Raw genomic sequence first — 53,642 nt, 5'->3', positions numbered from 1 at the left:
CGGCGGCAACCAGGCGACGCTCGGCGTCGCGGCGGACAAGCTGACGCGCGAGCTGGGCGTGGAATTCTACTACGCCAAAACGACCGCCGCAGCCAAAGATGTGATGGATGAGTCGATCGCGTCCAAGCCGTACGGCCACAGCTGCGAGCGCGAGGTGTCCGAGGCGCTGTATCTGGCGCCGGAGCTGGTGCGCGAGGCGCAGTTGGAGCCTGGCGCTATACAGCCGCCGGGCAGGTGGTCGAGGCTGCGGCCGGGCAATCCTCTGCAAGGCTTCTATTATTATGAAGAGATGACGGCAAACGGCTGCATCGGCGATGCGACTCGTGCGAGCCGCGAGCTCGGCGAACGGCTCGTGCGCACCGCGCTGCAGCGACTGGCGCAGGCGGTGCGGGATGTGCTGGATTCATGAAGCGCGCGCTCTCCGGCATCATGCTGGCGGCAATCGCGGCCCATCTAAGCACGGCGTTGTACCCGGCGGCGCCTTTGCAATGGCTGACCTCGCTGCTCAGCATCATGCTGGTGGCCTTGTTGCTCCGCGGCGTCAAGCCGCTCGTACGCGTGCTGGGCAGCGTTATGCTCGCCATCGGCTTAGCGCTGCTGGCCGCGCATGACGCCGAATGGACGAGCTATCCGCTCAGTTTCGGCCGCATGCTCAATGTACTCAGCCTGTTCGCGCTGATTCCGCTGATCGCGATTCCGATCGAGCTGGGTCGCTATGCGCTGCGCGTGCAGGCCATGATTGAGCGCCGTGTCAAGTACTCCGGGTTGCTCTATTCGATTACGTCGCTGCTGACCTTCGTTTCGAGCTCCTTTATGAACCTGGCGGCAATGCCGATGATGTACCACACGATGCGGCCCTCGGTGGATCTCTATCCGATCGCGCAGAAGGAGCGCTTCCTCAGCCGTTCGATCACGCACGGCTTCAGCCTGCCGACGCTGTGGACGCCGGTCACGCCAATCGTCGGCATCGTCGTCGAGATGACCGGCGTCAAATGGCTGCATCTGCTCCCTGTGCTGATCCCCTTCAGCCTGCTCTGTCTTGCCGTAGACTGTCTAATGGCGCATTGGATCGCCAAGCGTCGGCGCAAGCAACGCGATACTGCTATCGCGGCGGACGGAGGAGCTGGCCGCCGCGAACCGTCGGCCACGCAGGCGCCTGTCTCGCTGGCTGCGGCTCATCGGCATTCCGCCGAGCTGGCCGCCGGGGCCGCGGTCGACCCCGGCACACTGGCAGTGGAGGAGCCGACGCCGGCCAAGGCAGGCAGCCATCCGCTGCAAATTGTACTGGCAGTGCTTATTTTCAACGGCATGATTTCGCTGCTGGAGAGCTCGGCGCATATCGGATTTTTACTGATTGTAACGCTTGCCGTGCTGCCATACGCGTATGTCTGGTCGCTGCTGCTCGGGCAGGGCCGCGCCTTCCTGGCGGCGGCTCGCGCCAAGCTGCCGGCTCATATGCTGCAGATGAAGGATCAATTTTTTATGTTTCTCAGCGCCGGATTCATGATCTCGGCCATCGAGGCGACAGATGGCGGGACGGCGATCACGGCGGCGCTCGGCGCGGTCAAGGCGACGGTCGGGGGCGATCTGTTTTTGCTGCTCGTGCCGCTGATCCCGGTGGCGCTCGCCTTCCTCGGCATGCAGCCGGCGGTGGCGCTGGCGCTGACGGCCGGCGCGCTCGATCCGCATGCGCTCGGGGTATCGCCGGAGCTGGCGGCGATCGCGATGCTGACCGGGGCGGCGGCGGGCTTCCTCGTCGGGCCGTACAATGCCACGGCCAATATGATGGCGGGGCTGATTCGCCGCAGCGCGTACAAGGTTTCCAACTGGAACCTGCCGTTTACGGCAGCCTATCTGACGATGGCGATGGTGCTGCTGCTGGTGCTCAAAAATGCAGGTTGACAAAGCCGCCCAGGGCGGGTCATAATAAAGCATATTCATTTTGGTATACAATATACCAAAGTGAGCGGAAGAGTATACCACTACATTCCCGAAGGGAGAGTTCACCATGACGACGACGGCAACCGAACCGAAGCTGATGAACAAAGAGGAGTTCCGCAAAGCGCTGGAGCAGGCGATTGAAGGCAACGCGGTCGCCAAGGCGCCTTTTACGACGATGTGGGCGGAGGGCGCGCTCAAGAAGGATCATTTCGCGCGCTGGGTGGAGCAGCATTACGCCTATGTCGGTCCGTTCGCAGAATATCTCGCTTATGTGTATGCCAATTGTCCGCACGAGGATGCGCGCGACTTCCTGCTGCAGAACATGTGGGAGGAGGAGCTGGGCGGCGACCGTCACACCGATCTGCTGATCCGCTTCGGCGAAGCGTGCGGCACGACGCGCGAGCGCGTCGTCTCGATGCAGCATCTGCTGCCGGAGACGATCGGCCTGCAGTCCTGGTGCTATCGCATGGCCTTCAAGGAGAATTTCCTGTATGCGACGGCGGCGCTCGTCGTCGGTCTCGAATCGCAGGTGCCGTCAATCTACCGCCGGCAGACGCCGACGCTGCGGGAGAAATACGGCTTCACCGACGAGGAAGTCGAATTCTTCGATCTGCATATCGTCTCGGATGAGATTCATGGCGAGCGCGGCTATCAGATCGTCCTGGAATACGCCCGCACAGTCGAGGAGCAGCAGCGCTGCATCAAGATCGTCGAGGAAGCGACGGCGATGCGCCGCATGTACATCGCGGCAATCTCCCGCGAGTTCGTGGAGTGACGATGCATACCGAAACCGCAATCTACGCCGGCCTGAATCTGATCGACGGCGAGTGGGTCGAGGCCGCGGGCGGCCAGACCTTCACGACCCGCAATCCCGCCGTCTCCGGGGAGGTCGTCGCGCGCTTCCCGGCGATGGAAGAGGCGGATGCGATCCGGGCCATCGAAGCGGCGCAGCGCGCGGCCCCCGGCTGGCGACGCACCGCGCCGAGCCGGCGGGCGGCCATCCTTTACAAGGCGGCCGACCTGCTGGAGGCGAATGCGGAGCCGTACGCGGAGGAGCTCACGCGCGAGGAAGGCAAGCCGCTCGGCGCGAGCCGCATGGAGGTGCTGCGCTCGGCGCAGACGCTGCGCTATTATGCTTCCGAGGGACTCAATGTCGCGGGAGCCACGCTGCCGAGCGACGATCCGGCCGCCTTCGTGTACACGAAGCGCGAGCCGCTCGGCGTCGTCAGCGTCATCACGCCCTGGAACTTCCCGATCTCGATCCCGGCACGCAAGATTGCTCCGGCGCTGGCGACCGGCAACACCGTCGTCTTCAAGCCGGCCTCGGATACGCCGCTGATCGCGATGCGGCTCGCCGAGGCGCTGCACAGCGCGGGCTTGCCGGCCGGCGTTCTGAACTTCGTCACCGGCTCCTCCTCCAGGATCGGCGGTGTGCTGGTCTCGCATCCGGCCGTCCGGGCGATCACCTTCACCGGCTCGACCGGCGCAGGCGAGCAGATCAAGCGCGGCGCCCGGCTGGCGACGCGTCTGCAGCTCGAGCTGGGCGGCAAAAATCCGCTGATCGTGCTGGCCGATGCCGATCTCGATCAGGCGGCCGAGCTGGCCGTCAAGGGCGGCTTCGAGCTGACCGGCCAAGCTTGCACCGGCACAAGCCGCGTGCTGGTCATGGACGAGGCGCACGATGCCTTCGTGGAGCGGCTCGTCGCCAGGACGCGCGCGCTGTCCATCGGCAGCGGGCTCGTCCCGACGACCGAGATCGGCCCGCTCGCCAACCGCGGCCAGCTCGAGCAGGTGCTTGAATATATCGCGGTCGGTCAGGACGAAGGCGCACGGCTCGTATACGGCGGCGAGCGTCTGGAGCAAGGCGCGCTGGCGCAGGGCTACTACGTCCGTCCGGCCATCTTCACCGAGGTCGAGCCGTCGATGCGCATTGCCCGGGAGGAGATTTTTGGCCCCGTCATCGCGGTCCTGCGCATCGGCAGTCTGCAGGAGGCGCTGCAATGCGCCAACGACGTGGAATACGGCCTGTCCGCGGCGATCTGCACCCGCGAGGCGGACGCCATGCACTACTTCATCGATCATGTACATGCCGGGGTGGTCAAGGTGAATCGGCCGACGACCGGCAATGCCGTCAACGCGCCGTTCGGGGGATGGAAGCAATCCGGGACGGCCACCTATCGCGAGTCCGGGCGTGCGGCGCTCGACTTCTATCTGCAGGAAAAAACGATCTATCACGGCGTGCGGCTGCTGGAGGAATGAACGGCTCCGTCGCCAAGTAGGAGGTACCCATGAAATCAGTCATGAAGCTGGAGCTGGAGGAAGCCAAGGTCATGATCGAGGCGGCGAAGCTTGCTTCGGCAGAGGCGGGCGCGCTGGAGTCAATCTGTGTCGTCGACGACGGCGGATATGTGATTGCTATGGAGCGGATGGACGGCGGGCGCATCACCGGTCCGGAGATCGCCATCGCCAAGGCGTTCACCGCCAGCGGCCACAAGCGCTCGACGCATCTGTTCAACCAGCCGGGCGGCCCTGCCAGCACGACGGGCGAGGCATTCGGCATCCATGCGATGCTGCCGGGCAAGTTCGCGATATTTGTCGGCGGTTTCCCGATCGTCGTGAACGGCGAGGTAGTCGGCGGGATCGGCATCAGCGGCGGCAACGGCGCCCAGGACACGGCGGTCGGCACGGCCGCCCTGCGCGCGCTGCAGACGCATCTGGGCGAAGGCTACGACGTCATGACCGACGCAGACATCAAGAAATAGAGGGTCCGACAACGCATTTCGGGCACCGAGGCGTTCGGTTTTCACCATAAGTTTAGAGGTTGGGCGACTCTGGAAGGTGATGTTGTAAAAGGCACGGCATTTGGATTACACTAAGGTAAACGACAATCGGAGGGTATACCAGATGCCGGATACGCCAGTAGTATGGAAGGACGAGGAGCTCACCCCGATACGGGACAAGGTGTATCAATACATCAAGCAGGCCATTGTGCAAGGCATTTACAAATCCGGCGACCGCATCATCGAGCGGGAGCTGGCCGATCAATTGAACGTCAGCCGCACGCCGATCCGGGAGGCGCTGTTCCGACTGGAATCGCAGGGCTTCGTGAAGACGCTGCCGCGTCGCGGCGTCGTCGTCTCCAAGCTGTCGCCGGAGGAGGTCATCGAGATCTTCACCATCCTCTCCGCGCTGGAGAGTCTGGCGACCAAGCTGGCGGCGCACAAGGCGAACGATACGCACCGCGAGGAGCTGGATGCGATTGTCGCCGAGATCGACAGCGCATTGTCCGAGCCGACATTGAAGGAGGAGCACTGGAAATTCCACTTCAAGGTCAACGACGTCATCAACCGCGCTTCTGGCAGTCCGCGGCTGACCTCGATGCTGGACGGACTGTCCGAGTACATCCGGGCGTTTGTTTATCTGGGCTACGAGCTGCCGGGACGGATGCGCAAGGCGATGGAGGAACACCGCGATCAGGCGCGCGCCGTCCGGGACGGCGAGGCGGAGCTGGCGGAGAATCTCACCAAGATTCATGTCGAGAACGCCAAAAAAGCGTTTCTCGAAGCGCTCGACAAGGAATAGGCAGCCCGCTTTCGGCGCGCGCTGTCCGGCCATGAAGGTCCGAGTGCGCTCAAGAAGGGAGGCTCCTTATGCCGAATATCATATTGCATCAGAACGGCCAGGTGTACGAGCAGGAGGTCGTCTCCGGAAGCAATCTGGTGGTCTTGGCCGGCATCAAAAAATTTCCGCATCTCAAGTACGGCTGCGGCATGGGGAAATGCACAAAATGCACCGTGAAAGTGCTCGCCGGCGGCGAGCGGCTGCCGGAGCCGAATTGGAAGGAAACCAAAATGCTGGGCGAAAAACTGGAGCAGGGCTGCCGCCTTGCTTGCCAGCTATATATTACCGATCATTTGGAAATCCGGCAGGAATAACCTCGCAATGCCCTGTGATAAAATGGAAATGCCCTGCAGTAACCTATAACCTGCAGTAACCTGCGTCTTAATGGAATGGAGGCTTGCTGATATGAGCGAATATGTCCTGACGACGACAACCGAGCGCTACCGCACGGTAACCGACCATCCGAACCTGGAGAAGGTGGCGGAATATGCGTATTATTTTTTCGGCAAAAAAAAATCGACGTTTTCCATTTGCCGCATCAAGTCGCTTGATGCCCGCATCCTTATCCAAGGCGTAGCCGAGGTATTCCCGGACAATAGCATTCCGCTCAAGGTATTTCCCAAATTCGATTCCATCGCGGATATTGAAAAGGAAATCTACGAGCTGGATCAGGATGAGGACAACAAAATTGTCAAGTCGATGTGATGGAATAAATATGAGGCTGCACGGTGGAATTGGGATCGGCAGTTGAAATAAGCGCAAAAAGTCAGGCAGGCTCTCATTTCGAGAGCCTGCCTGATTCGAATGGTTTCGGATCGAGTCGCATCACAACGGAAGAAATGGTCTATCGTTCACCGCCGGATCATTTGCACCAGCTTGGCGCTGCGCCGCTCTTTCGGCCTTGCCTTCTTAGCGGCTTGCCGCGTCGATGCGGCGCTGCGCAATTTTGTTCAGGCGACCCAGATCCTCCTCGCCCCAGGCAATCGTCACGTCGCCGCCGACAAAAGTCTGGCAGGCGAGTCGATACCCTTCGTCGAGCTTGTCCTGACCGAGCCTGGCCACCTCTTTTTTCATAATCTTGCTCAGGTGCTGCCCCCCTTCGACTATGCGCACCTTGCATGTTCCGCATAGCCCGCCGCCGCACTTGAAGGGCACGTCCCCTTCGTGGCGAATCGAGGTGCGCAGCAGGTTGGCATCGTCCGGCACTTCGATGACTTTTCCGGAAGTTTGATACGTAACGGTTGGCACTGAGCATTCCTCCTCTGAACCTTTCGTTCAGTATAACACAGGATATTGGTTTATGGTATACCAAGTACATTTTTTTTGTTATGATACATGACATAACAGTTAGCGATGGAGGCGATTCGAGCATGGATACAAAGATTGGGCAGGAGGCGCTCCGAGTGGGCGTCATCGGCTACGGTACGGTCGGGGCGGATGTGGTGCGCGCACTGAGGCGCGAAGAGGCAGGACGCGCTGCTCTGACGGCAGTGCTGGTGCGTGACATCTCCAAGTACAAGAGCACCGAAGAGGCGGAGCTGCCGCTTACGGACAGCATGGCCGAATTTCTCGCTTGCCAGCCGGATGTCGTGGTCGAATGCGCCGGACATGCCGCGCTGCGGACATGCGGAGCGGAGGTGCTCGCCTCGGGTGCGGATCTGGTCGTGGTCAGCGTCGGGGCGCTCGCGGAGGACGAACTGCTGGAGCATTTCACCAGGGCGGCGCTTGCAGCCGGCAGCCGGCTCGTCGTGCCGTCAGCGGCGATCGGAGGGCTGGACCGCATTGCGGCCGGCAGCGTCGGACAGATGGAGCGTGTCACGCTCACGACGCGCAAGCCCCCCCGCGCCTGGTACGGGACACGGGTGGAGCAAGAGGTCGATTTGGCGACGCTGGCCGAGTCCTACTGCGCCTTTGAAGGTCCGGCGCGCGAGGCAGCGCGGCTTTTTCCGGAAAGTGTAAATGTCTCGGCAGCGCTCAGCTTGGCCGGCATCGGCATGGATCGCACGCAGGTCCGAGTATTCGCCGATCCGACGATTGAACACAATACGCACGAGATCGAGGCGCACGGACATTTCGGCAGCATCCGACTGCATATTGCGAACACGCCCTCTAAGGAGAACCCCAAGACCGGCTATATTGTCGCGATGAGCGTGATCAAGACGCTGCGCGGAATGACGGCCCCGCTGCTCATCGGGTTGTAATTGACATTGTGCTCCGCTTCGCCGCGTACTATGATGGAGAGACAAGGGAGGCGATAGCTGGATGAGGGATAAGGTAGTGGCGGTGACCGGGGCGAATGCCGGGATGGGATTGGCGACCGTGGTCGAATTGGCCCGGCAGGGCGCGCGCGTTGTCATGCTGTGCCGCAGCGAGTCGAGGGGCCGGGAGGCATTGCGCGAGGCCAAGCGGCTGAGCGGATCGGAGACGATTGCGCTGATGACGTGCGACCTCGGCTCGCTGGATTCGGTTCGGGCTTGCGCAGCCGCCTTCAGGGCAGAGTATGCGAAGCTGGATGTGCTGATCAACAATGCCGGGATTGTCTCGCTGCGGCGCGAGGAGACGACGGACGGATTCGAGAAAATGATCGGCGTGAATCATCTGGGTCATTTTCTGCTCACCAATCTGCTGCTGGAGCCGCTGCAACGAGCCGAGCAGGGACGTATCGTGATCGTCGCCTCGGGCGCATACAAGGCGGGCCGCATTCATTTCGAGGATCCGCATCTGACGCGCGGCTTCAATGTGGCCAAAGGGTATGCGCAGTCGAAGCTAGCCAATATTTTGTTTGGGCTTGCGCTGGCCGAACGGCTGGAGGGCAGCCGCGTCACGGTCAATAGCCTGCATCCGGGAGCGGTCTCCACGAGCATCGGGGTGAACCGCGACACCGGCTTCGGACGCGGCGTACACCGGCTGCTGAAGCCGTTTTTCCTGACGCCGGAGCAGGGGGCGGCGACCGCGATTCATCTGGCGACCGCAGCCGAAGTCGCGGCGGTGAGCGGTGCCTATTTCGAGAAAAAGCAAGCGATCCCGTTAAAAGGGAAAGCCGCCGATCGCAACGCCGCCGAGCGACTGTGGGCATGGAGCGAGGCGGAGGTCGGCGGATGATAAGATTATTCATCGCCAAACAAGGAGACGAGTCGGCCGCTGTCGAATTGATACAGCATGAAGGAATGGCCAAGAATTCCGATCCATGAGGTGTATATATGAGGGCAATAAGCCGCTTGACCCTGCTGTTCGTGCTCGTCGGCGCCTGGACACTGGGCGTACTGGCGAATCCGGTCAATGCGGCTGCAGGCGCAGCCGGCAATGTGGCGCTGAAGTCATGGGAGATGTACTGGATCGATCCGGACGATCCGGCAAGCCGTGAATGGCCCTCCCCTAGCGCAGCTTGGACAAAAGTCGACCTGGACGAGCCGATCACCAAGACCCGCCACGGCAGCCAGGGGATGTGGATTCGCTTCTCGCTGCCCGATCTGACGCGCTGGGAGCGACCGGGGCTGCTGGTCGAGCGGCTCTACGGACATCGGCTGTCCGTGTACAATGAAGGGCGGCTGCTCTATCATTATGAGCGCGACTACGCCTATGACCGCAATAAGCTGCTGCTGCCGCTCAATACGGCCGAATTCGGCACCGAAATCTATATCCGCATCGAGACGCTGAGCGAACGGGTCGGACTGACCAGCGCCATTCAAATCGGCGACTACAGCGCGCTCAACGCACGCTATGTTACACGGGAACTGCCGAATCTATTGATGGGCATTTCCATGATTTTTTTTGCGCTAATTATGTTGGTTTGCTCGGGTTATTTGCCGCGCCGCTATTTCGGCTTCTGGGTGTCGCTCGGCCTATTCGTTTTGGCGACCGGCGTGCTGATGACCGCGCACACGCCACTGCTTTACCTGTATTTTCACAATTACGGCAGCGTGCTGTTAATCTTTTTCGACTTGGCCTTGTTTGCGCTTTTTCCGGCACTCGGCTATTACGCCAATCAGGTGCTCGGTCGCCAGTACCCGCTTTTCAACCGCTTTTTGAGCTTCGTTACGGGTTACTCCGTGTTTTGTTATATTTTAATGGCGCTTAATTTGTTGACTCGAGATCGCTTTTTTGGCGTCTATTATTTCTTTACAGTCATTGTGCTGGGCGTATTGGCCTTGACGCTGCTGCTCTCCATTATCGGGTTGTCGATTCGCCACGCCGTCAAGGGACACCGCGATGCTGTTATTTTTTCCAGTGGAATGGGTCTTTTGGCCTTGTCGGGAATTGTCGATTTGGCTCTGTTTTACATGCACTCGATGCGTTATGAGTTGGTTTTGTGGAAGTTCGGCCTTGTTGCGTTCATTTTATCGCTGGTCATCGTGCTGGCCAGACGCATCTCGTATGATCATGCCAAGCTGATCGCTTACTCCAAGGAGCTGGAGCTGTTCAATCACAAGCTGCAGCGCACTGAAAAAATGAAAATCATCAGCGACCTGGCTGCTTCGGTGGCGCATGAGGTGCGCAATCCGCTACAGGTGACAAGGGGTTTTTTGCAATTGCTTGGCGAGCGAACGGACGAGCAGCATCAAAGGTATTTGCACATGGCTGTCGATGAACTGGACCGGGCGGCGGGCATCATCACCGACTTCCTGACGTTTGCGAAGCCGGAGCTGGATGAGATGCGTTTGCTCAGTTTGGCCGAGGAAATGAAGCAGATCGAGGGAATGCTGGCGCCGCTTGCGACAATGGAGGGCGGTGCGCTGAACATCAATGTGCCCGAGCACCTTTCCTTTTACGGCAATGCCACGAAATTCAAGCAAGCGCTGATCAATATGATCAAAAACAGCATCGAGGCCTTCCGTACCGACGGCGTGATTGACATATGGGCGTACGAGGATCAAGGGAAGGTAACCATTCATATTCGGGACAACGGCGAGGGGATGACGGAGGAGCAGCTGGCACGTCTGGGCGAGCCGTACTTCTCCACCAAGACGAAGGGAACGGGCCTGGGCCTGATGGTCACGTTCCGCATCATCGAACTGATGCAGGGGATCATTGAAGTTCACAGTCGCAAAGGGGAAGGGACGGAAATGATTGTGCGCTTCCCCGTTGCCCGTGAAGAGGCGAAGGACTTACCAGACCGCGTTCGGGCTTAGGTTGCTGTTGGCGACATCCTCGGGATTCGGCGGAATGACGAGGTAATAGTGCGTCGGCGTCTCCTCTACGGTTGTCACCGTGTAGGCAGCGGGGACATCGACGTCAAACTCGTCCTTCAGCGCTTTTTTCGGGTCGCTCAACAATTGCTGCTTGAAGGCGGCGTCGGTCCAAGCCTTTTTGATGATTTGCGCTCTGAGCGTTTCCATTGGCACATCGCTCACTCCATTTCGCGAATAGGATTAATTACATTTCTATCATACCATGTTAGTGATTCTAAAGTCTCTATTTTTTAAGAAAATTATGTAAATGATAATGAAATCCACCTAAGACTAAGCGATCAGATTCCGCACGGGCCGCGCGCGCATCCCGGCGAATGCCGTCGCAGATGGAGCGCTGGTATGCGATCAACATGGGGGAGACGCCGGTCAAGGGGGACAGCCGGGCGCACAAGTCGTCTGCAATTCGGCTCAACCCATCAAGCGCGCCGTAGTGATAGACGGCGCGCTTGACCAGCCGCGCATCCCAAGGGGCCTCCTGGTCTTGCAGCGGCAGATGTTCGCGCACCAGGCTCAGGAAGGCGTTTCCCTCCGGCTGGGTGAGGTCGTCCTGCCAATCCGCCCAGTCGTCGGCGAGCTGCAGCGTAGCCAGCGTCAGCTCGACCGCGCGCTCCGCCGCGGTGCGCTGCTCGGGCTCGCCCCGCAGCTCCAGCAGCGCCGATGCGCCCAGCTTGACGGGGGCGGCCTTGGCCGCAAGCTGCCTCACGTTGCGCGGATCGGCGATTCGGGCCCGCTCGTTCAGCGCAGCGACCGCCCACTCGGAGGTATATCTACCCAGGTCCTCCCAGACCACAGAGTCGGAAGAGAAGTGCCGACGGTACTCGGCTTTAAATGATTCTTGCAGCAGTTGACTGAGCAGCAGGAGCTGACGGCGCTCTCCGGACCAGACGGCCGGCGGCTCGTCCATCATATCGTCTACCAGACCAAAGTGAAGCGCTGCCAAAAAATGCGCACCAGCCAGCCGTATCGCGGCTGCTGCATGGCGCTCATCCTTGGCCAACCAAAGCGGCAGCAAGTAGGCCACATAATTCGACCGGTTGTGCCGCGGATCGGCGCGGCGCAGCATCGTTTCGGCCGTCTCGCGCAGCGAAGACGGATACGCCTTCACCGCTTCGCGGGCCAGCTCCAGGGCCATCTTGATCTCCTCCTCATAGTCGGTGAACCAGCGCATGTTCATATCCTCCCACCTTGCCTTCCCGTTTTGTGTCACTATTCCATATATCGGCTGATCTGCATCTCTTCTGCAGTGCCTGGCTGCGAGGAATAGGGACGGTGTTCCTATTGAAAAAACTTTGCCCGACTTGCTAGTATAAAAAATACTTCCTCTACTGATTCAGATGCCTGGATTCGTGCTAATAGAAGTTGGAGACTGTCTGAAGATCCATACATAACATTGGAAACGTGAGGGATGGCAATGCCGAAACGACTGCTACTTTCTCTGGTGTGTCTGCTGCTGTGCACGCTCGTTGCGAGCCCCGGGGGAGCAGCCTGGGCCGAAGGCAAGGGCTTCTATAAGGTGTACGCAGATTCGCTGAACGTTCGCAGCGAGCCGGCCCGGGACGCCGACATTATCGGATCGCTCAAGAGCGGTTCGGTGGTGGCAGTGGCCGAGGAGGCGCATGGCTGGTATAAGGTGAAGACGGGCGGCAATAGCGGCTGGGTCGCCGGGTATTACCTGAAGCCGAGCGAGAAAGAAGCGACCGGCACAGGCACTGCCGCGGCTACGGTGAAATCCGCACCGCAGAGCGGCGGCAAACTGGTCGTGACTGCCAGCGCGCTGCGCGTACGACAGGGGCCGGGCACCGATCGCGAGATCGTCACAGTGGTGTACGCCGGTGACGAGGTGCAAGAGCTGGAGCGCGGCTCCGGCTGGGTCAAGATCAGCGCCGGCTCGTCCACCGGCTGGGTGGCGCTCGAATATGTCGCGGCCGCCGGTCAGCGGCAGGCTGCAGTGAAGACGGGCGAACTGAGCGGCAAGGTGATCGTCGTTGATCCGGGACACGGCGGCCGCGATCCCGGCATGATCGGGACGACCTACGACACGGTCGAGAAGGAGATTAATCTGCAGACTGCGCTGCTGCTGAAGGACAAGCTGAGCGGCATGGGCGCGGAAGTAGTCTTGACCCGCGTCTCCAATTCGGACAAGCCGGAGCTATCCGAACGTGCGGCCATGAGCCGATCGACGGGGGCGGATGTCTTTGTGAGCATTCATTATAATTCCTCGCCATCCCAGGCGTCCGGCACGCTGACCTTCTATTACGGCGACCGGGACAAAAAACTCGCCCATGCTGTCGAGAGCCGGCTCGCCGGCGGCATCGGCCTCAAGAGCAACGGGATTGCCTTCGGCGATTATCACGTGCTCCGCGAGAACAGCCGCCCCGCGGTGCTGGTCGAGCTCGGCTTCCTGAGCAACGCCGGCGACGAGGCGACCGTTCGCACCGAGAGTTATCGCAGCAAGGCTGCCGCGGCAATCGCCGCCGGCATTTCCGATTACCTGACGCGTTGATTCAAAAAGCCGCCGGCGCAGCCGGCGGCTTTTCTTTCCTTTTAATAGAGCTTACCCTGAATATACAGGTTGGTGGAGAGCTTCATGACCGAGTGGATGTAGCAGGTCTCGCGAAGCGTATGCGGCTCGGCAAAATAGAGCGGGAAAATGGCATTCAGCGTCTTTTTCATCTTGCCGTATAACAGATTAAAGACCTCTTCCTCGCTATAAAACTGAGTCTCGCGACCTTGCAGCCATTCGAAATAAGAGACGATAACGCCGCCTGCATTGGCGAGAATGTCGGGGATCACGATAGCGCCCTGCTCACTGAGATGGGCGTCGGCCTCTGCCGTTATGGGGGCGTTGGCGCCCTCTACGAGAATGCGAGCCTGCACCCTTTCCATATTTTCCTTGTGAATCTGATCCTCCAGCGCGGCCAGCATCAGCACGTCGACATCGAGGTAGAGCACGTCGTCGCGGCCGAGAATCCGGGCCTTGATGCCCGCCTGCTCCAGCTCCTCCTGCGTGGTCGGCAGATCGCCCTTGTTGCGCGCGACATAATCGGCCAGCGTCGGCACGTCGAGTCCGTCCTCCTGATAGAGCGTTTTGTTGCGGTCGCTGACGGCGACGACTTTGTTTTGCAGGAACTTGCAATGATACGCCTCGAGCGCGGCGACGGACCCGACATTGCCGAAGCCTTGCACGGCGATTTTGAGCGGGCGGTCCGCATGGGCGAAGGCCGTCTGCGCAAATGCATGGTCGCTGCCGGAGAGCCAGTTGCGCTGCTCCTTGAGGAAGTCGGACAGCAAATAACGGAGCGTGAAATAGACGCCTCGGCCGGTCGCCTCGCGCCGGCCGAGCGAGCCGCCGTTCATGACGCTTTTTCCGGTGAAGCTGCCGCGGTACGGCTTGCCCGGGTTGATGCTCTTGTATTCCGCCATCATCCAGTCCATCTCGCGCTCGCCGGTGCCGACGTCGGGGGCGGGAATATCCTTGTCCGGTCCGAGGTTGTCGGCAAAATAGCGCACGTATTTCTCGCAGATGGAGTGCAGCTCGCGTATTTCGAATTGCCGCGGATTCAGCACGACGCCGCCCTTGGCGCCGCCAAAGGGCACCTCGTGCAGCGCATTTTTGAGCGTCATCAGCGTCGCAAGATTGGTTACTTCCTCTTCGTTGACGGATTCATGAAACCGGATGCCGCCCTTGTACGGCCCCAGTGTATCGTTGTGCTGAATGCGGTATGCGGGAATGCGCACGACATTGCCGCTGGTCAGCGCGACGCGCAAAAAGGCCTTGTTGACCTTGTTGGGCGTCGAAAGAATAGCGGCCAGGGAGGTGAACGCCTGCTTGCGCTGCTCATCCTTCAAGCTAGGCAGAAAGGTTCCGTCCTTCAACAGGACCTGCAACGATTGCTGTACGATTTTTCCTGTCTGATTCGCCACGGTGTCGGCCTCCTTGATCAATCGGTTTTACTTTCCATCCCATCCATCTTATCATAAGGGGGAGAACGAACCAAAAAGGAGACCAAGCATGGACGGAAAAAATCGCTCGGCCATCGTGCCGGGACAGACCGTAGATATCGTATTGAAGCAGGATCAGCGGACGGGCAAGCTGACCAGAGGCGTCGTCAAGGACTTGCTCACCAAGTCGGCCAACCATCCGCACGGCATCAAGGTCCGCCTCGCGGACGGCCAGGTCGGACGCGTGAAGCAGATCATTCCCGAGGCCTCGGCAGACGCTTGATCGCCAGCAGCGCGACGAGCCAGATGCCGATATAGCCGAATACTGTATATAGACTGGCGAGCAGCGGCTCGAATCCGACCTGCCCCAGCACATACGCCAATCCCAGCAGGCCGAGCACGATCGGTTCGCGCGGCAGCTTGGTGACGCTCTGCAGCTGCCGGGTCATGCCGAAGACGTTGCCGATGAGCGTCGTGAAGATCTCGCCGTAGATCACCAGCACGAAGAGCAGATGCAGCCAGCCGGCCAGATGCCGGATGACCTCGCCCATCGGAATGGGGTAGCGCAGGATGTCCGGCATCAGCTGCTGCATGGCGGCATGCGAGACGAGCAGCATGAATCCGAGCCCGATCCCTCCCCAGAGCGCCCCCCACTTGATGACGGACTCGCTCTTCGCCTCCGAGCCGAGCGGCACGAGCACCGCCTGCAAGGTCACGAAGTTCAACGCGGCGTATGCGAGGGCATGGAGCAGCCAGGACAAGCCCGCCGCTTGCTCCCGCTGCCAGACGCTGAGCGCGAACAGCGCCTCGGGATCCCCGAAATAATAGGCGACAATTGCTGTGAAGCACAGCATCAGCGGCATCACGAAGGAATTGATCGCGAGCACGCCGCCGAGCTCGCGCTTCATCGTCAGGTAGATCAGGACGAGGCTGCACAGAATCCCGAGCTGATAGGAGAGGCCTAGCTGCTGCTGGGCAATCGAGCCCGCTCCGGACAGCATGACCGCAGTCACGCCGAACAGAATGCCGAAGCTAATCATATTGGCCAGGCGTCCAAAAAATGAACCGAACAAGTATGTGTTGAATTGCTGATACGAGAACGCCCGAATACGATGGGCGAGCAGCATCATTTTCATACCGATCCACATGAAGAGCAAGGTGCTGATTGCGATGCCGACCGTGCCGTATGCGCCGAAGCTGGTGAAAAACTGCAGGATCGACAGGCCCGATGCAAAGCCGGCGCCGATGACCGTCCCGATATAAGTAGCGGCGATTTGCAGAATTGAAAGCGTTTTGCGCATATCCGTTTCACCCTCCGCGGCTTGTTCACATCCTCAATGAAATCCTATTCTTGGAAATCCAAAATGATGCAGATTGTCCAGCCTCCGCATAAAATAGCTTTGCCGGCCGCATAGTAAAAGCACATCTGGAGGCAAGGGGGCATGCGGACTATGATGGAGGAAACGCTCGTCGTCATTGTGCGCTCGATCATTTCGTTTTTTACGTTGCTCATTTACACGAGGCTGCTTGGCAAGCAGCAGATGGGCAACCTCTCCTATTTTGACTACATCAACGGCATTACGATCGGCTCGATTTCGGGCACGCTGGCGACGGATCTCTCGTCCAAAGGATGGGTGCATTTTATCGGGCTGACGTCGTTTGTGGCGATTACCATTGTTTTTCAATTCGTAACCGTGAAGAGCCGCTATGCTTCCAAGGTGATCGATTCGGAGCCGACCATCGTTGTGCAGGACGGCAAAATACTGGAGCATAGTCTGAGTAAAATGCGCATCAAATACGACGAGCTTATGGTCATGCTGCGTCAAAAAAGTGTTTTTGATATAACGCAGGTCCGGTACGGCATCCTTGAGACGGACGGGAGCCTGTCCGTTTTGCTCGCCTCGGACTACCAGAGCGTGTCGCGCAAGGATATGAAGCTGCCGCCGCAGGAGACGGGCATGATGACCGAGGTTGTCGTGGACGGCCGAGTCCTGCATCAGAACCTGTCGCAGCGCGGAAAGTCGCTGGGCTGGCTCAAAAAAGAAATCAAAAAGCGTTGTCCGGGCGGCATCAAGCAGGTCGCTTTTGCGGCCATTATGCCCGACGAAACGCTTTACCTCGATTTGTTCAACGACAACGTCACGCGCGAAACCGACGTGAGCGACTATAGGGGGCCGTTCTGATGCGAGGTACGCCGAATCGAAAGCGAAGTCTGTTGCTATGGATCGTGCCCATTGCCATCGTATTGATCATGGTGTTGACGATGGTGGGCGGCAATGTATTGAAGCAGCCGTTGGGGCAGGAGGATCGGCTCGAGGCGCGGATGCGTCAGCTGGAGCAGGAGGTGCAGCACAAGCAGTGGAAGGAAGCGGGGAAAAGCGCCGATTATGCAGAGCGGGCGTGGCATAAGATCGTCAACCGCGTACAATTCAGCGTAGAGCGCGAAAACATTTTGGAAATCAGCGGCACCCTCGCCCGGGTTCGCGGCGGCGTGGTGGCCAAAGACGATCAGGCGATTTTGGAGGAGCTCTATTTTTTTTACGATTTGTGGAAAAATCTTGGGCGTTAGCGCTTTACAAACACAGGAAAACCTTTTATCGTGAAACGGAAAAGAGATCCAAGGAAAGGACTGGAGCTTGGTGAGTTTTATCGATAAAAGGTTGGAGGAACTGCATCAGTATTATACGCCGCAAACGACGCCCGAGGACCTGGACGCCTTCTGGCAGCGGACCCTTGCCGAAGCCTCCGTCCGGCCGCTCGCGGCAGAGCGCGCGAAGGCGGAGTCGTTCTCGCCGTATGTGGACGTCTGGCATGTCGCCTATCGCGGCTATGACGATACGCCGATCAACGGCTGGTACCTGCTGCCCGCATTCGGCGAGGCGCCGCCGGAGGGCCGGACCTGCGTCGTGCTCTACCACGGCTATCACGGGAGCAAGAGCCTGCCCGAAAGTTACGCGCAGTGGCTGCTTCAGGGCTATGCCGTATTCGCCATCGACGTGCGCGGGCAGAGCGGCGAAACCGGCAACCTGTTGGCGCAAACATTCGGCATGACAAAGGGATGGATCACCCAGGGACTGCTCGACCCGCACGCGAGCTATTATCGCGCCATCACCGTCGATGCGGTTCGCGCCGTGCAGTGGGCGGCCGAGCAGCCGGAGGTGAACCCGGACGCCATCCACGCTGTTGGCGGCAGTCAGGGCGGCGGTCTGGCGCTGATCGTCGGCGCCCTGTCGAATATTCCGCGCTCGATCATCGCGGACGTGCCGAACATGTGTCATATGGATTACGGCATTTATCATTCGCAGGGCTCGCTGACCGAGGCGGCTGCCTTTGTCGTCAAGCATCCGGACAAACTGCAGCAAGTGCTGCGCACCTTAAGCTACTTCGATCTGCTCAATCTGGGCGGACGGCTGGAGGCGCCCGTGATGGTGACCGTCAGTCTCAAGGACCCGATCTGCATGCCGGAGACCATCTTTGCCGTGTATAATCGGCTGGAGGCGCCAAGGGAGCTGCACGTCTATCCGTTTAACGGCCACCATACGAGCGAAGGGCATTTTCGCAAGCAGGTGGCGTTTATTCGCGCGCACAGCCGCTAGGTACGCTCAGGAGGGAGGCGCCTTGCCGCCGAGCGGCAGGTCGAATGGGCCGAGCGTCGCGGCCTGAGCCTGCTCGTGCGGGCGGCGCACGAGGCATTCGCCTTCGATGATCGCTCCTTCCTCGATGGTGAGTACGCTCGTTGTAAGATCGCCGTAGATGCGGCCGCTGGCGGCGATCGTCAGCTTGCCTTGCGCCGAGATACTGCCGGCAACCCGGCCTCTTACCGTGACGTTGCGCGCGGTAATCCTGGAGCGGACGCTACCGCTCACGCCGATCAGCAGATCGCCCGCGCATTCGATGTCGCCGACGACCTGGCCGTCGATGCGCATGCCGGCGGCGCTGTTCAAGGTTCCTTCAAAAAGCGAACCTTCTCCGATTACCGTATCGGAAATGTCCGCATGCAGTCGATTTCGGTTGAACATAATGAACGACTCGCCCTTTCTGTCCGTCTTACTCCAGATTTTAACCTTACTGGGTTGCGCCTAGCAAGCATGGGATTTGATTGCGCACTGTGCGATGGTATATGATAGATAAAATCGGCATAAGGTTCATAGCCCATGAAAGGTGGTATTCTCATGAATGATGCAATGCACAAAGCGTTAAACGATCAATTGAATCATGAATTTTATTCGGCGCAGGTTTATATGGCGATGGCGGCCTATTTATCCGGCGAGAGCCTGGACGGCTTCGCCAACTTTTTTATCGTACAGGCGGAGGAAGAACGGTTTCACGCCATGAAAATCTACCAGTTCCTGAACAATCGCGGCAAGCGCGTCACTATCCAGGGGATGGAGACGCCCAACAACACATACAAGTCCGTGCTCGACGTCTACGAGCAAGGCTACCGCCACGAGCTCGAGGTCACGCAAAAAATTTATCAGCTCTCCGACTTGGCGATGAACGAACGGGAGCACGCCACCATTCAGTTTTTGAAATGGTTCATCGACGAGCAAGTCGAGGAAGAAGCGCTGTTTGATTCGATCATCAACAAGCTCAAACGGATTGAAAAAGACAGTAATGCATTCTTTACGCTGGACGAAGAATTTGCCAAGCGTTCCTTCTCGCCGCCTGCGCTCTGAGACAGGTGTCCCTCGGACATGCGCATCTACTTGCTGGCGGGCATTGCGACGCGGGAGAGTTTTTTCGTTGTCTGCCGACAGCGTCTCGAGCAGCTGAGCCAGAGCGCTGGCTGGACGCCCGACATACGGGTGCTCTACCCTTATGGCGACGATCGGCGCAGCGTGTTGCTGCAAGCGCCGGAGGTGCTGCGCGATGTCCTTGCGGCCCGTCGCGGCGGCAGACACATCGCACAGATCGTAGGAGAGTCGTCAGGCGGCGACAGTCCGCTCGTGCTGATCGGACATAGCGGCGGCGGAGCTGCGGCTTGCCACGCAGCCGATCTTTTACGGACTGCATCCGGGCTCTCCGACATACGGGTCGTGCAGATCGGCTCGCCGCGCGTCCCGGTTTCCCGCGCGCTGGCCGCCCACGTCTGCTATCTGTACGCGGTCGACGCATCCGGGCGTCGGACCGACCCCGTTACGCGCCTCGGCTCGTGGGGCGGCTGGTCGCAGGAGGGGCGCTCCCGCATGCCGCGCTGGCAGCCGCTCAAGCACGCGCCGGGTCATATCGAAGCGATTCCCCTGCTGGGCGGCCATACCGATTATCTGCGCCACGCCGATCCGTATATCGACGCTGATCGCGTGTCGAACCTGGAGCGTACGCTGGGGCGGGCCTGGAGCTGGCTCACGGCCAGTCTGCGCGAACGTTAATTCGATTTGAGGAGGCGTTGCAATCATGCTGCGTATTTACAAGGCCGATGAGCGGTACCGCACCGATTTGCCGTGGCTGAAAAGCCGACTGAGCTTTCCGTTTGCGGACCATATCGATCCGGACAATCCGCCCTTTGGTCCGCTGCGCGTGTTCAACGAAGACCGTATCGCCGGAGGACGGGGCTTCGGCGGCCATCCGCACCGGGAGATGGAGATCGTCTCCGTCGTGCTCGGCGGACGATTGCGGCATGAGGACAGTCTCGGCCATGTCGCCGAGACCGGATACGGCGAAGTCCAGCGCATGAGCGCGGGCAGCGGCATCGTCCACAGCGAGACCAATCCCGGCGAGGACGAGGTGCATCTGCTTCAGATCTGGTTCACGCCGGCAGAGCGCGGGCTTGCCCCTTCGTACGAGACGACGTCTTACTCGCTGGAGGCGATGCGCGGTCGCTTGCTCCCGCTCGCATCTGCGCAAGGAGGCGAGGGCATCGCCCGCGTTCACCAGGACCTGACGCTTTACATCTCCGAGCTTGACCCCGGCCAGCGCCTTGTCTTCGAACAGCCGGAAGGGCGTCGGATCTATCTGTATGTCCTGAAAGGGGTGCTGGAGCTGCCGTACGGCGAGCGGCTGGAGCAAGGGGACGGCGCCCGACTGACCGACACGCCGCAGCTGCCGCTGACCGCGGCCGATGCGGGCGCACGTTACGTATTAATCGACCTGCCGTGAACGAAAGGCGGCGGCCAAGGAGGCTGAATTGCGGGTGAGCGATGCGAAGAGATTACTGATCAAGCAGGTGACGGGCACGCTGCTCCTGGATAGCGCGGCGGCGGGCACGCCGTTTGTGCTTGGCCGGGAAGGGGCGGACTGGCAAGTGCGGGTCGAGCAGGTGTCCTCCGAGCTATGGACGCGCTTGGCGCCGCTGTCGGACGATCTGAACCTTTTCTACTTCGAGGAGGAGTCGGGGCCGCGACCCGAGGTGCGCAAGTGGTGGCTCTACGGGCGCAAGCCGCCCCGGCTGGCCTACGATGCGGACGCGCGCACGCTGACGGTGCTGCTCGATACGCGCGTCTATTATTCCAATGACGACGTCATGCAGACCCGTGAAGAGTAGGAGCGGCTAGTAGCTGGCCTCGTAATCGACGAGGTTCGCCATGGACGCGCCGCGCCCCTCGAGATACAGCGCGAGGTTGTCCATGAACAGAGCGACGATCCGGTCGTTGTAGCTGGCGGTCTCGCCGCCCAGATGAGGGGTGATGACGACCTGCGGCATCGTCCAGAGCGGATGGTCCTCCGGCAGCGGCTCCCGCTCGAATACATCGAGTCCCGCGCCGCCCAGCGCGCCGCTGCGCAGCGCGGCGAGCAGCGACTCCGTCTTGACCGTGGCGCCGCGTCCGATATTCACGAAGATCGCCCCGCGCTTCATCGCAGCGAAGCGCCCTTCGTCGAAGAGGCCGCGCGTCCGCGGCGTCGCCGGCAGCACATTGACGACATAGTCGCAGCTGCCCAGCAGCTCGTCGAGCCCCTCGGGCGCATACATCCGGTCGTAGTGCTCGTCTGCCACGCCGCTGCGCCGCAGGCCCAGTACCCGCATGCCGAAAGCGCGGGCCAGCCTGGCGATCTCGCGGCCGATCGTACCGGCGCCGACGATGCCGATCGTGGCGCCGTGCAGCTCGCCGAGCCCGCGCGGCTTGTCCCACCGGCGGTCCTGCTGATTGCGGACGGCCAGATGCACGCCGCGCGTCATTGCGAGCATGAGCGCGAAGGCGGTCTCCGACATCGGATTGGGATGTACGCCGCTCCCGGTCGTCAGCAGCACGCCGCGCCGCTGCAACGCCTCCAGCGGCATATAGTCCACGCCGGCGGACCAGCCCTGCACCCAGCGCAGCGCGCTGTCCTCGGCCAGCGCGGCCTCGGCAATTTTGGAGCTCCAGCCGCAAATGATTTCGGCCCGTTTAATCTCCTCGGTCTTCAGTTCGTCCGCTTTGGCAAACCGTACCTGCCATCCCGGAAGCGTGTCCTGCAGCCGCCGCCGCTGCTCCGGCTCGAAGCCGTGAAGCGCAATCAACATTCTTTCCACATGTTGTCCTCCCTTGTCTGGTGAATCCCGGGATCCCTGTTGCATCCCGCCCACATTCCTATTGTAAACCGCGCAAGGCGATAATGAAAACGAGAGTGGCGAACCGGCGCAAAAAACGCTAAACTGGTACTAACTAGTCCATGCGAGGTGAATCGTGATGACCGATCAACTGTCCGCTTCGGAGAATGCTGCTCAGGACGCAGCCGAGCCGCGCAAGATTTCGCTGGCCGACGCCGTGAAGCAGAAGCTCGCGCAAAAAAAACAGGCGCAGCAAGCGCAAGGCAAGCAGCAGAAGCATCAGAGCGCGGGGAATCAGCCCGCCATGAAGAGCCAAAATACCAAAAAGATCAACAATCAGCGCAAGCGGATGGGGGTCTGAAATGGCCAATACCCATGTATACTCCAGACGTGAGGAATGGGCCAACGCCCTGACGCACGGCATCGGAGCGGCGCTCAGCATCGCGGCGCTGGTCGTGCTCGTCGTGAGCGCTTCGCTGCACGGCACGGCGTGGCATATCGTCAGCTTTTCCATTTACGGGAGTGCAATGCTGCTGCTCTATGTAGCCTCGACCCTGGTGCACAGCTTTCCCGAGGGCAAGGCTAAAAACCGCTTCGAGGCAATGGATCATTCGTGCATTTACCTGTTCATCGCCGGTACCTACACGCCGATCCTTTTTACTGTAATTCAGGGCGCCCTGGGCTGGACGCTGTTTGGCATCGTGTGGGGGATGGCGCTATGCGGCGTCGTGTTCAAGGCCTTCTTCGCCTCGCGCTTCCTGTATACCTCGACCTTGATTTATATTGCAATGGGCTGGCTCATTCTGTTCGCATGGAAGCCGCTCGTGGCCAATATGGCCTCCGGCGGCGTAGGCTTGCTGCTTGCAGGCGGCATCCTGTACACGCTGGGCACCGTGTTTTATGTGTGGAGGAGCTTTCCATATCACCACGCCGTATGGCATTTGTTTGTGCTTGGCGGCTCGATTGCGCATTTTTTTGCCATCCTGCTCTACCTGCTGCCCTGGTAAGCGAGGTCTAGATGATCGGGCAAAGGCCTTCGGGGCGGCTGCACATCGAGCGGGCGAAGGCGGGGTCCTTGGCCGCCAGCGCGGCGAAGTAGCCTTTGAGCAGGTGGTTGCCCGACAGCGAGCCGGTATCGTAGCTCAATTCGTAGCCGCTCTTGACGTGAAGGTACTCGTACAGCTTATCCGTACGCGGCGATTTGTACAAGAAGGGCGGTAGATGAGGCACGATGTCGTACGTGTTGTATATTCGCGCGCTAAGCTGAATTGTACGATTGTACATGCTGACGTAGCGGCTGTTGCCGACTCGGGGGGCCGCAAAGGTGTACACGACAGGCTGCCCCATGCCGCCATGACGAGCCAGGTCCGGCGCGGCCAGCGTCGCCAGCGCGCCGCCGAGGCTGTGTCCGGCGATATAGAGGGTCTTGCGTCGGGGCAAGGTGTTTAGCAGCGCCACCAGGCCGTCCCGGCAGGTGGCATATATATCGGTAAACCCCTGATGGCTCATCCCGCCGTCTGCCGCCCACGGATAGGGCACTTGCTCGGCGATGAAGTCCGAGACCCAGTCATATGTCGAGCGGGTGCCGCGGAAGGCGACAATGACGCGGTCGCTCGATTCCAGCACGAAGCCGAAGCGCTCGGGAAGCGGCCCCGCATTGCCCGCCCAGATCTCGCCAATGGCCGTGTAGCCGTCCGGTACGACAAAGGGCCCGCCGTCCGCATATTGCACATACGTCTGCCCGCAGACGGCGGCTAAAAATAGGGCAGTGCGCACATCCACATCAATCCCCCCGATCGCATTGATTCGTTTGATGCATTCTATTCAGCACTGTAGCGGAGGGCGTGGGCGGCTGCCCCGAACCGCAGCAAAGACCGCCTGCGGCGCCGTGGCGCTACAAGCGGTCTTTACTGCAATTCATGCTTTATTGGCATATCATACACTTCAGCCGAACGTAACTTCGTCCTCGGCTATAATGACTTTCTTCTGCCCGTAATGAGGGAGATCAGGAACAAAATCAGGAAGACGAAGAAAAGGATTTTGGCGATTCCTGCCGCCGCGTCTACAATGCCTCCAAAACCGAATACGGCTGCGACGATTGCGATAATAAAGAATATTGCTGCCCATCTCAACATGTTCATCACCATACCTTTCACATCGTTTAAGTTTTGGCTTTGCCTTAGCCGGCTTGCGCCATCTGCTTGTGGCATCATTAACCGCCCAGAATCAAGGTGAAACAGCTCTTGATCTTCCAAATAACGGGTTGATTCAGCATACGCCGGCAGGGGTAACGATATACATACAAAAAAGGCTGTCGGCGCCCCATGTCCAATTATATTTGTCCAAGTGGAGGGATTTTAAATGATCATTGAAATTAGTGTTCTGATTATGGCAATCGCGGTGGCGGTCCTCGTCATCTTTCTCGTGCAGACGATGCGCAAAGCCCAAGCCTCTATCGAAACGGCTAACGAGACCTTAAAAGAAGCGCGCGATCTGGTGCACAGCTCAAAGGATGACGTCGAGGATCTGGTGATCAGCGTACGCGGCCTCGTCGACCAAGTCAACAAGCAAATCAGCGCCATCGATCCGCTGATGCTGACCGTACGCGATGTCGGCACGGCTGCCCACGAATTGACAAATTCGGCGAAACAGGTCTCGGTATCGTGGATGGACAAACTAAACCGACAAGCCGGGGATGCAGTTGCAAGCTCCGGTCAGCACAAGCCGCGCATGGCTTGGCTGGATTGGCTGGAAACCGGCGTAAAAACCGCCAAAATCGTAAGCGGAGCGCTGCAGTCCGCCAAGCAAAAAAAGGAGAGTCAAGCCCCGGTAGCTGCTCCAACCAGTAAAACCACGGCAATCGCCCCGGTCGCAGAGGCGGCGGCAGCCGAACAGAGTAGGCGCTACGGCTCTTAAAGAAAGCGCGTTGTAATCGGTAGATAGGAGATGCAGCAATGAACAGTGAACAGCGAGGTTCAAAAAGCTGGAATATGCGTATTCTGATTGTCGACGATAATCCAATGAACATTACAGTGGTGCAAGAAATGCTGAAACGAGCAGGCTATCGGAATGTGCAGTCCGCTTCCTCCGGCGATGAACTTTTCAAGCTGTTCGGCTTGAACGAGCGAGGCGAAGACCATAGCGATACGAATATGCCCTTGCCCGAGCCCGAGTACGATCTGATTCTGCTGGATATGATGATGCCCCGCATCGATGGGATCACGGCTTGTCGGGCGCTGCAGCAGTCGGAGAGACTGCGTGATATCCCGATTATCATGGTTACCGCGATCGGAGATTCCAAAAAGCTGGCTGAAGCGCTGGATGCCGGCGCCATCGACTATGTGACCAAGCCAATCAACAAAATTGAACTGCTCGCCCGAATTCGAGTGGCGCTCAGGCTCAAGGAAGAGAAGGATTGGCATAAAGAGCGGGATCGCAGATTGCGCGAGGAGCTGCGGCTGGCAAGAGAGGTTCAGACCGCAGCGCTGCCCCATCCGGTAGACGAGGCGGATATCGCGATTAATTCCATTTTTTGTCCTTCCGAAGAATTGGCGGGCGACCTGTATGCCTGGTATCGCATTGACGAGCACCGCTACGGCATCGCCGTGATTGATGCCATGGGGCACGGCATCTCTTCGTCGCTCGTGTGCATGTTCATCGCGTCGGTGCTCAAGGACGCCATGGCCAAGCTGATCGATCCCGAGCGTGTGGTGCGCGAGCTCAATCGGCGTGCGCTGCAGCTTCAGTTCGCCGACCAATTGATTCAGTATTATTATACCGGGATCTACATGTTGGTCGATGTCAAAGCCGGGATAGTGGAATATGTCAATGCCGGTCATCCGCCGGGGCTGCTGCTGCGCGCAGACAAACGTACCGAACGGTTGGAGGGCGGCGGTCCTGCGATCGGGGTTTTCGACGACATCCAGCTCGAAAAACGGACGATTCAGATCGGCAGCGGCGATAAAATCGTATTGATCACAGATGGGTTAATCGATGTCATGGATGGCGAAGAGGAAGAGAAGCTGGATATGCTGTTTGCTCGTCTGGCCGAAACCAACGGCGAAGATGCGCCGACCATATGGGAAAACGATCTGTTCAGCAACAATAGCCAAGCCAGCCGCTCGGATGATCGCTGTCTCGTCTATATGCATATGAAAGGCTAGTGCCTTCAGCCTGTTTGTGGTTTGAGGGGAAACTTTCGCTTTCTGTTCCCCAAAAGACACCGATGCGCGCATCGGTGTCTTTTGTAGGGTTACCTTAAGGAAAGCATCAGCCGCCTCGCCTGGAGCGCGAGAGGCGGCTTTTGCGGGGCGGCAAGATGCGCGCGTTTGAGACGGGGGATTCTCTCTTTTGAGGCTTGGCCGGCTTGCTCCCCTTGAGGATGTCCCCGGTCCAGCCCTTGCGCCATAGCCAGAAGAACACCAGGAGCGTGACGAGCGCGATCGCGCCGCAAATCGTCGCGAAGCCCCAAGGCTCTCCAAGCCATGGCATCGCTTCGAAATTCATGCCCCAGAGCGCGCCTGCCACTGTCGCCGGCGTGCACAATACAGTAAAGATCGTAAGCGTACGCATAATGTCATTGCCTCGAAAGCTAGCCGTAGCGTCATCCATGGAGATGAGCGTCTCAATCTCCGCGTGATAGTGGCTGAGCAGCGTCTCGATGCGCTGCAGCTTGTAGCGAAGTCGCGTATAGGCCGGCTCGTCTTGGGCCGCATCGAGAAACGCCTCTTGCGCAGCTTCCTCCAGCTCCTTGACCGGAATATAGAGGTGCCGCCAATGCAATAGCTCGTATCGCCGTTCGAATATTCGATCGATCAAATGCTTGTGGTTGCGATGCTGCATATGCGATTCCAGCTCGGCTAGCCTGGCTTCGAAGCGGTCCAGCCCGGCGTGGTAAGGGTCCAGCAGGGCGGTCAAGATGATAAAAAAAGCCGAAATGGCGCCTTCGCAGGCTTGCAGCTTGTCTTCCCACTGCGGTTGCTGCAGTCGAATCAGCAGCCGGGGGTCGTCATGGAGCGTATAAAGCGCTTCGGCGGACAATCGGTAGTGCAGATGCTGCATATCCTCAGACGCTTCGGACGCCTGAAAGCGAAGCGTACCATACAAAAAAGGCAGGCCGTCCGCACGATAGCCGATGCCGATTCGGTTATCGGTTTGATGGTAAGCCTCATCCACCCAGCCTGCGCATGCGGCGGGCAGGAGCTGCTTGGTCCGCGTCGGGGTCATGGCTTCGTCCATTACAACGGTCTGCCACGTCCAGCCCGCGGCGTACTGCAGCATGCGATGCGACATAGGCGTTCCTCCCGATCTTATCTCGTCGTTGCTTCATCCATCATACTCGAATTTGACGCGCACGACAATTTTTAGCCGCACCAAATAAAAGGCGAGCATGCGTCAGCGCAAAAAACGCTGTTCATGCCCGCTCTAGTATTCGTGAGAAAAATGCCTGAACGCCGCGTAATCATAAATGGGCGTCATACGCGTCATTAGCCTCCGTTAAATAGTGCTTAAGCTTATCGATCGCCCGTTTTTGAATGCGGGAAATGCTCATTTGCGAGACGCCGAGCTGGTCGGCAATCGTGCGCTGCGGCAGGCCGTCGTCGAACACGAGCAGCAATACTTGCTGCTCCTCCGGTTTCAGCTTGGCCATCGCTTCCTGCAAATCGAGCTTTTTATCGACAGAGTCATAATCGTCTACCTGTGAGCCGATCAGCTCGCCCAAGGTCGTATTGCTCTCTTCTTCGGAGATCGGCGTATCCAGTGAGACGTAATGATACAGGTCGCGTCCAGCCAAAATTTCCAGCGTTTCCTCATAGCTTAGCTCCAGATGGGCTGCAATTTCGTCAACGTTGGGCGACCGCTCCAGTTTGACCGTGAGCTCGTCAACCGCTTGTTGCACCAGAATACCTTTTTCCTTGATGCGCCTAGGCACCTGCACGTACCAGGATTTGTCGCGCAAGTAGTTTTTCATATGCCCGATGATACTTTTCATCGCGTAAGGCTCGAATTGCACCCCGACAGAAGCATCGTATTGCGAAAATAATCGAAGCAAAGCCATCTGCCCGACCTGATAGAGATCCTCATACAAATCGGGACGGTTGCGCGAAATTTTGCCTGCTGCCATGCGCACCATTGATTCATAATGCTCGATCAACCGGGTTGCGATTTCATTGGTGGGATTGCTTTGGTAATCCAAAATCAGTGCAGCGGTTGCCTGCGGCGAAGAATTCGCGGATTGGGAACTCATACGTTCTCTTCACTCCTGACGAGGCGTTTGGTCAGGATCACCTCGGTACCTGCTTCGCTGTGCACCTCCACCTGATCCATGAGCGCCTGCATGAGATACAAGCCCAGTCCGCCGGCATTGATTTCATTGATGGACTTGCCCTCCAAAGGAGAAGCCGCCGATTCCACGTGCTGGGCATCAAAGCTTTTGCCGTTGTCCTTGACGACGATAGACAGCGCATCCTCCTTTTTGAAGAAGCGAACCTCCATGCGCGGCGGCTGCGAGGGCGCGTCCGCCGTTGTGCCGACGGGCGGATTGCCGTAGGCGTGGAGCACCGCATTGTTGCAGGCCTCCGATACGGCCACTTTCATATCCTCGATTTCTTCAAACATGAAGCCCATTTTGGCGGCTATGCCGTATAACGTAATCCGGACCAGGTCCACGTATTCCGCGGTGGCCGGCACTTCTAAATGAATCAGCTCTTCATTCATATTCATCGCGTTCATCCTCGATCCCTTCCCTGCGTTAGGTTTCCTGATTTTGTTTGGTAAGAAACTGGGTGATGCCGGTCATATCGAAGAGCTTCCGAATGTTAGGCGGAATCGCTTCGATGGTAAAGGAGGCTTGTTTGGCATTTCTGGCCTTCAACACGGAGACGAGAATACCGATGCCGGTGCTGTCGATATACTTGAGATCGCGAAGATTCAAAACCAAGTCGCGATCCGTCAGTTCGACGAGCGGAGCCATGGCGGCGCGCATCTGGCTAGCGACTTCCAAGTCGAATTCGCCGCTGACATAGACGACGCAGCGTCCTTCGTTCGTTTCGGTTCGCAGTTGAAACTTTTCGGGTTGCTTCATCTTGTTCTCTCCTGTACCTATTAAGATTGGGGGCGTCTCCAGACGATAATGACCGATGTTTATACTCATAATAATACCCTTCGGCTCGATGGTTGAAACAGAGGGGAAAATGTGGAACGACGGAGTGATTGAAAGCAAATCGGGCAGGGTAAAAAGGGAAAACGACGCATAAACCATTGCGAACAGGAGATGATCAGCATGCAAGATAATCGTTCGGTAGAAGTAGAAGAGCGGCATGTCGAACGTAAGTCGGACTCCAGCCGGGTAGCGGCAACTTTTATCAAGTACGCGGCTTACATTATCATATTTTTCGGCTTACTTTACTTCTTGGTCCAATATGTATTTCCGATGTTTTAAAATGGAAAGGTTTTTAAAATCGAAGGGTATGCTAAAGTTGGGCATTTCCAAGTATTGACGATATGGAAAGGGTGAAGGTCATGAGCAGGAAAATTGCGGTGTTTCAAAAAGATGAGGATGTCATCGAGACAGTCGAAGAGCTGCAGCGCAAAGGCTTTGGCCAGGAGCATCTGAAGGTGCTGGGCAAGGACCACGAGCATACGCGCCGGGTGGAAGAGGAGACGGGGATCGACGCGGAGGAGATCCAGGATCTTGCTGAAACGCGAGAGGAGCAGGACGCGACGCGGACAGGCTTGGCCGCACCGTTCTTCCTTGGCGGAATGGGTACAGGGGGCACGTCGCACGCCAGCGGCACCGGGGCCGCGCCCTATGCGCCGGCAGCGGGCGTGGGCCTGTTCGGCTGGTTGACAGGCAAGCGCTACTCGGATGACGACGAAGGCATCGGAGCGGCACTACGAGCGCTCGGTCTCAAAAAGGATGAGGCGCATGAAGCGCGCGAGGCCGTACGCGCAGGCGACATTGTCGTCATGGTCGAGAGCGACGACGACGCCAAGCTGGACGAAGCGGAAGCGGTCTATCGCAGTCACAACGCGACGCGGCTCCTCTAGAGACTGATCGGATCAGGATGCAGCCTGAATATGTGATGAAATAATGGGAAAAGCCGGAAGCGACACACTCCGGCTTTTTTCGAATATTCAGCCTTTATAAGGCAGCGTTCAGGTGCGTTGCAAAGTTGGACGGTCCAAAGCGACGATGTCGGCAACGGGATGACGCTCGCCGCTCAGCGTCTGTACGAGGAGATCGGCGGCAATCATGCTGTAGACGGTACCGTTGCCGCCGTATCCGAGACAATAGTACACGCCCGCCCAGCCGGGGTCAGGACCGATGAAGGGAAGGTCGTCGGCGGATTCGCCGAAGGTTGCGCTCCACGCAAATTCCAGTCTGGTATCCAGAGAAGGAAACAATTCGCTTAACCGAGCCTCCAACTGCCCGGCCCGCCGCGCCCGGGGACGCTTCCCGTGAATCGGCTCGCGTTTTTCCTCATCGAGCCCGCCAAGCACGATGCGGCCGCTCGGCGTCGTCCGCGCATAGAAGTAGGGACGAGCCGTCTCCCAGATGAGCATCCTCTCGTGCCAGGCTGCGAGGTCCGTCTGCGGCACCGTGACTGCGGCAAACGAACGGTTAAGCAAGGGACGAATCAGCTTGCCGCGCAATTCCTCGGGCTCATAGCCGATCGCATAAAGGACGGCATCCGCCACGACCGCGTCGCCATCTGCCGTCTCCAGCCGGTGGATGCCGTGCTCGGACGTGTGGCGGACAATCTCGGTATGCTCCCGAATCAAGGCGCCCTGCTCGGCGGCGCGGCGAACCAACGCCTGGACGAACCGGTACGGATTCACCTCGGCATCGCCGCGCGTTACGATGGCGCCCGGCTTGCGGAACGGAAAATGCGCCGAGATCCGGGCCGGGTCCCAATAATCGACGTCAAAGCCCGCCTGCTGCAGCCATTCAAATTCCTGCTGCAGGCGCGGCACATCCTGCTCCGAGCTGGCATAATACAGGCTGTCACGGGCAGCATAATTCACCGGCAATTCAAGCCGGACAGCCAACTCGCCCAATCGGGCGACGGCTTGGCCGCAAGCTTGGTAGAAACGGACGGCGGGCCCTTTGCCCAACTGCTTCGCCAATTCGTGCAGCATGATATCGTTGGAGAATTGCAACAAGCCGGTATTGGCGGATGTGCTGCCGCCGGCTACCTGCTCGCGGTCCAGCAGGACCGTGTCTATGCCATGCAGGGACAACGTGTACGCGGAGAGCGCGCCGGACATGCCGCCGCCGATGATGGCCACGCGCGTTCGTATAGCGCCCTCCAGAGTGGGATAAGAAGCATGGGGCTCGTTTGTTGTCGGCCAGTAGAGCTCGCCTTGATACAGGTCCATATTGTTGTTCAATCCTCCTTATCCTTAGATTTCGCTGGTCTCACGTCCTTCATGCGCGGCAAAGTCCACAAAAAAATGCCGGAACGCACATGCGTTCCGGCATTTTGAGCGGTCTGCGACCGACTAGGCGGCGGAAGAAGGCGGCTTTATTCTTGCTTGGGATCGGGCACCAGCCCGTCTTCCTCCAGCTCTTTATTCGTTTTCATGGCATCCATCTCGTTGCCCAAGCGTTTCATATCCTGCTCGTTTTGCACCATGGATCCATTTTGTACCTTGTCGACGCCGTCCGGCTTGTCCGGACGGTCTTCCTTGCTCGATTGACGCATTGCGCTCGCCTCCTCAGGGCTTGCTTGCGTTGTCCAGCGTCGCGCTCGTTTGGGCGGATGCTTGATCAATGGCGCCATGCGCCTTTTCTTCCGCTTCGTCGGCCGCTTCTTTGCTTTTGATGCTCAGCACTGCAGCAGACTCGCGCACTTTGTCGGCTGCCTTGCCGACCGCATCATGCGCTTGCGCCGCCGTGCTGGAAGAGCGCTGCTTCGCTGCCGCCGCGAGGTCCTGGACCTTGCCTTTCAGGATCGTCGCTTGTTCGCCGACCGCTTTGGCGGCTTGCTGGGCCTGGTCGGCCAACACCGTCGCCTTGGCCTTGACGACCTCGCTCGTCTCGCCGGTTTTGATCTTGATATCCTCCCGCAGCTCGCGGCCGGGTTTCGGTGCGAACAACAGCGCGACCGCTGCGCCGATCAGCCCGCCGATCAGCGCGCCTTTGAGCAGTTCGGCATTGCCCGAGCCGCCATTAACGTCCGTATTCGTCGTTTCGAGTTGGTTTTCCATACAGATCCTCTCCTTTGCAATTCTCCAGTGTTATAGGTTTTTTAACCAGTCCGCTCGGCGGTGAAACGCCGTCATCGACTTGTTCACAGCAGCGATGCGCGGTAAGCTGAGGGCGATTGAGCGTGAAAGCGCCGAAATTGCTTCGAGAAGTAGAGCGGATCGGAGAATCCGACCGACGAAGCAATCTGTTCGATCGTCAGCTCCCGGCGCTCCCGCAGCATCAGTCTGGCCTTGTCGATGCGCAGCTTGAGCAAAAAAGTGACGGGCGACATGTCCGTGTGCTGCTTGAACAGACGAGACAAGTAGGCGCGATTATAGCCGAACGTGTCGGCCATATCCTGAATCGAGACGGGCTCCGCATATTGTGTGGACAAGTAGTGCACAATCTGGCGAACGAGTCGTTCCTCGCTGCCCGCAAGGCGGCGGTCGGTTCGTCCGGTGCCCTCCAGCTCGCCGCTGATCCGGGCCAGCAGCAGGTGCAGGCAGCCGATTGCGGTCAGTGCCGCCCGGGGGCCGCCTACCCGGAAACCGCTCATAATCTGACTGAGCAGGCGCGCGGGCTGGCGGTCCGCGGCGGTATCGGCAATCGGGCGCAGCTCGTCGAAGCCCGCGAACACGGCGAGCTGTGCGGCATCCGGTCCGGTGAAGGCGACCCAACGGTAGCGCCACGGATTCTCGGCGTCGGCGACGTAGCTGACGAGCCGCTCCGGGGCGGCGAGGAAGGTATGCCCGGCGCGCATTTCGTAATCGGCGCGGGTGTCCTGACAGTGATACCTGCCTTTGCCGGAGAGTACATGGTGCAGCAGATAATAGTCGTAGACGCGCGGTCCGATGCGATGGCCGGGCCGAGTCTGGCTCTCGCCGGCGAACAGTACGTTCAGACTGCCGTGTGCCGTACTGACCGGGTTGGACACTACGGTATAGGTGGATTGCGGCACCCGAATCGCTCCTTCCTTCGTCTCCTGTAAGTGTAGCATAACGCCTGCCACAAAGTCACATTTCTACATGCGATGTTCACATTCCGCCATTTCCACCGCCCCTGAATACGCTTATACTAAAAGCATAAATCACGGCATGAAAGTGGTGTAAGACATGGCAAATCTCAAGCAGCTTCATGAAACCTTTATCCAACTGTACGGGGAAGGGGAGGCCAGGGTGCACGCGTTCCACGCGCCGGGCCGGGTCAATCTGATCGGCGAGCACACCGACTACAACGGCGGCTACGTCTTCCCGGCTGCGCTTACCTTCGGCACGACCCTGCTGATTCGCGAACGCGGCGATCGGAAGATCGGACTGGCCTCTACGAATTTTTCGCAGCGCGGCTGGTTCGAAGCGGATCGCATCGTCTACGACGACAAGGACGACTGGATGAACTATCCCAAGGGCATCGTCCGCGAGCTGCAACAAGGCGGCGAGCCGCTCCCGGCCGGATACGAGCTGCTGTATCACGGCGAGATTCCCAACGGAGCGGGTCTGTCGTCCTCGGCCTCGATCGAGGTCGTCACCGCCTATGCGCTGCTGACGCTCGCAGGGCGAGAGATCGACCGGGTACAGATCGCGCAACTGGCCCAGCGCTCGGAGAATGAATTCAACGGCGTGCAATGCGGCATCATGGACCAGTTCGCGGTCGCGACGGGCAGGCGGGACCATGCCATCCTGCTCATGTGCGACACCCTTGAATACGAGCTGGTGCCGCTGCGCCCCGGCCGCTGCAAGCTCGTCATCGGCAATACGAACAAGCGTCGCGGTCTCGTCGACTCCAAATATAACGAACGCCGCAGCGAATGCGAGCGCGCCGTAGAGGCGCTGCGCCCGGCCTTCCCGAAGTTGGAGCTGCTCGGACAGCTGACGCTGGACGAATTCGAGGCGCACGCGCATCTGATCGCGGACGAGACGGTGCGCCGCCGGGCACGGCACGTCGTGGAGGAGATCGACCGCGTCGTGCGTTCGGTCGAGGCGCTCAAGCGGGACGACCTCGAGACGTTCGGGCAGCTGATGAATGCTTCGCATGATTCGCTGCGCGAGCTGTACGAGGTGACCGGCGCCGAGCTGGACGCCATGGTGGAGGCTGCGCGGGCCGTGCCCGGCGTGCTGGGTTCGCGCATGACCGGCGCAGGCTTCGGGGGCTGCACGGTCTCGCTCGTGCACGAGGACAGCGTGGCCTCGTTCAGGTCCGAGGTTGGACGCGTCTATCGCGAGGCGACCGGATTGGAGCCGGAATTCTATGTGTGCGACATCGGCAACGGCGCGGAGCAGCTGCAGCTGCCCGCAGACAAGGAGGAGATCTAGATGGCGGTACTGGTTACCGGAGGAGCGGGTTACATCGGCTCGCATACCGTCGCAGCGCTTTTGGAGCGGGGCGAGGAGATCGTCGTCGTTGACAATATGCAGCAGGGCCACCCGCAGGCTGTACTCGGCGGCAAGCTCTACGAGGGCGATCTGCGGGACGAGGCGTTTTTGAATCAGGTATTTGAAGAGAACGAGATCGACGCGGTCATTCATTTCGCGGCGAATTCGCTAGTCGGCGAGAGCATGCAGCAGCCGGGCAAATATTATCACAACAACGTCTACGGCACGCTGTGTCTGCTGGAGCAGATGAACAAGCACGGCGTGCGGCGGATCGTCTTCTCCTCGACCGCGGCGACCTACGGCGAGCCCGAGCAGGTGCCGATCCGGGAGGAGGATCGCACCCTGCCGACCAACGCTTACGGCGAGACGAAGCTGGCGATGGAAAAAATGATGCGCTGGTTCGACGTGGCGCACGGCATCAAGTTCGTCTCGCTGCGCTACTTCAACGCGGCTGGCGCGCACGCCGGAGGTCGCATCGGGGAGGATCATCGTCCGGAGACGCATCTCATCCCGATCGTGCTGCAGGCGGCGCTCGGCCAGCGCCCGCATATCTCGCTATTCGGCGACGATTATGACACGCCGGACGGGAGCTGCGTGCGCGATTATATCCATGTCAGCGACCTGGCCGACGCCCATGTGCTGGCCGTGCAGCGGCTGCGCGGCGGCGCCGACAGCGCCGTGTACAATCTGGGCAACGGACGCGGCTTCTCGGTCAAGGAAGTGGTCGAGCTGGCCCGCGAGGTGACCGGATGCGAGATCCCGGTGCGGGTCGAGGCGCGCAGGGCCGGCGATCCGGCCGTCCTCGTGGCGGCCTCCGAGCGCGCACGGTCGGAGCTGGGCTGGCAGCCTGCCCGGGCCGGGCTGCGCGAGATCATCGCCAGCGCCTGGGCGTGGCATCAGGCTCGCCCGCACGGGTATGAGGATGAACGGGTATGAAAAAAAACGCGAACACCGCCGTCGTCAGCGAAGCCGCAACCGCGTCGGCGCTCGAAGCGATCGAGCGGCTGCTCGGCTACGGGCTGCGCGAGGGAATGCTGCAGCCGCTCGACGAAGCCTTCACGCGCAATGCGCTGCTGGAGCTGTTCGGCCTGCCGGCGCCTTATGAAGGACAGACCCGCCCGCAGGCGGCGGCCGAGCCGGGCGAGGCGCTCGATCCGCTGCTCGACTACGGCGCGGCCATCGGGTTGATTCCGGACAATACGACGCTCTGGCGGGACTTGCTCGACGCCCGCATCATGGGTCTCCTGCTGCCCCGTCCCTCGGCTGTGGCAGACGGCTTCGCGCGCGAGGCCGCGCGCGCTGGCGTCAGGGCGGCGACGGACGCATTCTACCGGCTCAACATCGCCGCCAATTACATCCGTATGGACCGCGTCCGCCGCAATGTGCGCTGGCTCCACGGCACCGATTACGGCGAGCTGGAGATGACGATCAACCTGTCCAAGCCGGAGAAGGATCCGAAGGAAATCGCGCTGCTCAAGACGCTGCCGCAGAGCAGCTACCCCAGGTGTCTGCTGTGCGAAGCGAACGTCGGCTACGCGGGCCGGGCGGATCATCCGGCCCGCCAGAATTTGCGCGTGCTGCCGCTGACTCTGCAGGATGAACAGTGGTTCTTCCAATATTCGCCGTACGTGTATTACAACGAGCACAGCATCGTGCTGCGCGGCGAGCATGTACCGATGAGCATTTCGCCCGCTACGTTTGCCCGACTGCTCGATTTTGTCGAGCAATTCCCGCATTATTTCGTCGGCTCCAACGCCGATCTGCCGATCGTCGGCGGCTCGATTCTCAATCACGACCACTTCCAGGGCGGCCGGCATCTGTTCGCCATGGAGGCGGCCCGCCCGGAGGCGCGCTATGTCCATCCGGAGCTCGAGCAGGTCGCGGTGGAACGCGTCGCCTGGCCGATGTCGGTCGTGCGGATGCGGAGCGCGAATCGTGCGCAGCTGCTGACGGCTGCGGAGCAGCTGCTGACGGCATGGCGCGGATACAGCGATCCGGAGGTCGATATCCTGGGCTGCAGCGAGCAGGAGGACGGAGCGGAGCCGCTGCAGCACAATACCGTTACGCCGATCGCGCGGCTGGGGGACGACGGCGCGTACGAGCTGGATCTCGTGCTGCGCAACAATCGGACGAGCGCACAGCATCCGGATGGCATCTTCCACCCGCATGCGGAGCTGCATCATATCAAGAAGGAGAACATCGGGCTCATCGAAGTGATGGGGCTGGCCGTCCTGCCGGGACGGCTCAAGACGGAGCTGGAGCAGCTGACGGGCTGGCTGACGGGCACGGCCGCCGAGCCGCTGGAGCGGCTGCGCGAGTCGGATCATCCGCTGCACGCGCATGCGGAGTGGATTGGCGAGCTGCGCCGCACGCACGGTGCTGCGCTTTCGCCGGCGGAGGCGGAGCAAGTGCTGCAGGAGGCGGTCGGGGACAAGTTTTTGCGCGTCCTGCTCGACGCCGGCGTGTTCAAGCGCACGCCCGACGGGGCGGCCGCCTTCGAGCGTTTTCTGCTGCAGGCCGGACTGGGGCCGGCCTGACAAGCGTATGCCTTCCGCAGCTCTAGCAACACGTTTGAGCACCCGCCATGCAGCAGCGCCTGAGCTTTTGCTCTTTGATTCAGGCAGCCCGGTGCCTGACGGCGTCCGATGAATCACTGCGTCCGATGACCCTATAATGGGCGTCGGGCGCTTTTTCGATATCTATGGAAAGTATATGACTTGCCGTATATTTATCCAGATTTCCCGGAACGAAACTCGTCGCGCCGCCGAAGGACGGCGCCAGCCGTTTCGCCTTGTCTGTCTGCCCCGCCCCAGGCAGCCACGCTTGTCTGCCCCGGTCTGTCCGCCCTGCGTCTGTTTGCCCCGCGATTGTCTGCCACGCCAGGCCGCTTCGCCCCCCGACCGCTTTGCACCCGTCGCAGTCGTTGACGATCGCGAGCCGTTTGTGTTGATAATAACAAATTTAACCTGGAATGTTGAACATTTTAACATTTTTATCAGGGGGGATGGAGGAAATCACACGTTTTTCGCGAATATAATTCCTAGTTCATCTTATTCATGACAAATTATTCATGTTAAATGGAGGGAATTTCATGTCCGCAGAGCCGATTATCGCATTGGAAGAGTTTGTGAATTTGGATACCGAGCAGCAGGTCGAGAATTTGAAGCGCTGGAAGGCTGACTACACGTTGAAGGACATTCGGGAGGTATGGGGCTTCAAGCATTCGGCCCAGTATTATATGCTGCTCAAAAAGCTGCGCATCTACGAGCAGGTCGTCAACAAGTCGGACAAGTTCCACCCCGAGCAAATGATGCAGCGGGCGCAGCAGCAGGAGGCGCCCCGCGGGTATGTGCGAGAGGATCACTTCGATTACCAGTTGAATACGACGCTGAGCGGCCCCGAGCTGGCGGAAAGGCTTGAGCGCGCGGCGCAATTTTTGCGCGGAGAGGACAAGCCGGTCAGCGTGCGGCTATACCTGGCTACGTTGGAAGTAGCCAAAGAAGAAGCGTCCGAAGCATCCGAAACGTCCGAAGCGGAAGCCGAGGAGGCGTGAGCGAGGCGGGTCAGGCATCGGCCTGGCCCGTCTCTTTTTCATTGTGAGGCGAATCAGGTGGCGGAGGTACGCAGACGGCCGAGCTCCGAGACGAGCGCTTCGACTTCGCTGATGCTGAAGTTCTGCTTGCCGGCCACGTGATCGTACAGATCCTTGACATCCTCGTACTGGTCCAGTTGGAAATGAGACGGCTGCATGGCTGCGCCGGACGCCATCCGCAGCTTGGTTTTAATGGAGTCGATCATATATTCGAGATTTTCGCGGTTCGGTTCTTCAAGGTTATGCATCGTAGACCCTCCTTTCGCTTCGCGTGTGCATCTCCCGCCATTTTATCACGAACCTTGACATCCCGCCATTGATTGCCGCGGCGGATTGATTTCGTTACAATAGAGACTAATCATCATTCAAGGAGGGAGCGGCAATGAAACGAGGCCGATCCGACATGGACATCCGGCCATGGCTCCGGCCAGCTTTATCGGGAAAAGAACTGGTCAGACACGATGCGCTGCAGCAGCGACGCACCGACGAGCAGGGACTGCGTCAATTTTTGCAGCAGATTGCGAAGAGCCACCCCGCTCCGGAATCGGTCGCATTTTTGTGCATCGGCACCGATCGTTCGACCGGGGATGCGCTCGGGCCGCTGACCGGGGACCTGCTGCGCCGCCAAGGCTGGGCCCGTGTACACGGGACACTGGAAGCGCCTTGCGACGCCTCGCGGCTGGGCGAGGTGGTGGAATCGCTCCGGTCCGAGCATACCGTGATTGCAATCGACGCTTGTCTCGGTCTTGCGCGCTCGGTCGGCGCCTATCTCGTCGACGAAGGTCCGCTCGCGCCGGCCATGGCGCTAGGGACCTCGCTCCCTCCGGTCGGGCACTACAGCATCGCCGGCGTCGTCGGCGTGCTGGGTCCTCGTCCCTACGCGTCGCTGCAGAGCGCGTCCTTGCATCGTGTTATGCAGATGGCCGCGGCGATTGCAGACAGCATCGAGCAGGCGTGGGCACCTGAGGAGCCTGCCTCTTCACATACAGCCACATATCCAGGAGGAGATCGCGAATGAATGCAAGATCGATGGCGGACCGCAAGCTTGCTTTTCATCCCGGAGGCGAGGTGCCGACCGGAGAACTGGCCTATTACGATAGCGCGCCCGAGGGCGCTCCGGGTCCCGCGCTCGTGCTGCTGCACGGGTATTGCGGCAGCTCCGCTTATTGGCAAAAGACTGCGCCCTATCTGCAGAGCGCCGCACGATTGATCATTCCGGATCTGCGCGGGCACGGCGCCTCATGCGCGCCGGACCAGGACGTGTATGCCATGGAGGATTTTGCAGACGATCTGCAGCTGCTGCTGGACGAACTGCAGCTGCCGCGGCCGATTGTGATCGGGCACTCGCTGGGGGGCTACATCGCGCTTGCTGCGGCGGAGCGCTATGGCGAGCGATTGGGTGGGATCGGACTTGTCCACTCTACGGCTCATGCCGATACCGAGGCGGCCAAGGCGGGCCGCGACAAGGCGGTCGACACCCTCGTGAATGAGGGCATTCGGATCTTCGTCGACGGTCTGGTGCCCAAATTGTTCGCACCCGAGCATCTCGAGACGCTGGCGATGGAGGTGGAGGCGGTCAAGGAGATCGGCTATCGCACGGATGTGAACGGAGCCGCCGCCACGGCGCGGGGCATGAAGGCGCGTCCGGATCGCAATGCGGTCCTGCAGCGCGCGGATCTGCCCGTCCTGCTCGTGGCCGGGACCCGGGACGGAGTCGTACCGGCGGAGCGTACATTCAGCGCCGAAGGAGCGCATATCCGCACCTGTCTGCTCGAGGGCGCCGGCCACATGGGCATGATCGAGTCGGCGCCGGAGGAAGCGCAGGCGCTGCGCGCCTTTGCGGCTTCGGCAGCGTCGACAACGGACTGAAGGGGCCGCAAATATGTTGCAGCGATTGTCGCATAAAAAGAGAGTGTGTTAGAATAAATAACAGAGTAAGCTGCTGGTCCCGCTCTACGCTAGACAATCATGCTGAATGGGTGAACCACGTTGGGACTCATGTATGGATCGGACATATTTTTCATGCTGTTGCTTTTTTTTGTGCTCTCGTTCGTGTTGATTACCAATACGATTACGAGTTTACATAAGGTATATTTGGGGCTTTTAACCCTGCTCTTGGTGTGGGTGATGGCTCGTTTTGGCTTGCACGCGGCAGTCGATACGGGGCAGGGGCTCTACTACGGTGCGGCTGCATACGCGCTATTGGCGATGATTGGTGCCGGTGCGCTGCTGTTCGCGATGCAACTGGCGCAGCGGGCGAGGCGCCCGCGGCACCAGCTGTACATCGGAGCGCCTGGCGTGCTGATTGCCGCCGCCGCGCTCCTGAATCCGGGCGGACTCTTCCTCTCCGGGAGTGGAGACGCCGGGGCATGGACCTACGGAGCAGGACACTGGGTGCTGCTGGCGGCGCTCGCCGGCAGCGGCGTCTACGGCTTGTACATGCTGCTGGCGGCGAGCGAGCCGGCGAATCCGCGCTTGCGGCGTCAGATCCGCTGGGCGCTGAGCGGTCTGGCCTGCGGTGTGCCGCTGCTGCTCGCGGGGCTCGCGCTGGAGACGCTGGGCAGCGGCGGCGAGGAGGAGGCCATGACGAATGCCGGTCTCTCGCTGCTCGTCCTGGGTTTGACGGGAGCTGTCCATCGCCACAAGGAATTCAGCGTCGTCGATATCGCACAGCAGGATGTCATTGACAGCATGGATACCGGCGTCCTGGTGTTGGATGAACACGATGTCGTTCTCGAGGTCAATAAGGCCTTTCGCCCCTATATCGACGTTCGGGTCGGCGATCCCCTCGACATCGAGGCCTTTCTGGCTTCGCTCCGTATTCAAAAAGGGGGGGGAGATTTTTTGGCGGGGTATCGCGCCGCCCTCCCCCAACGCGCGCAGCTTGAAGCCGAAGCGGGGCGCGACGGAAGTCTGAGCGTCGTGATTTACGCCGCCCCGATTTTCGACCAATACCGGACCAAAATTGGCCGAATCGTCACATTGCAGGACGTCAGCGAGCTGCGCCGGCTGATCAGCGTCGCGGAGCACACCAATCAGCGGCTGCAGGAGCGCAATCGGGCGCTGATCCGGATGCAGGACGAGTTGTTTCAAGCGAATCAAAAGCTGGAGCAAATGGCGATTACCGATAGCCTCACCGGCTGCTATAATCGACGCTATCTGATGCGGCACCTGGAACGGGATATGCTGGAGCGAACTCGGCTGCAGGTGCCGTTTGCCGTGCTGTTGTTCGATCTGGACCTGTTCAAGGCGGTCAACGACAGGCATGGACATCTGGTCGGGGACGACGTCATCTGCGCGACGGCGGAGGCCGTGCGGGCGGTGTTGCGGCCCACCGATCTGCTGGCCCGCTTCGGAGGTGAGGAATTCACGGTCTATCTTCCGAATACGAATGCGACGCAGACGCATATGTTGGCCGAGCGGCTCCGGGCCGCCGTCGCTGCCAATCGGATTCCGCTGGGCAGCGGCGGAGAGACGGTGACGATCACGATCAGCATGGGCGTACTCAAGGTGCCGGAGGTCTGTATGCCCGAGGGGACCGAGGTGAAGAGCTACCTGCGGGAGTTGTTCGCCCAGGCAGACGCCGCGCTGTATCGCGCCAAAAACGAAGGCAGGAATCGAATTGTGTATGCGCAAAGTAGAACATTATAAGCCAAGCGGCAGCAAAAGGGCGGGAATGCTATGAGAAGACTGCATATCGCGTCCGTGCAAGCGGGAGACCGTCTGGCGCGGCCGATTCTTCGGGAGAACGGTCATGTGCTGCTGGGGCAGGGCGTGGAGTTGAATGCGCGCTTCATTCAGCGTCTGCAGGACATGGGGGTCGACACTGTCTTTATCGAGGATCGGGCCACGGAAGGCATCGAGCCCGAGGATACGCTGCGGGACGAGACGCGCAAGCAAGCAGTGGATGCGATGTACAAAACGATGAACGGGATCATGGATCTGCCCTCCACGCGGGGCCGCGCCATCGCGCCCGAGATGGGCCGCACCTTCCGTTCGGTCTTCGGCTCGATCATGCAGGATTTGGTCGGGCGCAAGGACGTGCTCGTCAATCTGACCCAGATTCAGACGGCGGATGCGTATCTGTTTCAACATTCGGTCAACGTGGCCGTGCTGGCGGGCATCATGGGGATCGCCAAGGGCTACAACCGGAATCAACTGGAGGACCTGGGGATCGGCGCCATGCTCTTCGATATCGGCATGACCAAGGTTCCCCAAGAGCTGCTAAACCGCAAGGCCGCGCTGACGCCGGAGGAGAAGAAGCTTGTGCAGCGCCATACGACGGACGGCTTCGACATCCTGCGATCGCAGCACGACATTTCGCTGCTGTCGGCGCACTGCGCGCTGCAGCATCATGAACGCTACGACGGCAGCGGCTATCCGAGGGGACTGCGCGACAGCGAAATTCACGAATACGCGCAGATTGTCGGCATTGCCGACGTCTATGACGCGCTCACCTCGCCGCGCGCTTATCGACAGCGGCATACACCGGCGGAGGCCATCGAGTTTTTGTTTGCCGCCGGCAATTCGTTGTTTGATCTGGAACTGATTCGCTTGTTCTGCAAGCATATCTCGATCTACCCGTTGGCGACGACCGTCGTGCTCAATACCGGTCAGGTCGGCGTCGTATCCGCCAACGACCCGCTCGCGCTGCATCGTCCGACGATTCGGATCGTCACCGAAGCCGACGGCTCGAAGCCGCGCAGTTCATACGACATCGACTTGAAAAATCAGCTCCACCTCATGATTGTCAAGGAGATATGATGATGCCGGTAGATGCGACAACTGAATAGGGGAGACGAAACGGCAAACTTGCCTAAAGGCAAGGACGCAAAGCTAAAGGGTCTAACGTTCCGCAAGCAGCGCTACCCGCGCAGGAGCTATCGACAGCCTGGCTACCGAACGAAATCCACAGGAAGTCAGGCAGCTCCGCGCAGGCGCTGTTTTTTTTATGAAATTGTAGAATGCATATGCGCCGTGCGGCAAAGGGGCATACTGGTGCCATGCGGGGAAAAGGAGGCGCTCTCATTGTTCGGCCTGAATCGACGATACGGTCTGGAACGCGCGAACCTGGCGGCAGCCGCGCTTGGCGCAGTATTGCTGCTTTCCGCCTGGGAGGGCGGATTGTTTTTCGAGGAGGCGAGCTACCGGCTTGCGGTCGTACTGGCGGCCGGAGCGGCCCTGGCTTGCTTGGCGGTGCTTGCGTGCCAGCCGATCGGCCGGCGTTCAAGCGGGATTCCGTCGAAAGCGTCCGTGCTTGCGTCGACATGCGTCATGCCGCTGGCGCTGGCCGGGGCTTATGCGCTGCATCTGCTTAGCCGCCCGCTTTCGGACGAGTTGACGGCCGAGCAGGCGGTGCGCTGGGGGAGCTATTTTCTTTTTGCTGTCCTGCTAAGGGCCTCGATCGGATGGACGGGAGGAAGGCGCCACCTTGCATCGGCCCTGATGGCGGCGACGCTGGGCACGACGATCGCGGCGCTGGCCGGTTGGCTCGGCTGGAGGGGTGTCGCCCACGCGGTATTGTGGACGGACGATCCGCAGATTTCTGCCGCCGGCGCCAGGCTGGGCGGGCCCTTTCAGTATCCCAACATGCTCGGCGCGGTCGCCGGCGCCTTGTTGCTTTGGCATGCGGCTATGCTCGCCAAGGCCCGCCGGACGCGCACGTACGGATTGGCATTTGCATTGGTGTCGCTCAGTGCGGCGACCCTGCTCTTGACCGAGTCGCGGGGGGCGTGGCTGACGACCCTGTGCGGAGCTGCCGCGGCATGGCTGGCAATGCCGCGCACGCAGCGTACGGTGTGGCTGCTGAGGCTCTCCGCAGCGGCGCTGGCTGCCTCGGCTGCCGTACAGGTGCTGGAGGAGCCGGGGCGTCTCCGACTGGATACCGCGGCGGCGGCGGCGTGCCTGGCGGCGCTTGCCGGCGCGTGGCTTGCCTGGCCGGGCAAGCTGGAGCTGGCAAGCAGGCGCATCGGATTGCCGGGAGCCGGAGCGCGGGGCGGCTTCGCGGCGCTCGCCCTCGGGCTCGGCACCTGCATGCTGGGCGCTGCGTGGCTGGCGCAGCGCCCGCGCCTTCTGGGCCGCTCGGGCGCGGGCGGCTATGAGACCGCGTCGTCGCGTCTGCACTATTACAGGGATGCGTGGCGGCTCATCCGGGAGTCGTGGTGGTTCGGCGAGGGGGGCGGGGCATGGGCGCTCCAATACGAGGGCGTCCGGACGCTGCCCTATGTCAGTACGGAGGTGCACAGCGGGTATCTGAATCTGGCGCTTGAGCTGGGCATGACGGGCCTCGCGGCGGTGCTGCTATGGCTGGCGGCGGTGCTGGCGGCGCTGTGGCGCAAGGACCGGCAAGTCATACCGGCGGTAGTCGTGCTGCTCAGTCATGCGGCCTTTGACTTCGATATGTCCTACGGCTATTATTGGCTGCTGCTGCTGACCTTGACAATCTATGGCCTGACCGGCGGGGAAGCAGGCATGGCGGGTGAGCAGGTTGGGCGTAGCGCCATCGGCGGATTGTCCATACGCCAGGGTGAGCGGCGGAATATGCTGTAGGAGAAAGGAGTTGATCCTATGGCTTCCGCTAAGGTTCGCCCCCCGCTGCTCGCCACGCGCGTGCGGGGCGCCGTGCTGCGCACGCGCAAAAAAGCCCGCCAGGCGAATGTGACGGGACCGATTCTGCCCCGTCTGACCGTGGCGTGGGTGCAGCAGAACGGCGTGCCCTTTGATACGACGGGGTTCTTTGCCCGGCTATTTCGCGGCAATACGCTCGTCCAGTCCTCGGGCTTCGACCGCTTCGGCGTCGTCCGGTTCAGCCGCGTCAACACGCTGACGAACGCCAGCTTCACCGTGCGGGTATACAGCGACAACGGGGTGCTGTTCCGCACGCGCACCATTCCCGCCGGTGTGGAGATCTTCGCCGTGATCGGTTAACGCGGGCGATGCAGACATCGCGACGAAACGTATAACAAGCTGTACCCGGATTCCGACATGCCGGGTACAGCTTGTTTTCGCCCTTGAAGAGCGGGTCGCGGCGGCCTTACCCGCCGAACGATTCACGGAAGGCGCGGCTGAGCGCTTGCTCCTCGACCTCCCACAACGCGGCAATCGCCGCGCATACCTCCTCGTCCCACCAATCGCAGAGCAGCTTGCGGTTGCTGCGATGCTCCGTGACCCACATTAGATTGAGCAGCACCTTGCGGTGATACAACTGCACGGCCTCCTTCATACACTCCGGCGATACGTAATGTTTGAGCCGCTTGGCGGCGCGGTACAGCTCCTTGTCGCAGGCGCGGCGAATCGTGCGCGAGGTGGGATAGCTCGGCTCATGCTTGCCGGACGGGACTGCATTCGGCTCGATAGGCCCTCACTCCTCTCCTGCTTGCATCCTATGCGCCTGCGGAGCGGTCGGACACAGCAGAAGGCGGCATGGGTACGGAGAACGGCGCTACTGGACGACCAGATAGCCGACCATCGGCCCGCCTTGATGCAGGTCCTTGTGCGTCAGACAGACGATTGGATAAGTGCCGGGCTTCTCGGCTGTGAAGCGAACGACGGTGGTCTCGCCCTTTTTGACCTCGCCGCGGATATCGAGGCCCTCGATGACGAACGGGTGGCTCTGGCCGTTGACGCCGGTAATGTTGAGCTGCGTCGGCTCGCCGCGCTGCACGACCACGGTGCCGGGATCGAAGCGGTACACCTCGAGCGCCTTGCCGTCGGCGGTCGTCGTTTTGAATTCGGTCGTGATCAGATGAATGACGCGTTCCTCCGACGGGGCCGAGCTCACGGCGCGCGTCTCGTCCCAGCCCAGATACACGACCAGCGCGACCGCCGCGCTCAGCAGCACCGCAGCCCATTTCAGCTGCTTGCGACTGACGACATAAATTTTGGACATGCCCACACCTCATTTTTGGGAGATTGGCTTCATAGGCTAGTCTATGCGCAGGCTTGTCAAGGCATGACAGCTTGCAGCGGCTCGGGAAGGAGCGGAACAAGCCATGATGGAGAGACTTGCCGAATTTGGACTTTATGTATTGCACGGGTTGCAGCAACTGGGCGGCATCGGCATCCTGCTCGGACTGATGCTGGAGGTGATCCCGAGCGAGATTGTGCTCGCCTACGGCGGTTATCTGGTCGCGCGCGGCGAGCTCGGCTTTGGCGAAGCGATCGCCTACGGCACTGTCGGCGGGACGGTGGCGCAGCTGCTGATGTACGCGCTTGGGCGCTACGGGGGGCGCGCCTTGCTGGAGCGCATCGGACGCTACGTCCATATCGGTCCGCGCCAGTTGGAGCGGTCCGAGCAGTGGTTTCGGCGCTACGGCGCAGGCGTTATTTTTTTTGCGCGCTTCGTGCCGCTGCTGCGCCATGCGATCTCGATTCCGGCCGGGATCGCCCGTATGCCCCTCGGCCTGTTTACGCTGCTGACGGCGCTGGCGGTGCTGCCATGGACCGTGCTTTTCGTATATCTGGGCATGACGCTGGGCGAGCGCTGGCAGCAAGCGGGCGAGCTGGCCGGCCCCTATATCCGGCCGGCGGTGATCGTCGCGCTGGCGTTCTTGATCGGCTGGTATATCGTCCGGCTTGCCCGGCGCAAGCAGGGGGCGATTTAGGCCTAATTCAGGCAATGTGGCAGGGTGCGTTGTCGGGCGCTGCGGGCATTTGGTACAATAGGCGTATCTTGACCAATCTTGACCACGCCCCGCAGGGGGAGGAGAGGAAGGAAAACAATGAGCAAAAATGTATCGGATAAGCTGAACCAGGGCATCAGCCCGCAGCAATTCATGGACGGCATGGACCGCAATAAAGCCCAGTTCACCGAGCTCTACGACCAATTCGCCTGGCCGAGCGAGGAAGACAAGGCCTTCTTCGCATCGCTCAACAACCGCGACGACCTGCGCGTCCTGATCCTGATGGCAGAATGGTGCGGCGATGTCGTCAAAAACATTCCGGTCGTCTTCCGCGCGCTCGAAGGCAGCGGCATCCCGACGGAGGTGCTGATCAAGGAGGAGCATCCCGACACGATGCAGCAATTCCTCACCATGGGCGGCGAGGCGGTGCCGATCGTGATCGTAGCCGATACCGGCGGCTATGTGCTCGGACAGTGGGGGCCTCGTCCGGCGCATGTCCAGGCGGTCATGGCGGCCTTCAAGCAGGCCAATCCCGACCGCGAGGCGGCGGATTACCAGGATAATCTGGCCGTCGCGCGCAAGGAAATGGGCGCCCGCTACGGCGAAGGCACAGGCTACCAGGCCGTGATCCTGCGGGAGCTGCGGGAGCTGATCTCGGGACTGTGAGTATGCAGATCGAGACGTTCACCCTCGGCCCGCTCCAGACCAACGCGTATCTGCTGCACGGCGCGGCCCCGGGCCGCGCCGTCGTGATCGACCCGGGAATGGGCCCGGAGCGCCTGTTGAAGCGAATCGCCGCGCTGCAGCTCCAGGTGGAGGCGATCCTGCTCACGCACGCGCACTTCGATCACATGGGCGGCGTCGAGGCGCTGCGTCAAGCGGCGAAGTGTCCGGTGTATGTGCACGATCTGGAGGCGGACTGGCTCACCGACGCCCGCAAAAACGGCTCGCAGCGCTGGAGCGAGGTGACGCCGCCGCTCGAGACGGCGGCCGCCGAGTATGCGCTCGACGAGGGGCAGGTGCTGGAGCTGGCGGGGCTGACGCTGCGCGTCGCGCATACGCCGGGCCATTCGCCGGGGAGCGTCAGCTTCCACTGCGGGGAGCACCTGTTCTCCGGAGACGTGCTGTTCCGCCAGTCGGTCGGCCGGACCGATCTGCCCGGCGGCAGCGAGCGTACGCTCGTCGATACGATCCGCGGCAAGCTGTACCGGCTGGACGCAGCGACTCGGGTCTACCCGGGCCACGGCCCGCAGACGACGATCGGCTATGAGCAAGCCCACAATCCGCACGTGCCGCTCCAGCTCTAGCGTGGCGCGCAGGACTGCGCCACCGGCAGGTCCGCCGGTGGCGTCTTGTCGCGGGGCCTGGCGGGTGCGTGCAGGGTGAGCAAGCAATTCATGAATAGACAGGAGGGGTCTAGGTGGCATCATTGAACGACACGGCCGCGCAGGAGCGGGGAGCCGCGGGCGAGCCGTCCCAGGAGGAGCTGCGACAGCAGCGCGCACGCCTGGAGCGGCAGATCGCGGACGAGCTCCGTCTCCCGGAGCGCAAGGTGCACGCTGCCGTGCAGCTGCTGGAGGAAGGGAACACGATCCCGTTCATCGCCCGCTACCGCAAGGAAGCGACAGGCGAGCTGGACGAGACGCAGCTGCGCGACATCGAGGAGCGGCTGGCGTATCTGCACAATCTGGAGGCCCGCAAGCGCGAGGTCGTGCGGCTGATCGACGAGCAGGGCAAGCTGACCGCCGAGCTGCGGCAAGCGATCGGCGAGGCAGGCAAGCTGCAGGAGATCGAGGATCTGTATCGGCCGTACCGGCAGAAGCGCAAGACGCGCGCCAGCGTGGCCAAGGAGCGCGGACTCGAGCCGCTGGCGCAATGGCTGCAGCAGCAGCGTCCAGGCGCCGCGCCGCTCGGGGAGGCCGGGCGCTACGTCGACGCGGACAAGGGCGTCGGATCGCCGGAGGAGGCGATCCAGGGTGCCCTGGACATCATCGCCGAGCAGCTCGCCGACGATCCCAAGACGCGCGGCTGGGTGCGCGGCTACTCCAGGGATCACGGCGTGGTGCGCACCGAGGCCAAGGATGCCAAGGCCGAGTCCGTCTACGAGATGTACTATGCGTATCAGGAGCCGGTGAAGCGGCTGCCTCCGCATCGCGTGCTGGCGATCAACCGCGGCGAGCGCGAGGGTGTGCTGCGCGTCGCGCTCGACGTGCCGGCCGAGCGTATCTACGACCGGCTGCAGCGGCATACGCTCCGGCAGTCGGCTTCGCCAGCCGTGCGCGAGCTGCTCGTCGGCTGCATCGAGGATGCCTACAAGCGGCTGATCGCGCCCTCGATCGAGCGCGAGCTGCGCAGCGAGCTGTCCGATCATGCGGAGGAGCACGCGATCGGCATCTTCTCCGCCAATCTGCGTAACCTGCTGCTGCAGCCGCCGGTCCGCGGCAGCGCAGTACTCGGCGTCGATCCGGCCTACCGGACCGGCTGCAAGCTGGCGGCGGTAGACGACACCGGCAAGCTGCTCGAGGTCGGTGTCGTCTATCCGACGCCTCCGGCCAGCAAGGTCGAGGAGGCCAAGCGCGCGGTGAACGGCTTCATCGACCGCCACGGCGTCGATCTGATCGTCGTCGGCAACGGCACGGCCTCGCGCGAGACCGAGCAGTTCGTCGCGACCCTCATCGCCGAGCGCGGCGGACGCTCGGGAAGCGGCGGCCAGCTCAAGTACATTATCGTCAACGAGGCGGGCGCAAGCGTCTACTCGGCCTCCAAGCTGGCGCAGCAGGAATTCCCCGCGCTGGACGTAGCCGAGCGCAGCGCGGTCTCGATCGCGCGCCGGCTGCAGGATCCGCTCGCCGAGCTGGTCAAGATCGAGCCGAAGGCGATCGGCGTCGGCCAGTACCAGCACGACGTCGGGCAGAAGCGTCTGGAGGAGAGCCTCGGCGCGGTCGTGGAGTCCGCGGTCAACCATGTCGGCGTGGACGTCAATACGGCTTCGCCTTCGTTGCTGGCGTATGTCGCCGGCATCAACGCCACGCTGGCCCGCAACATCGTCGCCTACCGCGACGCGAACGGCCGCTTTGGCGATCGAAGCCAGCTCCAGCAGGTGCCGCGCCTGGGCGCCAAGTCGTACGAGCAATGCATCGGCTTCCTGCGCATTCCCGGCGGGGACAACCCGCTCGACCGCACGCCGATTCACCCCGAGTCGTACGCGGTCGTGGACCGGCTGTTCGGCGAGCTGCGGCTCGAGCTCGCGCAGCTCGGCAGCGCAGAGCTGGCGGCCCGTCTGGCCGAATCCGATCCGGAGCAGCTGGCGCCGCAGCTCGGCATCGGCGTGCCGACGCTGCGGGATATTCTCGACAGCCTGCGCCGGCCCGGCCGTGATCCGCGGGAGGAGCTGCCGGCGCCAATCTTCCATACCGATGTGCTGCGGATCGAGGATCTCACGCCCGGCATGGAGCTGCAGGGGACGGTGCGCAATGTGATCGACTTCGGCGCGTTCGTCGACATCGGCATCAAGAACGACGGGCTCGTCCATATCTCGCAGCTGAGCAACCGCTATGTCAAGCATCCGATGGATGTCGTCTCGGTCGGCGACAACGTGACGGTATGGGTGCTCAACGTCGATGTGAAAAAAAGCCGGGTCGGACTCACAATGCGGCGGCCGGATTAACCGACGCGCCGAAGCGGGCGAACACGCTGAACGAATCGGGCTTCCCCAAGCGACAATGCCCATGCCCATGTATTGGACACAATAGAGAAGAGGTTATCTGGAGATGGAGAATACTACACTGGAGGGCAAGCATATGGAAAGCGAACAAATGGAAATCCAGCAAATGGAGAGCAAGCAAACGGACCGTAATCCAGCTTATGCGGACGTCGTGCGCGCGCGCCGCTCGGTCCGCGCCTACGATCCCGCATTCAAAATATCCCGCGAGGAATTGAAGGATCTGCTGGCCGAGGCCACGCTGGCGCCGTCGTCGTCGAATCTGCAGCCGTGGCGGTTCCTGGTCATCGACGAAGCGCCGCTCAAGCAAAAGCTGCTGCCGATCGCCTTTAACCAACAACAGGTGGCGGACGCGTCGGCAATCGTTGCCGTGCTGGCGGACCTGGAGGCGGTGCGCCAGGCCGAGGCGATCTACGGCCGCGCCGTCGAGGCGGGCTATATGACCGAGGAGATCAAGACGAGCTTCGTGGCGCGGCTGACGGCGGGCTATGCGGCCGATCCCGCAGTCTACCGCGAGGTGGCGCTGGTAGACGGGGGGCTGGTGGCGATGCAGCTCATGCTGAGCGCCAAGGCGCGCGGCTACGATTCGGTGCCGATGGGCGGTTACGATGCGGCTGCCTTCATCCAGGCCTTCGAGCTGCCGCCGACGCTGGTGCCGGTCATGCTCATTGCGATCGGCAAAGCCGCCGCGCCCGGTCGGCCGACGACCCGTCTGGGCGTGGACGAGATCACGCACTGGAACGGCATCGGCGGACAAGCCTGACCCGCAGGCGATACGCCCCAAAAGCCGTCATGCTCCGCTAGAAGATGAGCGGAGCATGACGGCTTTTGGGGTATGGACGCGCCGCTCACAAGACACGAGCGCAGTTAGGGCATGTAGCCGGTCGCCGGCTGCTGGGCCGGCTGCGACTTTGTGCGATAATAATACCAGCAGTCGTTCAGCAGCTGGATTTGCCGGCGGTCCTTCTTTTCGAAGGCGCGCATCAGTTGGTTGCACAGCCACTGCGGCATCCTTTCGCCTCCCTGTCGCTTAACGAATGTATGCTTCTAGGATATGGCGATAGGCGAATGCCCGTGCAGGTCCACTTACATTTCTTCCTCGTACCATTGTTCCAGCTGCGCCTGCAGCGCTCGAATTTCGGTCAGGAGAGCGATGAGCGGGTAAGCTTTCTCCTGAATGGCCGCGAATTGCTTCTCTAGCGCATTCATGTAGTCGAGGCCGCTTGCAACGGGAATCGAAGCGTCATGCAGATCCAGATTGTCGCATTCGGCAATCGCATGCGGCAGGGCGGGCACGTTGTCGGCGGTGAGCTTGTCCAGTTCCTTGTGCAGGCGCAGATTGAGTGCGCTGAGCTGATAGGCGTGCGAGGCGGGCATTTCGACAACGGACAGCTCTGCGCCCGACTTCAGCAGGACATAACGCATGGTAGACATATGTAAAGTTGACTCCCCTCAAGGTTCGGATCTTGCGAGATCCGTCATTCCTACTTGACAGTTTAGCGCAAAAGGCTTTATAAAGACAAGTAGCGAGGAGCGAATGCGTATGGATAACGAGACGCTTCAGAAGTGGGTGGAGCGCGTATCGCTGGAGGCGTTCGGTCTGCCTTTTCGTCACCGGGCTACCTTCAACGAGCGGCTGCGTACGACCGGAGGACGTTATTTCACCGGTACGCATCATATTGAGATCAATCCGCGACAGCTTGCGGGCTTCGGACTCGAAGAGACCGAAAAAATCATCAAGCACGAGCTGTGCCATTACCACTTGCATTTGTTGGGACGCGGCTATCGTCATAGGGACCGGGACTTCAAGCTGCTGCTGAAGCAGGTCGGCGGCGCCCGTTTTTGCAACGCACTGCCGGGCCAAGAGCGCCAGCGGCGGAGTGAGCCCTATCGCTATGCCCTGATTTGCCGGGGCTGCGGGCTGATCTACAAGCGCAAACGCAAGATCGACCCGCAAAAATATACCTGCGGGGTGTGCCGCGGAAAATTACGGATTGAAACGCTTGACATCCCTAATAAATCGTGATAAATTATTTCTTGTCGCCACATTCCCTGATAGCTCAGTTGGTAGAGCACTCGGCTGTTAACCGAGTTGTCACAGGTTCGAGTCCTGTTCGGGGAGCCATTCATGGAGAGATACCCAAGTGGCTCAAGGGGACCCTCTGCTAAGGGGTTAGACTGCGCAAGCGGTGCGAGGGTTCGAATCCCTCTCTCTCCGCCATTTCTTCGACAACGGACGGGCCGTTACGCGGTCCTTTTTGTTTGACAAGATTAGCGGCAAAAAAGGTGGAAGGCAACGGAAACCTTTTGAAAAACAAAGCTCGAAAAAAAAGCTTGCCAATGCATTGATTCTCGGATATAATAACACTCGTTGTCCTAGCAGACAAGCTTGTGTCATGCATTTTGGCCCGTTGGTCAAGGGGTTAAGACACCTCCCTTTCACGGAGGTAACAGGGGTTCGAATCCCCTACGGGTCACCATGAGCCATTAGCTCAGTTGGTAGAGCACCTGACTTTTAATCAGGGTGTCGAAGGTTCGAGTCCTTCATGGCTCACCACTTGTTTTTCCTCGAAAACAAGTGCGGCTGTAGCGCGTACCGCTGTTCAGGTATGCGAAGCAGGGAATGAAGCAATACTGATGAAATGAAGCATTACTTGCCAATAAGCGGTCGTGGTGGAATGGCAGACACGCTGTCTTGAGGGGGCAGTGGGGGCAACCCCGTGGAGGTTCGAGTCCTCTCGACCGCATACCAGCAGTACCAAGGGTTCCGGCGTTTTCGCCGGGGCCCTTTTTATGTGCCGGATTCCTGGTCCGGGGACGGATTGGCCGGGACAAGCGGGACCGGGATTAGTGAGCTAGAGCCGGACTGGGCCGAATTGGGCGCTAAGCGTCGCCAGTGTCCGTTGCGCGCCTAGCAAAGCTAGGCCTGGCTAACTGATGGAAGTTCAGTCGGGGTAAAGACCAAGCTGCCCTGTAGCTAGTAGGCAAC

Annotated in this window: 63 protein-coding genes, 5 tRNA genes and 1 riboswitch (1 of these 69 running past the window's edge); of the genes, 46 read left to right on the top strand and 22 right to left on the bottom strand. The window is 60.5% G+C overall.

Annotation, left to right across the window (positions count from 1 at the left end; all coding sequences use genetic code 11):
- The 8 genes from IDH44_RS07090 to IDH44_RS07055 all read left to right on the top strand — a co-directional run.
- On the top strand, positions 1-409 hold the 3' portion of the coding sequence (locus IDH44_RS07090) for a creatininase family protein (RefSeq protein ID WP_190916350.1). 347 nt of this gene lie to the left of the window's left edge; 409 of the gene's 756 nt are visible here — the last part of the coding sequence; its start codon lies off the left edge, out of view; it ends in the stop codon at positions 407-409.
- Complete coding sequence (locus tag IDH44_RS07085; protein WP_190916088.1) at positions 406-1,902, top strand: hypothetical protein; 1,497 nt, start codon at positions 406-408, stop codon at positions 1,900-1,902. The genes IDH44_RS07090 and IDH44_RS07085 overlap by 4 nt, the downstream gene beginning before the upstream one ends.
- A 106-nt stretch (positions 1,903-2,008) precedes the next feature.
- Positions 2,009-2,716, top strand: a complete 708-nt coding sequence (locus tag IDH44_RS07080; RefSeq protein WP_190916085.1) for a TenA family transcriptional regulator — start codon at positions 2,009-2,011, stop codon at positions 2,714-2,716.
- A 2-nt stretch (positions 2,717-2,718) separates the two neighbouring features.
- A complete protein-coding gene (locus IDH44_RS07075; RefSeq protein WP_190916083.1) occupies positions 2,719-4,200 on the top strand; it encodes an aldehyde dehydrogenase family protein in 1,482 nt (493 codons plus the stop codon).
- Positions 4,201-4,229: 29 nt separating this feature from the next.
- Positions 4,230-4,703 carry a GlcG/HbpS family heme-binding protein gene (locus IDH44_RS07070; RefSeq protein ID WP_190916081.1) on the top strand — a complete coding sequence of 158 codons (474 nt, stop codon included), beginning with the start codon at positions 4,230-4,232 and terminating at the stop codon, positions 4,701-4,703.
- Between the two features lie 142 nt (positions 4,704-4,845).
- Positions 4,846-5,523 carry a GntR family transcriptional regulator gene (locus IDH44_RS07065; protein WP_190916079.1) on the top strand — a complete coding sequence of 226 codons (678 nt, stop codon included), beginning with the start codon at positions 4,846-4,848 and terminating at the stop codon, positions 5,521-5,523.
- Positions 5,524-5,591: 68 nt separating this feature from the next.
- Positions 5,592-5,876 (top strand): 2Fe-2S iron-sulfur cluster-binding protein, encoded by a 285-nt coding sequence (locus IDH44_RS07060; RefSeq protein ID WP_190916077.1) that lies wholly within the window; start codon positions 5,592-5,594, stop codon positions 5,874-5,876.
- A 91-nt stretch (positions 5,877-5,967) separates the two neighbouring features.
- Positions 5,968-6,267, top strand: a complete 300-nt coding sequence (locus tag IDH44_RS07055) for a hypothetical protein (protein WP_190916075.1) — start codon at positions 5,968-5,970, stop codon at positions 6,265-6,267.
- 204 nt (positions 6,268-6,471) lie between these two features.
- Here IDH44_RS07055 and IDH44_RS07050 read toward each other — a convergent pair whose 3' ends face one another.
- A complete protein-coding gene (locus tag IDH44_RS07050; RefSeq protein ID WP_190916073.1) occupies positions 6,472-6,810 on the bottom strand; it encodes a 2Fe-2S iron-sulfur cluster-binding protein in 339 nt (112 codons plus the stop codon).
- A gap of 122 nt (positions 6,811-6,932) precedes the next feature.
- Between IDH44_RS07050 and IDH44_RS07045 the strand changes: the two genes are divergently transcribed.
- From IDH44_RS07045 to IDH44_RS07035, 3 genes are all read left to right on the top strand, one after another.
- Positions 6,933-7,763 carry an aspartate dehydrogenase gene (locus IDH44_RS07045; protein WP_190916071.1) on the top strand — a complete coding sequence of 277 codons (831 nt, stop codon included), beginning with the start codon at positions 6,933-6,935 and terminating at the stop codon, positions 7,761-7,763.
- A 61-nt stretch (positions 7,764-7,824) separates the two neighbouring features.
- Entirely contained in the window at positions 7,825-8,664 is an 840-nt protein-coding gene (locus tag IDH44_RS07040) for an SDR family oxidoreductase (protein ID WP_190916069.1), read from the top strand.
- Between the two features lie 98 nt (positions 8,665-8,762).
- Positions 8,763-10,691: a sensor histidine kinase gene (locus IDH44_RS07035; RefSeq protein WP_190916067.1), complete on the top strand. Its 1,929-nt coding sequence runs from the start codon at positions 8,763-8,765 to the stop codon at positions 10,689-10,691.
- Here the strand turns inward: IDH44_RS07035 and IDH44_RS07030 are convergent.
- Both IDH44_RS07030 and IDH44_RS07025 read right to left on the bottom strand, forming a co-directional pair.
- The gene (locus IDH44_RS07030; RefSeq protein WP_190916065.1) at positions 10,668-10,898 is read right to left on the bottom strand and encodes an NHLP leader peptide family RiPP precursor; all 231 of its coding nucleotides are present in this window, start codon (positions 10,896-10,898) and stop codon (positions 10,668-10,670) included. The two genes, IDH44_RS07035 and IDH44_RS07030, sit on opposite strands and share 24 nt — an antisense overlap.
- Before the next feature lie 76 nt (positions 10,899-10,974).
- Positions 10,975-11,919 (bottom strand): hypothetical protein, encoded by a 945-nt coding sequence (locus IDH44_RS07025; protein WP_190916063.1) that lies wholly within the window; start codon positions 11,917-11,919, stop codon positions 10,975-10,977.
- A gap of 243 nt (positions 11,920-12,162) precedes the next feature.
- Here IDH44_RS07025 and IDH44_RS07020 point away from each other — a divergent pair, with 243 nt between their 5' ends.
- Positions 12,163-13,254 (top strand): N-acetylmuramoyl-L-alanine amidase, encoded by a 1,092-nt coding sequence (locus tag IDH44_RS07020; RefSeq protein WP_190916061.1) that lies wholly within the window; start codon positions 12,163-12,165, stop codon positions 13,252-13,254.
- Between the two features lie 41 nt (positions 13,255-13,295).
- Here the strand turns inward: IDH44_RS07020 and IDH44_RS07015 are convergent, their stop codons facing one another.
- Positions 13,296-14,675 carry a Glu/Leu/Phe/Val family dehydrogenase gene (locus IDH44_RS07015; protein ID WP_190916059.1) on the bottom strand — a complete coding sequence of 460 codons (1,380 nt, stop codon included), beginning with the start codon at positions 14,673-14,675 and terminating at the stop codon, positions 13,296-13,298.
- 88 nt (positions 14,676-14,763) lie between these two features.
- Here IDH44_RS07015 and IDH44_RS07010 point away from each other — a divergent pair, with 88 nt between their 5' ends.
- Complete coding sequence (locus IDH44_RS07010; protein WP_190916057.1) at positions 14,764-14,976, top strand: YwbE family protein; 213 nt, start codon at positions 14,764-14,766, stop codon at positions 14,974-14,976.
- On the opposite strand, the gene IDH44_RS07005 is transcribed toward IDH44_RS07010, so the two are convergent.
- On the bottom strand, positions 14,948-15,994 hold the full coding sequence (locus IDH44_RS07005) for a YkvI family membrane protein (RefSeq protein ID WP_190916055.1): 1,047 nt from the start codon (positions 15,992-15,994) through the stop codon (positions 14,948-14,950). The genes IDH44_RS07010 and IDH44_RS07005 overlap by 29 nt on opposite strands.
- A gap of 141 nt (positions 15,995-16,135) precedes the next feature.
- Between IDH44_RS07005 and IDH44_RS07000 the strand changes: the two genes are divergently transcribed.
- From IDH44_RS07000 to IDH44_RS06990, 3 genes are all read left to right on the top strand, one after another.
- Positions 16,136-16,876, top strand: a complete 741-nt coding sequence (locus IDH44_RS07000; protein WP_223869451.1) for a DUF421 domain-containing protein — start codon at positions 16,136-16,138, stop codon at positions 16,874-16,876.
- Positions 16,876-17,262 (top strand): DUF4363 family protein, encoded by a 387-nt coding sequence (locus tag IDH44_RS06995; protein WP_190916053.1) that lies wholly within the window; start codon positions 16,876-16,878, stop codon positions 17,260-17,262. Before IDH44_RS07000 ends, IDH44_RS06995 begins: the two co-directional genes overlap by 1 nt.
- Positions 17,263-17,332: 70 nt before the next feature.
- Complete coding sequence (locus IDH44_RS06990) at positions 17,333-18,289, top strand: acetylxylan esterase (RefSeq protein ID WP_190916051.1); 957 nt, start codon at positions 17,333-17,335, stop codon at positions 18,287-18,289.
- Between the two features lie 6 nt (positions 18,290-18,295).
- Here the strand turns inward: IDH44_RS06990 and IDH44_RS06985 are convergent, their stop codons facing one another.
- The gene (locus tag IDH44_RS06985) at positions 18,296-18,712 is read right to left on the bottom strand and encodes a bactofilin family protein (protein WP_190916049.1); all 417 of its coding nucleotides are present in this window, start codon (positions 18,710-18,712) and stop codon (positions 18,296-18,298) included.
- A gap of 153 nt (positions 18,713-18,865) precedes the next feature.
- Here IDH44_RS06985 and IDH44_RS06980 point away from each other — a divergent pair, with 153 nt between their 5' ends.
- Genes IDH44_RS06980 through IDH44_RS06965 form a run of 4 tightly spaced genes read left to right on the top strand, consistent with a single transcriptional unit; the run spans position 18,866 to position 21,174 of the window.
- Positions 18,866-19,369 carry a ferritin gene (locus IDH44_RS06980; RefSeq protein ID WP_190916047.1) on the top strand — a complete coding sequence of 168 codons (504 nt, stop codon included), beginning with the start codon at positions 18,866-18,868 and terminating at the stop codon, positions 19,367-19,369.
- Between the two features lie 18 nt (positions 19,370-19,387).
- Complete coding sequence (locus IDH44_RS06975) at positions 19,388-20,062, top strand: hypothetical protein (RefSeq protein WP_190916045.1); 675 nt, start codon at positions 19,388-19,390, stop codon at positions 20,060-20,062.
- A gap of 25 nt (positions 20,063-20,087) precedes the next feature.
- Positions 20,088-20,789, top strand: coding sequence for a pirin family protein (locus IDH44_RS06970; RefSeq protein ID WP_190916043.1), 702 nt, complete (start codon positions 20,088-20,090; stop codon positions 20,787-20,789).
- 34 nt (positions 20,790-20,823) lie between these two features.
- Complete coding sequence (locus IDH44_RS06965; protein ID WP_190916042.1) at positions 20,824-21,174, top strand: hypothetical protein; 351 nt, start codon at positions 20,824-20,826, stop codon at positions 21,172-21,174.
- 6 nt (positions 21,175-21,180) lie between these two features.
- Here IDH44_RS06965 and IDH44_RS06960 read toward each other — a convergent pair whose 3' ends face one another.
- Entirely contained in the window at positions 21,181-22,131 is a 951-nt protein-coding gene (locus IDH44_RS06960) for a D-2-hydroxyacid dehydrogenase (protein ID WP_190916346.1), read from the bottom strand.
- Between the two features lie 166 nt (positions 22,132-22,297).
- Here IDH44_RS06960 and IDH44_RS06955 point away from each other — a divergent pair, with 166 nt between their 5' ends.
- Together IDH44_RS06955 and trhA are read left to right on the top strand one after the other, a co-directional pair.
- Positions 22,298-22,519: a hypothetical protein gene (locus IDH44_RS06955; RefSeq protein WP_190916040.1), complete on the top strand. Its 222-nt coding sequence runs from the start codon at positions 22,298-22,300 to the stop codon at positions 22,517-22,519.
- Position 22,520: 1 nt separating this feature from the next.
- Complete coding sequence (trhA, locus tag IDH44_RS06950; protein ID WP_190916038.1) at positions 22,521-23,165, top strand: PAQR family membrane homeostasis protein TrhA; 645 nt, start codon at positions 22,521-22,523, stop codon at positions 23,163-23,165.
- A 7-nt stretch (positions 23,166-23,172) separates the two neighbouring features.
- Here trhA and IDH44_RS06945 read toward each other — a convergent pair whose 3' ends face one another.
- Positions 23,173-23,940: a lipase family protein gene (locus IDH44_RS06945; protein WP_190916036.1), complete on the bottom strand. Its 768-nt coding sequence runs from the start codon at positions 23,938-23,940 to the stop codon at positions 23,173-23,175.
- 188 nt (positions 23,941-24,128) lie between these two features.
- The gene (locus IDH44_RS06940; protein WP_190916344.1) at positions 24,129-24,293 is read right to left on the bottom strand and encodes a DUF1328 domain-containing protein; all 165 of its coding nucleotides are present in this window, start codon (positions 24,291-24,293) and stop codon (positions 24,129-24,131) included.
- Between the two features lie 226 nt (positions 24,294-24,519).
- Here IDH44_RS06940 and IDH44_RS06935 point away from each other — a divergent pair, with 226 nt between their 5' ends.
- Together IDH44_RS06935 and IDH44_RS06930 are read left to right on the top strand one after the other, a co-directional pair.
- Complete coding sequence (locus IDH44_RS06935) at positions 24,520-25,074, top strand: DUF948 domain-containing protein (RefSeq protein ID WP_190916034.1); 555 nt, start codon at positions 24,520-24,522, stop codon at positions 25,072-25,074.
- A gap of 38 nt (positions 25,075-25,112) precedes the next feature.
- On the top strand, positions 25,113-26,321 hold the full coding sequence (locus IDH44_RS06930) for a fused response regulator/phosphatase (RefSeq protein ID WP_223869449.1): 1,209 nt from the start codon (positions 25,113-25,115) through the stop codon (positions 26,319-26,321).
- A 106-nt stretch (positions 26,322-26,427) separates the two neighbouring features.
- On the opposite strand, the gene IDH44_RS06925 is transcribed toward IDH44_RS06930, so the two are convergent.
- The 4 genes from IDH44_RS06925 to IDH44_RS06910 all read right to left on the bottom strand — a co-directional run bounded on the left by IDH44_RS06925 (position 26,428) and on the right by IDH44_RS06910 (position 29,242).
- A complete protein-coding gene (locus IDH44_RS06925; protein ID WP_190916032.1) occupies positions 26,428-27,450 on the bottom strand; it encodes a magnesium transporter CorA family protein in 1,023 nt (340 codons plus the stop codon).
- Between the two features lie 169 nt (positions 27,451-27,619).
- Entirely contained in the window at positions 27,620-28,405 is a 786-nt protein-coding gene (locus IDH44_RS06920) for a sigma-70 family RNA polymerase sigma factor (RefSeq protein WP_190916030.1), read from the bottom strand.
- The gene (gene rsbW / locus IDH44_RS06915; RefSeq protein WP_190916028.1) at positions 28,402-28,881 is read right to left on the bottom strand and encodes an anti-sigma B factor RsbW; all 480 of its coding nucleotides are present in this window, start codon (positions 28,879-28,881) and stop codon (positions 28,402-28,404) included. Before rsbW ends, IDH44_RS06920 begins: the two co-directional genes overlap by 4 nt.
- A 28-nt stretch (positions 28,882-28,909) precedes the next feature.
- Complete coding sequence (locus IDH44_RS06910; RefSeq protein WP_190916026.1) at positions 28,910-29,242, bottom strand: STAS domain-containing protein; 333 nt, start codon at positions 29,240-29,242, stop codon at positions 28,910-28,912.
- A 437-nt stretch (positions 29,243-29,679) separates the two neighbouring features.
- On the opposite strand from IDH44_RS06910, the gene IDH44_RS06905 reads away from it, so the two are divergent.
- A complete protein-coding gene (locus tag IDH44_RS06905) occupies positions 29,680-30,207 on the top strand; it encodes a general stress protein (RefSeq protein WP_190916024.1) in 528 nt (175 codons plus the stop codon).
- Positions 30,208-30,315: 108 nt separating this feature from the next.
- Here the strand turns inward: IDH44_RS06905 and IDH44_RS06900 are convergent, their stop codons facing one another.
- The 4 genes from IDH44_RS06900 to IDH44_RS06885 form a co-directional block, all read right to left on the bottom strand.
- Positions 30,316-31,551, bottom strand: coding sequence for an NAD(P)/FAD-dependent oxidoreductase (locus IDH44_RS06900; protein ID WP_223869448.1), 1,236 nt, complete (start codon positions 31,549-31,551; stop codon positions 30,316-30,318).
- A gap of 134 nt (positions 31,552-31,685) precedes the next feature.
- On the bottom strand, positions 31,686-31,865 hold the full coding sequence (locus IDH44_RS06895; protein ID WP_190916021.1) for a hypothetical protein: 180 nt from the start codon (positions 31,863-31,865) through the stop codon (positions 31,686-31,688).
- Between the two features lie 13 nt (positions 31,866-31,878).
- Positions 31,879-32,370 carry a YtxH domain-containing protein gene (locus IDH44_RS06890; RefSeq protein ID WP_190916019.1) on the bottom strand — a complete coding sequence of 164 codons (492 nt, stop codon included), beginning with the start codon at positions 32,368-32,370 and terminating at the stop codon, positions 31,879-31,881.
- Positions 32,371-32,453: 83 nt separating this feature from the next.
- Positions 32,454-33,308 (bottom strand): AraC family transcriptional regulator, encoded by an 855-nt coding sequence (locus IDH44_RS06885; protein WP_317890130.1) that lies wholly within the window; start codon positions 33,306-33,308, stop codon positions 32,454-32,456.
- A gap of 154 nt (positions 33,309-33,462) precedes the next feature.
- Between IDH44_RS06885 and IDH44_RS06880 the strand changes: the two genes are divergently transcribed.
- From IDH44_RS06880 to IDH44_RS06865, 4 genes are all read left to right on the top strand, one after another.
- Positions 33,463-34,659, top strand: coding sequence for a galactokinase (locus tag IDH44_RS06880; protein WP_190916016.1), 1,197 nt, complete (start codon positions 33,463-33,465; stop codon positions 34,657-34,659).
- A complete protein-coding gene (galE, locus tag IDH44_RS06875; RefSeq protein ID WP_190916014.1) occupies positions 34,660-35,655 on the top strand; it encodes a UDP-glucose 4-epimerase GalE in 996 nt (331 codons plus the stop codon). It begins immediately after the preceding gene.
- Positions 35,652-37,256 carry a UDP-glucose--hexose-1-phosphate uridylyltransferase gene (locus tag IDH44_RS06870; RefSeq protein ID WP_190916012.1) on the top strand — a complete coding sequence of 535 codons (1,605 nt, stop codon included), beginning with the start codon at positions 35,652-35,654 and terminating at the stop codon, positions 37,254-37,256. The genes galE and IDH44_RS06870 overlap by 4 nt, the downstream gene beginning before the upstream one ends.
- A 554-nt stretch (positions 37,257-37,810) precedes the next feature.
- Positions 37,811-38,272, top strand: coding sequence for a hypothetical protein (locus tag IDH44_RS06865; RefSeq protein WP_190916010.1), 462 nt, complete (start codon positions 37,811-37,813; stop codon positions 38,270-38,272).
- A 53-nt stretch (positions 38,273-38,325) separates the two neighbouring features.
- Here the strand turns inward: IDH44_RS06865 and IDH44_RS06860 are convergent, their stop codons facing one another.
- Entirely contained in the window at positions 38,326-38,559 is a 234-nt protein-coding gene (locus tag IDH44_RS06860; protein WP_190916007.1) for a DUF1128 domain-containing protein, read from the bottom strand.
- A gap of 134 nt (positions 38,560-38,693) precedes the next feature.
- Between IDH44_RS06860 and yyaC the strand changes: the two genes are divergently transcribed.
- The 6 genes from yyaC (at position 38,694) to IDH44_RS06830 (ending at position 45,238) form a co-directional block, all read left to right on the top strand.
- Positions 38,694-39,329, top strand: coding sequence for a spore protease YyaC (yyaC, locus tag IDH44_RS06855; RefSeq protein ID WP_223869447.1), 636 nt, complete (start codon positions 38,694-38,696; stop codon positions 39,327-39,329).
- Positions 39,326-40,180 carry an alpha/beta fold hydrolase gene (locus tag IDH44_RS06850; protein ID WP_223869446.1) on the top strand — a complete coding sequence of 285 codons (855 nt, stop codon included), beginning with the start codon at positions 39,326-39,328 and terminating at the stop codon, positions 40,178-40,180. The genes yyaC and IDH44_RS06850 overlap by 4 nt, the downstream gene beginning before the upstream one ends.
- Positions 40,181-40,333: 153 nt before the next feature.
- Positions 40,334-41,962 (top strand): histidine kinase N-terminal 7TM domain-containing diguanylate cyclase, encoded by a 1,629-nt coding sequence (locus tag IDH44_RS06845; protein ID WP_190916006.1) that lies wholly within the window; start codon positions 40,334-40,336, stop codon positions 41,960-41,962.
- A gap of 30 nt (positions 41,963-41,992) precedes the next feature.
- The gene (locus tag IDH44_RS06840) at positions 41,993-43,075 is read left to right on the top strand and encodes an HD-GYP domain-containing protein (RefSeq protein WP_190916004.1); all 1,083 of its coding nucleotides are present in this window, start codon (positions 41,993-41,995) and stop codon (positions 43,073-43,075) included.
- 31 nt (positions 43,076-43,106) lie between these two features.
- Positions 43,107-43,214: riboswitch (cyclic di-GMP riboswitch) on the top strand.
- Between the two features lie 125 nt (positions 43,215-43,339).
- Positions 43,340-44,860 (top strand): O-antigen ligase family protein, encoded by a 1,521-nt coding sequence (locus IDH44_RS06835; protein WP_190916002.1) that lies wholly within the window; start codon positions 43,340-43,342, stop codon positions 44,858-44,860.
- A gap of 18 nt (positions 44,861-44,878) precedes the next feature.
- Positions 44,879-45,238 (top strand): hypothetical protein, encoded by a 360-nt coding sequence (locus IDH44_RS06830; RefSeq protein ID WP_190916000.1) that lies wholly within the window; start codon positions 44,879-44,881, stop codon positions 45,236-45,238.
- Between the two features lie 106 nt (positions 45,239-45,344).
- On the opposite strand, the gene IDH44_RS06825 is transcribed toward IDH44_RS06830, so the two are convergent.
- Together IDH44_RS06825 and IDH44_RS06820 are read right to left on the bottom strand one after the other, a co-directional pair.
- A complete protein-coding gene (locus IDH44_RS06825; RefSeq protein WP_190916335.1) occupies positions 45,345-45,665 on the bottom strand; it encodes a dehydrogenase in 321 nt (106 codons plus the stop codon).
- 87 nt (positions 45,666-45,752) lie between these two features.
- Positions 45,753-46,199, bottom strand: a complete 447-nt coding sequence (locus IDH44_RS06820; protein ID WP_190915997.1) for a cupredoxin domain-containing protein — start codon at positions 46,197-46,199, stop codon at positions 45,753-45,755.
- Positions 46,200-46,305: 106 nt separating this feature from the next.
- Between IDH44_RS06820 and IDH44_RS06815 the strand changes: the two genes are divergently transcribed.
- The 5 genes from IDH44_RS06815 to IDH44_RS06795 all read left to right on the top strand — a co-directional run bounded on the left by IDH44_RS06815 (position 46,306) and on the right by IDH44_RS06795 (position 51,416).
- A complete protein-coding gene (locus IDH44_RS06815; RefSeq protein WP_190916333.1) occupies positions 46,306-46,914 on the top strand; it encodes a DedA family protein in 609 nt (202 codons plus the stop codon).
- Positions 46,915-47,031: 117 nt separating this feature from the next.
- On the top strand, positions 47,032-47,598 hold the full coding sequence (locus tag IDH44_RS06810) for a thioredoxin family protein (RefSeq protein ID WP_190915995.1): 567 nt from the start codon (positions 47,032-47,034) through the stop codon (positions 47,596-47,598).
- A 2-nt stretch (positions 47,599-47,600) separates the two neighbouring features.
- Complete coding sequence (locus IDH44_RS06805) at positions 47,601-48,239, top strand: MBL fold metallo-hydrolase (protein ID WP_190916331.1); 639 nt, start codon at positions 47,601-47,603, stop codon at positions 48,237-48,239.
- A gap of 113 nt (positions 48,240-48,352) precedes the next feature.
- The gene (locus tag IDH44_RS06800; protein ID WP_397326749.1) at positions 48,353-50,599 is read left to right on the top strand and encodes a Tex family protein; all 2,247 of its coding nucleotides are present in this window, start codon (positions 48,353-48,355) and stop codon (positions 50,597-50,599) included.
- Positions 50,600-50,762: 163 nt separating this feature from the next.
- Positions 50,763-51,416, top strand: coding sequence for a nitroreductase family protein (locus tag IDH44_RS06795; protein ID WP_190916327.1), 654 nt, complete (start codon positions 50,763-50,765; stop codon positions 51,414-51,416).
- Between the two features lie 104 nt (positions 51,417-51,520).
- Here IDH44_RS06795 and cmpA read toward each other — a convergent pair whose 3' ends face one another.
- Together cmpA and IDH44_RS06785 are read right to left on the bottom strand one after the other, a co-directional pair.
- Positions 51,521-51,664 (bottom strand): cortex morphogenetic protein CmpA, encoded by a 144-nt coding sequence (cmpA, locus tag IDH44_RS06790; protein WP_190915993.1) that lies wholly within the window; start codon positions 51,662-51,664, stop codon positions 51,521-51,523.
- 75 nt (positions 51,665-51,739) lie between these two features.
- Positions 51,740-52,087 carry a hydrolase/acyltransferase gene (locus tag IDH44_RS06785; protein ID WP_190915992.1) on the bottom strand — a complete coding sequence of 116 codons (348 nt, stop codon included), beginning with the start codon at positions 52,085-52,087 and terminating at the stop codon, positions 51,740-51,742.
- A gap of 109 nt (positions 52,088-52,196) precedes the next feature.
- Here IDH44_RS06785 and IDH44_RS06780 point away from each other — a divergent pair, with 109 nt between their 5' ends.
- The 6 genes from IDH44_RS06780 (at position 52,197) to IDH44_RS06755 (ending at position 53,400) form a co-directional block, all read left to right on the top strand.
- Positions 52,197-52,679, top strand: coding sequence for a SprT family protein (locus tag IDH44_RS06780; RefSeq protein ID WP_190915990.1), 483 nt, complete (start codon positions 52,197-52,199; stop codon positions 52,677-52,679).
- A gap of 23 nt (positions 52,680-52,702) precedes the next feature.
- A tRNA-Asn gene (locus IDH44_RS06775) sits at positions 52,703-52,778 on the top strand.
- Positions 52,779-52,783: 5 nt separating this feature from the next.
- Positions 52,784-52,874 (top strand) — tRNA-Ser (locus tag IDH44_RS06770).
- A gap of 184 nt (positions 52,875-53,058) precedes the next feature.
- Positions 53,059-53,133 (top strand) — tRNA-Glu (locus IDH44_RS06765).
- A 1-nt stretch (position 53,134) separates the two neighbouring features.
- Positions 53,135-53,210, top strand: a tRNA-Lys gene (locus IDH44_RS06760).
- Positions 53,211-53,317: 107 nt separating this feature from the next.
- Positions 53,318-53,400: transfer RNA gene (locus tag IDH44_RS06755), tRNA-Leu, on the top strand.
- Positions 53,401-53,642: the final 242 nt, after the last annotated feature.

The organism is Paenibacillus sabuli (assembly GCF_014705605.1).
In the GTDB taxonomy this organism is placed as follows: Bacteria; Bacillota; Bacilli; order Paenibacillales; family Paenibacillaceae; genus Paenibacillus_D; species Paenibacillus_D sabuli.
The sequence above is the reverse complement of the archived record's forward strand: the minus strand, read 5'-3'. Positions and strand labels throughout refer to the sequence as shown.

Coding starts and splice junctions, on each gene's coding strand:
- IDH44_RS07085 (WP_190916088.1), top strand. CDS start 406: ATGAAGCGCGCGCTCTCCGGCATCATGCTGGCGGCAATCGCGGCCCAT.
- IDH44_RS07080 (WP_190916085.1), top strand. CDS start 2,009: ATGACGACGACGGCAACCGAACCGAAGCTGATGAACAAAGAGGAGTTC.
- IDH44_RS07075 (WP_190916083.1), top strand. CDS start 2,719: ATGCATACCGAAACCGCAATCTACGCCGGCCTGAATCTGATCGACGGC.
- IDH44_RS07070 (WP_190916081.1), top strand. CDS start 4,230: ATGAAATCAGTCATGAAGCTGGAGCTGGAGGAAGCCAAGGTCATGATC.
- IDH44_RS07065 (WP_190916079.1), top strand. CDS start 4,846: ATGCCGGATACGCCAGTAGTATGGAAGGACGAGGAGCTCACCCCGATA.
- IDH44_RS07060 (WP_190916077.1), top strand. CDS start 5,592: ATGCCGAATATCATATTGCATCAGAACGGCCAGGTGTACGAGCAGGAG.
- IDH44_RS07055 (WP_190916075.1), top strand. CDS start 5,968: ATGAGCGAATATGTCCTGACGACGACAACCGAGCGCTACCGCACGGTA.
- IDH44_RS07045 (WP_190916071.1), top strand. CDS start 6,933: ATGGATACAAAGATTGGGCAGGAGGCGCTCCGAGTGGGCGTCATCGGC.
- IDH44_RS07040 (WP_190916069.1), top strand. CDS start 7,825: ATGAGGGATAAGGTAGTGGCGGTGACCGGGGCGAATGCCGGGATGGGA.
- IDH44_RS07035 (WP_190916067.1), top strand. CDS start 8,763: ATGAGGGCAATAAGCCGCTTGACCCTGCTGTTCGTGCTCGTCGGCGCC.
- IDH44_RS07030 (WP_190916065.1), bottom strand. CDS start 10,898: ATGGAAACGCTCAGAGCGCAAATCATCAAAAAGGCTTGGACCGACGCC.
- IDH44_RS07025 (WP_190916063.1), bottom strand. CDS start 11,919: ATGCGCTGGTTCACCGACTATGAGGAGGAGATCAAGATGGCCCTGGAG.
- IDH44_RS07020 (WP_190916061.1), top strand. CDS start 12,163: ATGCCGAAACGACTGCTACTTTCTCTGGTGTGTCTGCTGCTGTGCACG.
- IDH44_RS07010 (WP_190916057.1), top strand. CDS start 14,764: ATGGACGGAAAAAATCGCTCGGCCATCGTGCCGGGACAGACCGTAGAT.
- IDH44_RS07005 (WP_190916055.1), bottom strand. CDS start 15,994: ATGCGCAAAACGCTTTCAATTCTGCAAATCGCCGCTACTTATATCGGG.
- IDH44_RS07000 (WP_223869451.1), top strand. CDS start 16,136: ATGCGGACTATGATGGAGGAAACGCTCGTCGTCATTGTGCGCTCGATC.
- IDH44_RS06995 (WP_190916053.1), top strand. CDS start 16,876: ATGCGAGGTACGCCGAATCGAAAGCGAAGTCTGTTGCTATGGATCGTG.
- IDH44_RS06985 (WP_190916049.1), bottom strand. CDS start 18,712: ATGTTCAACCGAAATCGACTGCATGCGGACATTTCCGATACGGTAATC.
- IDH44_RS06980 (WP_190916047.1), top strand. CDS start 18,866: ATGAATGATGCAATGCACAAAGCGTTAAACGATCAATTGAATCATGAA.
- IDH44_RS06975 (WP_190916045.1), top strand. CDS start 19,388: ATGCGCATCTACTTGCTGGCGGGCATTGCGACGCGGGAGAGTTTTTTC.
- IDH44_RS06970 (WP_190916043.1), top strand. CDS start 20,088: ATGCTGCGTATTTACAAGGCCGATGAGCGGTACCGCACCGATTTGCCG.
- IDH44_RS06960 (WP_190916346.1), bottom strand. CDS start 22,131: ATGTTGATTGCGCTTCACGGCTTCGAGCCGGAGCAGCGGCGGCGGCTG.
- IDH44_RS06955 (WP_190916040.1), top strand. CDS start 22,298: ATGACCGATCAACTGTCCGCTTCGGAGAATGCTGCTCAGGACGCAGCC.
- trhA (WP_190916038.1), top strand. CDS start 22,521: ATGGCCAATACCCATGTATACTCCAGACGTGAGGAATGGGCCAACGCC.
- IDH44_RS06940 (WP_190916344.1), bottom strand. CDS start 24,293: ATGTTGAGATGGGCAGCAATATTCTTTATTATCGCAATCGTCGCAGCC.
- IDH44_RS06935 (WP_190916034.1), top strand. CDS start 24,520: ATGATCATTGAAATTAGTGTTCTGATTATGGCAATCGCGGTGGCGGTC.
- IDH44_RS06930 (WP_223869449.1), top strand. CDS start 25,113: ATGAACAGTGAACAGCGAGGTTCAAAAAGCTGGAATATGCGTATTCTG.
- IDH44_RS06925 (WP_190916032.1), bottom strand. CDS start 27,450: ATGTCGCATCGCATGCTGCAGTACGCCGCGGGCTGGACGTGGCAGACC.
- IDH44_RS06920 (WP_190916030.1), bottom strand. CDS start 28,405: ATGAGTTCCCAATCCGCGAATTCTTCGCCGCAGGCAACCGCTGCACTG.
- rsbW (WP_190916028.1), bottom strand. CDS start 28,881: ATGAATATGAATGAAGAGCTGATTCATTTAGAAGTGCCGGCCACCGCG.
- IDH44_RS06910 (WP_190916026.1), bottom strand. CDS start 29,242: ATGAAGCAACCCGAAAAGTTTCAACTGCGAACCGAAACGAACGAAGGA.
- IDH44_RS06905 (WP_190916024.1), top strand. CDS start 29,680: ATGAGCAGGAAAATTGCGGTGTTTCAAAAAGATGAGGATGTCATCGAG.
- IDH44_RS06895 (WP_190916021.1), bottom strand. CDS start 31,865: ATGCGTCAATCGAGCAAGGAAGACCGTCCGGACAAGCCGGACGGCGTC.
- IDH44_RS06890 (WP_190916019.1), bottom strand. CDS start 32,370: ATGGAAAACCAACTCGAAACGACGAATACGGACGTTAATGGCGGCTCG.
- IDH44_RS06880 (WP_190916016.1), top strand. CDS start 33,463: ATGGCAAATCTCAAGCAGCTTCATGAAACCTTTATCCAACTGTACGGG.
- galE (WP_190916014.1), top strand. CDS start 34,660: ATGGCGGTACTGGTTACCGGAGGAGCGGGTTACATCGGCTCGCATACC.
- IDH44_RS06870 (WP_190916012.1), top strand. CDS start 35,652: ATGAAAAAAAACGCGAACACCGCCGTCGTCAGCGAAGCCGCAACCGCG.
- IDH44_RS06865 (WP_190916010.1), top strand. CDS start 37,811: ATGTCCGCAGAGCCGATTATCGCATTGGAAGAGTTTGTGAATTTGGAT.
- IDH44_RS06860 (WP_190916007.1), bottom strand. CDS start 38,559: ATGCATAACCTTGAAGAACCGAACCGCGAAAATCTCGAATATATGATC.
- yyaC (WP_223869447.1), top strand. CDS start 38,694: ATGAAACGAGGCCGATCCGACATGGACATCCGGCCATGGCTCCGGCCA.
- IDH44_RS06850 (WP_223869446.1), top strand. CDS start 39,326: ATGAATGCAAGATCGATGGCGGACCGCAAGCTTGCTTTTCATCCCGGA.
- IDH44_RS06845 (WP_190916006.1), top strand. CDS start 40,334: ATGCTGTTGCTTTTTTTTGTGCTCTCGTTCGTGTTGATTACCAATACG.
- IDH44_RS06840 (WP_190916004.1), top strand. CDS start 41,993: ATGAGAAGACTGCATATCGCGTCCGTGCAAGCGGGAGACCGTCTGGCG.
- IDH44_RS06830 (WP_190916000.1), top strand. CDS start 44,879: ATGGCTTCCGCTAAGGTTCGCCCCCCGCTGCTCGCCACGCGCGTGCGG.
- IDH44_RS06820 (WP_190915997.1), bottom strand. CDS start 46,199: ATGTCCAAAATTTATGTCGTCAGTCGCAAGCAGCTGAAATGGGCTGCG.
- IDH44_RS06815 (WP_190916333.1), top strand. CDS start 46,306: ATGGAGAGACTTGCCGAATTTGGACTTTATGTATTGCACGGGTTGCAG.
- IDH44_RS06810 (WP_190915995.1), top strand. CDS start 47,032: ATGAGCAAAAATGTATCGGATAAGCTGAACCAGGGCATCAGCCCGCAG.
- IDH44_RS06805 (WP_190916331.1), top strand. CDS start 47,601: ATGCAGATCGAGACGTTCACCCTCGGCCCGCTCCAGACCAACGCGTAT.
- IDH44_RS06795 (WP_190916327.1), top strand. CDS start 50,763: ATGGAGAGCAAGCAAACGGACCGTAATCCAGCTTATGCGGACGTCGTG.
- cmpA (WP_190915993.1), bottom strand. CDS start 51,664: ATGCCGCAGTGGCTGTGCAACCAACTGATGCGCGCCTTCGAAAAGAAG.
- IDH44_RS06785 (WP_190915992.1), bottom strand. CDS start 52,087: ATGTCTACCATGCGTTATGTCCTGCTGAAGTCGGGCGCAGAGCTGTCC.
- IDH44_RS06780 (WP_190915990.1), top strand. CDS start 52,197: ATGGATAACGAGACGCTTCAGAAGTGGGTGGAGCGCGTATCGCTGGAG.